Source organism: Caulobacter sp. GW456-12-1-14-TSB4 (assembly GCF_059424195.1).
On record NZ_JBWKZF010000003.1, the window covers coordinates 1 to 56,295 of the forward strand.

The 56,295-nt window shown below is 68.2% G+C and carries 47 protein-coding genes and 6 pseudogenes (1 of these 53 only partly in view); 24 read left to right on the forward strand and 29 right to left on the reverse strand.

The annotated features are described in order from the left end of the window. Positions 1–83: 83 nt before the first annotated feature. From AC07YH_RS03385 to AC07YH_RS03415, 7 genes are all read right to left on the reverse strand, one after another. Positions 84–1,160, reverse strand: coding sequence for a homocysteine S-methyltransferase family protein (locus tag AC07YH_RS03385; RefSeq protein ID WP_494745605.1), 1,077 nt, complete (start codon positions 1,158–1,160; stop codon positions 84–86). Further along, the gene (gene blaCAU / locus AC07YH_RS03390; protein WP_494745606.1) at positions 1,157–2,038 is read right to left on the reverse strand and encodes a CAU/MBL1b family subclass B3 metallo-beta-lactamase; all 882 of its coding nucleotides are present in this window, start codon (positions 2,036–2,038) and stop codon (positions 1,157–1,159) included. The genes AC07YH_RS03385 and blaCAU overlap by 4 nt, the downstream gene beginning before the upstream one ends. Beyond that, a complete protein-coding gene (gene metF / locus AC07YH_RS03395) occupies positions 2,035–2,979 on the reverse strand; it encodes a methylenetetrahydrofolate reductase [NAD(P)H] (protein ID WP_494745607.1) in 945 nt (314 codons plus the stop codon). The genes blaCAU and metF overlap by 4 nt, the downstream gene beginning before the upstream one ends. Beyond that, positions 2,976–3,947, reverse strand: coding sequence for an ArsR/SmtB family transcription factor (locus AC07YH_RS03400; protein WP_494745608.1), 972 nt, complete (start codon positions 3,945–3,947; stop codon positions 2,976–2,978). The genes metF and AC07YH_RS03400 overlap by 4 nt, the downstream gene beginning before the upstream one ends. Before the next feature lie 43 nt (positions 3,948–3,990). Continuing rightward, complete coding sequence (locus tag AC07YH_RS03405; protein ID WP_494745609.1) at positions 3,991–4,368, reverse strand: VOC family protein; 378 nt, start codon at positions 4,366–4,368, stop codon at positions 3,991–3,993. Between the two features lie 60 nt (positions 4,369–4,428). Beyond that, on the reverse strand, positions 4,429–5,547 hold the full coding sequence (locus tag AC07YH_RS03410) for an ankyrin repeat domain-containing protein (RefSeq protein WP_494745610.1): 1,119 nt from the start codon (positions 5,545–5,547) through the stop codon (positions 4,429–4,431). Between the two features lie 64 nt (positions 5,548–5,611). Then, positions 5,612–5,959 (reverse strand): winged helix-turn-helix transcriptional regulator, encoded by a 348-nt coding sequence (locus AC07YH_RS03415; RefSeq protein ID WP_494745611.1) that lies wholly within the window; start codon positions 5,957–5,959, stop codon positions 5,612–5,614. A 31-nt stretch (positions 5,960–5,990) separates the two neighbouring features. On the opposite strand from AC07YH_RS03415, the pseudogene AC07YH_RS03420 reads away from it, so the two are divergent. Continuing rightward, positions 5,991–6,269 (forward strand): annotated as a pseudogene (locus AC07YH_RS03420) (carboxymuconolactone decarboxylase family protein); the annotation flags it as partial. Beyond that, positions 6,238–6,533, forward strand: a pseudogene (locus AC07YH_RS03425) (carboxymuconolactone decarboxylase family protein). The pseudogenes AC07YH_RS03420 and AC07YH_RS03425, both read left to right, overlap by 32 nt. Here AC07YH_RS03425 and AC07YH_RS03430 read toward each other — a convergent pair. Then, positions 6,530–7,171 carry a hypothetical protein gene (locus tag AC07YH_RS03430; RefSeq protein WP_494745612.1) on the reverse strand — a complete coding sequence of 214 codons (642 nt, stop codon included), beginning with the start codon at positions 7,169–7,171 and terminating at the stop codon, positions 6,530–6,532. The pseudogene AC07YH_RS03425 and the gene AC07YH_RS03430 overlap by 4 nt on opposite strands. 4 nt (positions 7,172–7,175) lie before the next feature. Next, positions 7,176–8,135, reverse strand: a complete 960-nt coding sequence (locus tag AC07YH_RS03435; protein ID WP_494745613.1) for a 2-hydroxyacid dehydrogenase — start codon at positions 8,133–8,135, stop codon at positions 7,176–7,178. Between the two features lie 271 nt (positions 8,136–8,406). Here AC07YH_RS03435 and AC07YH_RS03440 point away from each other — a divergent pair, with 271 nt between their 5' ends. Further along, positions 8,407–8,856, forward strand: coding sequence for a hypothetical protein (locus AC07YH_RS03440; RefSeq protein WP_494745614.1), 450 nt, complete (start codon positions 8,407–8,409; stop codon positions 8,854–8,856). Between the two features lie 51 nt (positions 8,857–8,907). Here the strand turns inward: AC07YH_RS03440 and AC07YH_RS03445 are convergent, their stop codons facing one another. Together AC07YH_RS03445 and ettA are read right to left on the reverse strand one after the other, a co-directional pair. Further along, a complete protein-coding gene (locus tag AC07YH_RS03445) occupies positions 8,908–13,344 on the reverse strand; it encodes a hypothetical protein (RefSeq protein ID WP_494745615.1) in 4,437 nt (1,478 codons plus the stop codon). Positions 13,345–13,523: 179 nt separating this feature from the next. Beyond that, positions 13,524–15,191, reverse strand: coding sequence for an energy-dependent translational throttle protein EttA (ettA, locus tag AC07YH_RS03450; RefSeq protein ID WP_494745616.1), 1,668 nt, complete (start codon positions 15,189–15,191; stop codon positions 13,524–13,526). Between the two features lie 247 nt (positions 15,192–15,438). Between ettA and AC07YH_RS03455 the strand changes: the two genes are divergently transcribed. Further along, positions 15,439–17,826: a TonB-dependent receptor gene (locus AC07YH_RS03455; RefSeq protein ID WP_494745617.1), complete on the forward strand. Its 2,388-nt coding sequence runs from the start codon at positions 15,439–15,441 to the stop codon at positions 17,824–17,826. Between the two features lie 3 nt (positions 17,827–17,829). On the opposite strand, the pseudogene AC07YH_RS03460 reads toward AC07YH_RS03455, so the two are convergent. Then, positions 17,830–17,952, reverse strand: a pseudogene (locus AC07YH_RS03460) (hypothetical protein); the annotation flags it as partial. Between the two features lie 109 nt (positions 17,953–18,061). Here AC07YH_RS03460 and lepB point away from each other — a divergent pair. After that, complete coding sequence (gene lepB / locus AC07YH_RS03465) at positions 18,062–18,838, forward strand: signal peptidase I (protein WP_494745618.1); 777 nt, start codon at positions 18,062–18,064, stop codon at positions 18,836–18,838. On the opposite strand, the gene AC07YH_RS03470 is transcribed toward lepB, so the two are convergent. Then, positions 18,835–19,167, reverse strand: a complete 333-nt coding sequence (locus AC07YH_RS03470; RefSeq protein WP_494745619.1) for an EF-hand domain-containing protein — start codon at positions 19,165–19,167, stop codon at positions 18,835–18,837. The two genes, lepB and AC07YH_RS03470, sit on opposite strands and share 4 nt — an antisense overlap. Positions 19,168–19,468: 301 nt before the next feature. Here AC07YH_RS03470 and AC07YH_RS03475 point away from each other — a divergent pair, with 301 nt between their 5' ends. Then, positions 19,469–20,695 (forward strand): SGNH/GDSL hydrolase family protein, encoded by a 1,227-nt coding sequence (locus tag AC07YH_RS03475; RefSeq protein WP_494745620.1) that lies wholly within the window; start codon positions 19,469–19,471, stop codon positions 20,693–20,695. Between the two features lie 3 nt (positions 20,696–20,698). After that, positions 20,699–21,568, forward strand: a complete 870-nt coding sequence (locus tag AC07YH_RS03480) for a polysaccharide deacetylase family protein (RefSeq protein WP_494745621.1) — start codon at positions 20,699–20,701, stop codon at positions 21,566–21,568. Here the strand turns inward: AC07YH_RS03480 and AC07YH_RS03485 are convergent. After that, positions 21,565–21,933 carry a hypothetical protein gene (locus AC07YH_RS03485; protein WP_494745622.1) on the reverse strand — a complete coding sequence of 123 codons (369 nt, stop codon included), beginning with the start codon at positions 21,931–21,933 and terminating at the stop codon, positions 21,565–21,567. The genes AC07YH_RS03480 and AC07YH_RS03485 overlap by 4 nt on opposite strands. Positions 21,934–22,024: 91 nt before the next feature. Between AC07YH_RS03485 and AC07YH_RS03490 the strand changes: the two genes are divergently transcribed. The 7 genes and pseudogenes from AC07YH_RS03490 to AC07YH_RS03520 all read left to right on the forward strand — a co-directional run. Continuing rightward, positions 22,025–24,241, forward strand: coding sequence for a S9 family peptidase (locus AC07YH_RS03490; protein WP_494745623.1), 2,217 nt, complete (start codon positions 22,025–22,027; stop codon positions 24,239–24,241). Between the two features lie 135 nt (positions 24,242–24,376). Next, entirely contained in the window at positions 24,377–24,583 is a 207-nt protein-coding gene (locus tag AC07YH_RS03495; RefSeq protein ID WP_494745624.1) for a hypothetical protein, read from the forward strand. A gap of 97 nt (positions 24,584–24,680) precedes the next feature. After that, complete coding sequence (locus tag AC07YH_RS03500) at positions 24,681–25,067, forward strand: BlaI/MecI/CopY family transcriptional regulator (protein WP_494745625.1); 387 nt, start codon at positions 24,681–24,683, stop codon at positions 25,065–25,067. Beyond that, positions 25,064–26,692 carry a M56 family metallopeptidase gene (locus AC07YH_RS03505; RefSeq protein ID WP_494745626.1) on the forward strand — a complete coding sequence of 543 codons (1,629 nt, stop codon included), beginning with the start codon at positions 25,064–25,066 and terminating at the stop codon, positions 26,690–26,692. The genes AC07YH_RS03500 and AC07YH_RS03505 overlap by 4 nt, the downstream gene beginning before the upstream one ends. Positions 26,693–26,800: 108 nt before the next feature. Continuing rightward, complete coding sequence (locus AC07YH_RS03510) at positions 26,801–27,589, forward strand: thioesterase family protein (RefSeq protein WP_494745627.1); 789 nt, start codon at positions 26,801–26,803, stop codon at positions 27,587–27,589. Position 27,590: 1 nt separating this feature from the next. Continuing rightward, positions 27,591–27,685 (forward strand): annotated as a pseudogene (locus tag AC07YH_RS03515) (hypothetical protein); the annotation flags it as partial. A 19-nt stretch (positions 27,686–27,704) separates the two neighbouring features. After that, a pseudogene (locus tag AC07YH_RS03520) lies at positions 27,705–29,216 on the forward strand (amidase); the annotation flags it as partial. A 230-nt stretch (positions 29,217–29,446) separates the two neighbouring features. Here AC07YH_RS03520 and AC07YH_RS03525 read toward each other — a convergent pair. From AC07YH_RS03525 to AC07YH_RS03550, 6 genes are all read right to left on the reverse strand, one after another. Continuing rightward, the gene (locus AC07YH_RS03525) at positions 29,447–29,626 is read right to left on the reverse strand and encodes a hypothetical protein (RefSeq protein ID WP_494745628.1); all 180 of its coding nucleotides are present in this window, start codon (positions 29,624–29,626) and stop codon (positions 29,447–29,449) included. Further along, the gene (locus tag AC07YH_RS03530) at positions 29,620–30,174 is read right to left on the reverse strand and encodes a hypothetical protein (RefSeq protein ID WP_494745629.1); all 555 of its coding nucleotides are present in this window, start codon (positions 30,172–30,174) and stop codon (positions 29,620–29,622) included. The genes AC07YH_RS03525 and AC07YH_RS03530 overlap by 7 nt, the downstream gene beginning before the upstream one ends. Next, a complete protein-coding gene (locus AC07YH_RS03535) occupies positions 30,171–31,625 on the reverse strand; it encodes a hypothetical protein (protein ID WP_494745630.1) in 1,455 nt (484 codons plus the stop codon). The genes AC07YH_RS03530 and AC07YH_RS03535 overlap by 4 nt, the downstream gene beginning before the upstream one ends. Further along, positions 31,626–33,128: a tetratricopeptide repeat protein gene (locus AC07YH_RS03540; RefSeq protein WP_494745631.1), complete on the reverse strand. Its 1,503-nt coding sequence runs from the start codon at positions 33,126–33,128 to the stop codon at positions 31,626–31,628. Positions 33,129–33,390: 262 nt separating this feature from the next. After that, a complete protein-coding gene (locus AC07YH_RS03545; RefSeq protein ID WP_494745632.1) occupies positions 33,391–34,614 on the reverse strand; it encodes an acyl-CoA dehydrogenase family protein in 1,224 nt (407 codons plus the stop codon). 14 nt (positions 34,615–34,628) lie between these two features. After that, the gene (locus AC07YH_RS03550) at positions 34,629–35,744 is read right to left on the reverse strand and encodes an acyl-CoA dehydrogenase family protein (RefSeq protein ID WP_494745633.1); all 1,116 of its coding nucleotides are present in this window, start codon (positions 35,742–35,744) and stop codon (positions 34,629–34,631) included. A 143-nt stretch (positions 35,745–35,887) separates the two neighbouring features. On the opposite strand from AC07YH_RS03550, the gene AC07YH_RS03555 reads away from it, so the two are divergent. Next, positions 35,888–36,439, forward strand: coding sequence for a hypothetical protein (locus AC07YH_RS03555; protein ID WP_494745634.1), 552 nt, complete (start codon positions 35,888–35,890; stop codon positions 36,437–36,439). On the opposite strand, the gene AC07YH_RS03560 is transcribed toward AC07YH_RS03555, so the two are convergent. Together AC07YH_RS03560 and AC07YH_RS03565 are read right to left on the reverse strand one after the other, a co-directional pair. Next, positions 36,440–37,090 (reverse strand): OmpW/AlkL family protein, encoded by a 651-nt coding sequence (locus AC07YH_RS03560; protein WP_494745635.1) that lies wholly within the window; start codon positions 37,088–37,090, stop codon positions 36,440–36,442. Between the two features lie 103 nt (positions 37,091–37,193). After that, positions 37,194–38,102, reverse strand: coding sequence for a CPBP family intramembrane glutamic endopeptidase (locus AC07YH_RS03565; RefSeq protein WP_494745636.1), 909 nt, complete (start codon positions 38,100–38,102; stop codon positions 37,194–37,196). A gap of 105 nt (positions 38,103–38,207) precedes the next feature. On the opposite strand from AC07YH_RS03565, the gene pepN reads away from it, so the two are divergent. The 5 genes from pepN to AC07YH_RS03590 all read left to right on the forward strand — a co-directional run bounded on the left by pepN (position 38,208) and on the right by AC07YH_RS03590 (position 47,050). Further along, entirely contained in the window at positions 38,208–40,802 is a 2,595-nt protein-coding gene (gene pepN, locus AC07YH_RS03570; RefSeq protein WP_494745637.1) for an aminopeptidase N, read from the forward strand. A 151-nt stretch (positions 40,803–40,953) separates the two neighbouring features. Beyond that, complete coding sequence (gene pleC / locus AC07YH_RS03575; protein WP_494745638.1) at positions 40,954–43,494, forward strand: cell cycle histidine kinase PleC; 2,541 nt, start codon at positions 40,954–40,956, stop codon at positions 43,492–43,494. Between the two features lie 111 nt (positions 43,495–43,605). Then, positions 43,606–45,771 (forward strand): TonB-dependent receptor, encoded by a 2,166-nt coding sequence (locus tag AC07YH_RS03580; protein WP_494745639.1) that lies wholly within the window; start codon positions 43,606–43,608, stop codon positions 45,769–45,771. Next, a complete protein-coding gene (locus AC07YH_RS03585) occupies positions 45,681–46,865 on the forward strand; it encodes a PepSY-associated TM helix domain-containing protein (RefSeq protein WP_494745640.1) in 1,185 nt (394 codons plus the stop codon). Before AC07YH_RS03580 ends, AC07YH_RS03585 begins: the two co-directional genes overlap by 91 nt. Continuing rightward, positions 46,862–47,050: a hypothetical protein gene (locus AC07YH_RS03590; RefSeq protein WP_494745641.1), complete on the forward strand. Its 189-nt coding sequence runs from the start codon at positions 46,862–46,864 to the stop codon at positions 47,048–47,050. The genes AC07YH_RS03585 and AC07YH_RS03590 overlap by 4 nt, the downstream gene beginning before the upstream one ends. Positions 47,051–47,064: 14 nt before the next feature. Here the strand turns inward: AC07YH_RS03590 and AC07YH_RS03595 are convergent, their stop codons facing one another. After that, positions 47,065–47,253 carry a hypothetical protein gene (locus AC07YH_RS03595; protein WP_494745642.1) on the reverse strand — a complete coding sequence of 63 codons (189 nt, stop codon included), beginning with the start codon at positions 47,251–47,253 and terminating at the stop codon, positions 47,065–47,067. A gap of 573 nt (positions 47,254–47,826) precedes the next feature. Between AC07YH_RS03595 and AC07YH_RS03600 the strand changes: the two genes are divergently transcribed. Continuing rightward, positions 47,827–48,153 (forward strand): UrcA family protein, encoded by a 327-nt coding sequence (locus tag AC07YH_RS03600; RefSeq protein ID WP_494745643.1) that lies wholly within the window; start codon positions 47,827–47,829, stop codon positions 48,151–48,153. Position 48,154: 1 nt separating this feature from the next. Here AC07YH_RS03600 and AC07YH_RS03605 read toward each other — a convergent pair whose 3' ends face one another. After that, positions 48,155–48,601 carry an NUDIX domain-containing protein gene (locus tag AC07YH_RS03605; protein WP_494745644.1) on the reverse strand — a complete coding sequence of 149 codons (447 nt, stop codon included), beginning with the start codon at positions 48,599–48,601 and terminating at the stop codon, positions 48,155–48,157. A 3-nt stretch (positions 48,602–48,604) separates the two neighbouring features. Further along, entirely contained in the window at positions 48,605–49,633 is a 1,029-nt protein-coding gene (locus tag AC07YH_RS03610) for a phospholipase C/P1 nuclease family protein (RefSeq protein WP_494745645.1), read from the reverse strand. A gap of 343 nt (positions 49,634–49,976) precedes the next feature. On the opposite strand from AC07YH_RS03610, the gene AC07YH_RS03615 reads away from it, so the two are divergent. Then, positions 49,977–50,507, forward strand: a complete 531-nt coding sequence (locus AC07YH_RS03615; protein WP_494745646.1) for a 3D domain-containing protein — start codon at positions 49,977–49,979, stop codon at positions 50,505–50,507. Between the two features lie 83 nt (positions 50,508–50,590). Continuing rightward, positions 50,591–52,744, forward strand: a pseudogene (locus AC07YH_RS03620) (acylase); the annotation flags it as partial. 9 nt (positions 52,745–52,753) lie between these two features. On the opposite strand, the gene AC07YH_RS03625 reads toward AC07YH_RS03620, so the two are convergent. Next, a complete protein-coding gene (locus tag AC07YH_RS03625) occupies positions 52,754–53,254 on the reverse strand; it encodes a PadR family transcriptional regulator (protein WP_494745647.1) in 501 nt (166 codons plus the stop codon). Between the two features lie 62 nt (positions 53,255–53,316). Between AC07YH_RS03625 and AC07YH_RS03630 the strand changes: the two genes are divergently transcribed. Further along, the gene (locus AC07YH_RS03630; RefSeq protein ID WP_494745648.1) at positions 53,317–54,813 is read left to right on the forward strand and encodes a serine hydrolase domain-containing protein; all 1,497 of its coding nucleotides are present in this window, start codon (positions 53,317–53,319) and stop codon (positions 54,811–54,813) included. Here the strand turns inward: AC07YH_RS03630 and AC07YH_RS03635 are convergent. The 3 genes in view from AC07YH_RS03635 to AC07YH_RS03645 are tightly spaced (each overlapping or abutting the next) and all read right to left on the reverse strand, a layout consistent with a single transcriptional unit that may run on beyond the window. Then, a complete protein-coding gene (locus tag AC07YH_RS03635) occupies positions 54,810–55,541 on the reverse strand; it encodes a phosphoadenylyl-sulfate reductase (protein ID WP_494745649.1) in 732 nt (243 codons plus the stop codon). The genes AC07YH_RS03630 and AC07YH_RS03635 overlap by 4 nt on opposite strands. After that, positions 55,541–56,047 carry a DUF934 domain-containing protein gene (locus AC07YH_RS03640; RefSeq protein ID WP_494745650.1) on the reverse strand — a complete coding sequence of 169 codons (507 nt, stop codon included), beginning with the start codon at positions 56,045–56,047 and terminating at the stop codon, positions 55,541–55,543. The genes AC07YH_RS03635 and AC07YH_RS03640 overlap by 1 nt, the downstream gene beginning before the upstream one ends. Further along, positions 56,031–56,295, reverse strand: the end of a protein-coding gene (locus AC07YH_RS03645) for a nitrite/sulfite reductase (protein WP_494745651.1). 1,394 nt of this gene lie beyond the right edge of the window; the window shows 265 of its 1,659 coding nt (coding positions 1,395–1,659); its start codon lies beyond the right edge, outside the window; it ends in the stop codon at positions 56,031–56,033. The genes AC07YH_RS03640 and AC07YH_RS03645 overlap by 17 nt, the downstream gene beginning before the upstream one ends.

Below are 56,295 nucleotides of genomic sequence, written 5' to 3' on the forward strand. Positions count from 1 at the left end.
GAGTTCTATTCTGAAGCGCTGTCACCCCATCCCCTACCCCTTCCCCATCAAAGGGGAAGGGAGATGGCGGAAGCGCCGATGACTTAAGCCAGTTCGAACGGCTCGAGCCCCGCCAGGCGCATGGCCTTCGGACGTTCGGGAATCTGACGAGGGGTCACGCCGCGCACTTCGTCGGCGACGTGACGGATGTGGTCCGGCGTGGTGCCACAGCAGCCGCCCAGGATGTTGACGAGGCCGTCCTTGGCCCATTCGTGCAGGGCGTGGCCGGTCTCGTGCGGCTCCTCGTCGTACTGGCCCATGGCGTTGGGCAGGCCGGCGTTGGGATAGGCCGCGACCAGGGTGTCGGCGATGCGGGCCATCTCGGCGATGTGCGGGCGCATCAGGTCCGCGCCCAGGGCGCAGTTGAAGCCCACGGCGAACGGCTTGCAGTGCTTGACGCTGTTCCAGAACGCCTCGGCCGTCTGGCCCGACAGGGTGCGGCCCGAGCGGTCGGTGATGGTGCCGCTGATCCAGATCGGCAGCTCTTCATGGCCCTCGTCGCGCAGGTCGAGGATGGCCTTGATGGCGGCCTTGCAGTTCAGGGTGTCGGTGATCGTCTCGATCAGGAACAGATCGACGCCGCCCTTGTAGAGCGCGTCCACCTGCTGGCGGTAGGCCTCGTAGACTTGGTCGAAATTGACCTTGCGCGCGCCGGGATCGTTCACGTCAGACGACATCGACAGCATGACGTTCAACGGCCCGATCGAGCCGGCGATGAACTTCGGCGAGGCGGGGTTCTCGGCGTTCCAGCGGTCGGCCACCGAGCGGCCGATCTTCGCGCCTTCGAAATTGATGTCCCAGACGTCCTGCTCGCCCAGGTGATAGTCGGCCTGGGCGATGGTGGTGCCCGAGAAGGTGTTGGTCTCGGAGATGTCGGCGCCGGCGGCGAAATAGGCGTCGTGCAGCTCGGCGACGAGATCCGGCCGGGTCAGGCACAGGATGTCGTTGTTGCCCTTCATCTGGCCGTTGTAGTCGGCGAAGCGATCGGCGCGGTAGTCGGACTCGTTCAAGCCCTTCTTCTGGAACATCACGCCCCAGGAGCCGTCGAGGATCAGGATCTTCTGCTTCGACGCGGCCTTGAGGGCGGCGACGCGGTTGGCGCGGATGGAGAGGTCGGTCATCGCTTGGCTCCGGGAGCGGCGGCCTGCTGGCGCGCCAGTTCCTGGTTGAATCGGGTCTCATAGCCGTCGACGAGACGGGCGAGTTCGGTCGGATCGACGAAGGCGTTCGGATCGCCGCGCAGCATCTTCTGGCGCTTGGCCAGCAGGTCGCCCTGCTCTTCGTGGCTGGGCAGCATCACGTCCGTCGGGATGGCGCGCATGGCTGCGAAGCTCTCGCGATAGTCGGCGACGATGTTGCGGTGCTCCTTGTTGCCGACCAGCTGGTTGCCGGCCACCGACAGCGAGCAGTTGAAGGTGACGTTCAGCGGACGCCCCTTCTCGGTCACCTGGGTCGTCCAGGTGGTGCAGCCGATCGAATGGCCCGGCGTCAGGTGGGCGACCAGGGTGGTCTCGCCCAGCTTCAGCTTCTGGCCATCCCCGAACGCGCGATCGACCTTCACCGCTGGGAACGGCGTCGGGCCATTGCTGTTGCCGCCGATGTGGTGACCGGCTTCCAGGGCCGGCTCGTCCAGGCGCGAGGCCCACAGCTTGGCGCCGGTGTCGGCCTTCAACTGGGCCAGGCCGCCGGCGTGGTCGTAATGGGCGTGGGTGTTGATCAGGATCTTCACGTCCGCCAGCTGGAAGCCCAGCTGCTGGATGCTGCGCTCGATCAGCTTGCCGCCTTCGGCCGACGGACCGCCGTCCAGCACGATGTGGCCTTCCGACGAGGTGATCAGCCAGGCCGGCAGGCCTTCGGAGCCAACATAGTAGATGTTGCCGACCACGCGGTACGGCTTGATCGGCCGCACCCAGTTGGCGTTGTCGTCCGCCGGGGCGGCGGTTTGGTGCGCGAGCGCGGGCGTGGCCAGCAGCGCCAGGGCGAGGATCAGGGCCTTCATGCCGCGACCTCCGCCGGCGCCGGCGTGGTCTCGCGGATGCCCAGCACGCGGCAGATCGCGTAGACCAGATCGGCCCGGTTCAGGGTGTAGAAGTGGAAGTCCTCGAAGCCCTGCTCCTGCAGCTTGGCGCACATCTCGGCGGCGACCGAGCAGGCGATCAGGCGGCGGGTCTCGGCGTCGTGCTCCAGACCGTCGAACAGGTTGCCGAGCCACGACGGGATCGCCGTCTGGCAGGCGGCGGCCATCTTCTTCAGGCCCGCGAAATTGGTCACCGGCATGATCCCCGGCACGATCGGGATGGTGATCCCGGCGGCGCGGACCTTGTCGACGTAGCGCAGGAAGGCGTCCAGATCGAAGAAGAACTGGCTGATGCCCAGCGTCGCGCCCGCGTCGACCTTCTGCTTCAGCACGTCGATGTCGTGCTCCAGCGACGGGCTTTCCGGATGCTTTTCCGGATAGACCCCGACCAGCACCTCGAACGGCGCGATGCCGCGCAGGGCCTTGGTCAGCTCGGTGGCGTTGGCGTAGCCGTCCTCGCGCGGGACATAGACGCCGCCGATGCCGCCCTCGCCCGGAGGCGGGTCGCCGCGCAGCGAGACGATGTGGCGGACACCGGTTTCCCAGTACTCGCGGATCACCTCATCGACTTCCTCACGCGACGCGCCCACGCACGTCAGGTGGGCGGCGGGCTTCAGGTTGGTCTCGTCCAGGATGCGCTTGACCGTGCGGTGCGTACGCTCGCGGGTCGAACCGCCGGCGCCATAGGTCACCGAGACGAAGGCCGGGTCCAGCGGCGCCAGGCGGGTGATCGCCTGCCATAGGCTCTCCTCCATCGCCGGGGTCTTGGGCGGGAAGAACTCGAACGAGACACGCGGACGGCCGGTGCGCTCGCCGGCGCGGGCGACGGGACCGATCACGCGGCGGGTGGGCGGAAGGGTCATGCGGCGTTCCTCGCGGCGGCGGCGGGACGGCGCGCCGTCCAGATCTTCACGGTCAGCCCCTCGGCCGAGGCCGGCGGCAGGGCGATATTGCTTTCCAGGGCGAGGCCGGCGGCCTCGATCCACGGGACGATCTCGGCGTCCTCGAAGCCCAGGCGGCGGTGCTGGTGCACTTCGCGCAGGAACTCGTGGTCGTGCGGGGCGAAGTCGGCGATCAGCAGCAGACCGCCGGGCGTCACCAGCCGCGCGGCCTCGGCCACGGCGTTGGCCGGATCGGTCAGGTAGTGCAGCACCTGGTGGACGGTGACCAGGTCGGCGCAGCCGCCCGGCAGGCCGGTGCGGAAGATGTCGCCGTGGCGCAGCTCGCAGCTGGAGAGACCCGCCTTGGTGACCTCGTCGCGGGCGATGTTCAGCATCTGCTGCGAGAGATCCAGGCCCAGGGCGTTGTTGGCGCGCTTGCCCAGCAGGGTCAGCATCCGCCCCGCGCCAGCGCCCAGATCGACCATCTCCGCGAACGGGCCTTCACCCGTCGCGCGCAGGATCGCGGTCTCGACCTCGGCCTCGTCGACATACAGCGAGCGGATCTCGTTCCAGCGCGCGGCGTTGCGGGCGAAATAGGCCTGGGCGTCGGTGGAGCGCTCGGCGCGCACGGCTGACAGCTTGTCGGCGTCCAGGCGCACGATCGGGTCGGTGTCGTCGATCAGGTCCAACGCCTGCTCGACCAGGAAACGGCCCGACGACTTGGCGGCCAGGCGGTAGAACACCCAGGCGCCATCGGGGAAGCGCTCGACCAGGCCGGCCTCGGCCAGCAGCTTCAGGTGCCGTGAGACGCGCGGCTGGCTCTGGTCCAGGATGCGGCACAGCTCCAGCACCGACAGCTCCTCGGCCGCCAGCAGGGCCAGCAGACGCAGGCGCGTCGACTCGCCGGCGGCGCGCAGCACTTCGACGACCTGTTCGGCGGTGAGCTTCATGGGGACATAAAGATATCTTTATGTCCGATTTGGCAAGCTGATTTTATGCCTCGGGATCGCCCTTCGGCGGCTCCCAGAGCTCAATCTTAACCCCCGCCGGGTCCATCAGCCAGGCGAAACGACCCATGCCGCCCTCGTCCTGGCGGCCGGTGGGCTCGACACCCTCGGCGGCAGCCTTGGCCAGGACGCCGTCGATATCATCGACCACGAAATTGATCATGAACGGCGCGGTCGACGGCGCGAAATACTGAGTGTCGGCCCCGAACAGCGCCCAGTTGGTGGTCACGGTGCGCGGCGACTTGAACACCGCCCCGCCCCACGAATGGATCTCGAAGCCCAGCACCCGCGCATACCAGTCGCGCACTGCGGCCGGATCCTCGGCCTTGTAGAACACCCCGCCCAGACCCAGCACCTTGGCCATCACTCAGCTCCCCGCCATCTTCGGCCACCTTAGCAGCCGTGACCGCACGCCGATCAAGCCCTAGCGCGTGTAGGCGGGCGGGGTCAGCGGGATCGGCGCGGGATTGAGCTTCACCCACTGGACGGCCAGTTCGCAGAGGTCGCCGCCGGCGCCGTCGCGATCGCGCACCTCGGCGACGACCTGCCCCGCCCGCTCGCGTTCCGCGTCCGGCAACGGCGCGCCCGAACCGATGTGACCCAGGAAGGCGCGGGTCATCGCCTTGAAGTCGGCGTCCCAATTGGCGGCGCCGTTGCGGTCGATCTCGTCGGCGACCTTGCCGGCGATACGGATGACCTCACCCTGGACCGTCGCCGCCGCCCCGCTGGACGGCACGAGCATGGCCCAGAGTTCCTGGTGCTGGTCCTGCCAACGCGCCGCCTTGGCGACGATCGGCGCCTTGCCGTCATGCATCAGGCGACGCGGAACCGGCGTCACCCCGAACAGGACGTAAAGACGGTCGAGCCCGGCGCTGACCGCCTCCACGGAGTCGGGATTGAAGCCCGCGCGATGGAACTCGAAATTCTCGCCGATCCGCTGGACGGCGCTCGTCATCCGCGGGGTCACGGCAGAGGCCTCTCCACGCCCGCCCGCGAGCACCCGCCCGACCAGGGCGCCCAGGCCCTTCTTAGGGGGCGGCGCTTGCGGCGGCAGCAGTTCGGCGATTGCCGCCATCCCCTCGATCTGGATGTTGCTGCAGTACTGCAACCCCGCCTCGAGGGGCGTCAGGCCAGCCCGGTTGGCGACATCGGCGGGCGCGCCACGCTCGCACAGGATAAGGACATTCTCGGCGTTGGCGGCCTTGGCGGCCTTGTGCAGCGGGGTGTCTCCGTCTCGGTCCACGGCCTGGATATCAGCGCCCAGGTCCAGCAGGACCTCGACTATGCCGCCCCAGGTCCCGGCCTGGTCGTGCAGCGCGGTGCGGTCGTAGGAATCTCGGGCCTCGATATCCAAGCCCTCCCCGACCAGCCAGCGCGCCAGCTCGGGCGTGCAATCACGGAACGCCAGCGCTGTATGCTTGCTGTAACCACCCCGCGCGTCCAGCAGGCAGCTCTCGAAGACCACCTTGAGCGCGTCCAGATCACCGGCCTTCAAGAGCGTGTCGAAGTCCTTCGGCAGAAGCTTCTTCTTGGCCTTCGGCACACCCCACCGCCTTTCGCTGATCGACGTCAGCCACGCTAACGCTTCGGACAACCCAAGGTTCTCGCTAGAGCCCCTGAGCCCAGGCCTCGGACCAAGCCATCAACGGCCACAGCGCCACGATCAAGTCCGCGCCGCGCGGGGTAAGGCGATAGCCGCCATCCGCCGCCACGATGTCGGCCGCGCGCAGTTCGGAGAGCCGTGTGTTCAGCGTCCCCGGCGGCAGTTCGGCCGCCGCCTGCAGGGCGCGGAAGGTCAGGACCCGGCCCTCGCGCAGCTCCCAGACGATCCGCAGCGCCCCGCGTCGGCCCAGGAGGTCCAGCGCCGCCATGATCGGCTTGCCGGTCTCCGAGCCGCGAACAGGACGGCCGGGAACAGGCGCTTCAATTTCTGTAGCGTCGTCGGATTTTTCCATGTTACAAATTTTGTAGCACGAAGGAGCGCCCATGTCGCCAAGGATCGAACCCGCCCAAGCCCCCTACCCGCCTAGCGTCGCCGCGACGCTGGAACAGCTGAAGACGCCCGGCGACCAGCCGCTGTCGCTGTTCCGCACCCTGGCCCGTGACGAGCGGTTGTTCGCGCGCTTCACCGGCGGCGGCTTGTTGGACCCCGGTCAACTGACCCTGCGCGAGCGCGAGATCGTCATCCACCGCATCTGCGCCCTGAACGGCGCGGCCTACGAGTGGGGAGTCCATGCGGCGCTGTTCGCAGGCGCGGCTGGCCTCGACGCCGAGCAGCTCGCGGCCACCACTGCTCCAGGGATCGCCACTTGTTGGGGCCTGCGCGAGGCGCTGCTGATCGGCTTTTGCGACGCGGTCAACGCTCGCGCCGACATCGACGACGCCCTTTGGAATCGCCTGACCGAAGCCTTCTCCGAAGAAGCCCGGATCGAACTGATGATGCTGGCCGGCTTCTACCGAACCGTCAGCCTGCTGGTGAATGGTCTACGCCTGGAGCCGGAGGAGTTCGCGGCGCCGTTCCCGACCTAGCCGCACGTCTCGGCAACCTTGGTCCAGACCTCGCGTGTCTCGATCACCGTGTCATTCCCCGCAACAGCGCCGCCGCCCAGACTGGCCTTCAGCGCGGCCAGCTGCTGCTTGGCGGCCTCGCGCTCTTCTGGCGGGCCGGAGCGGATGGCCTCCTCGATCTGGGCGATGACCGGGGCCATGGCGGCGCTGGTCTGGGCGGGGACCGGCGCGCCTCCGGCGGCGACCTGGCGGACCTGCAACGTCCGCTCCCAACGTCCATCAGCCAGCTTGCGGAAGTTGTCGGAGAGCACCTGACCGCCAGAACACGCCGTCTGGTAGGTCGAGCCGCCGCCCGGCAGGGCCGCGAACGCCTGGGTCGCGCAGTTGGAGACGGGTGGCGGCGCGCTCGGTCCCTTCACGCACCAGTGGTTCGGCCCTTGGCCGGGATAGCTCCGTGATGCGACGGAGCCGTCCGGCCCCGTCTGCTCCACGGTCGTCGCGCCGGTCGCGCCGTCGACGCGCTGCACGCTCTTCAAGGCCATCGGCCCCGCTCGCGTGGTCGTGGTGGCCTCGGCGTCGATCCGGTAGTCGCCCGGCGGCGGCGTGGCCTGTCCGGCCGCCAGCAGGCCGACGGCGGACAGAAGCGCCAGAGCCTTCACGGGGTCAGGCCGCGACCGGCGTGGCCAGCGGCTCGCCGTGGAAGTAGCGGCGCAGGTTCTCCAGGGTCAGGCTGACCATGGCCGGGATGCTGTCCAGGGTCGCGCCGGCCGTGTGCGGGGTGAGCACCGTGTGCGGCACGCCCACCCAGCGCGCGGCCGGGGTCGGCTCCTGGGCGTAGACGTCGAGGGCGGCCATGCCCAGCGTCCCGGCCTTCAGGGCCTCGATCAGGGCGTCCTCGTCGATCAGGGCGCCGCGCGCCACATTGACGATCAGGCCTTGCGGCCCGACGGCCTCGATGACGGCCTTGTTGATCAGGTGATGATTGGAGGCGTCCGAGCGCGAGCAGACCACCAGCACGTCGCTGTCGCGGGCCAGGGCCATCAGGCTGTCGGCGCGCGGATACTCGCTGTCCTTGGGATTGGGGCCCCACCAGGCGACCTTCATCTCGAAGGCCCGCAGGCGGTTGGCTACGGCCTCGCCGATATAACCCAGGCCGACGATGCCGACCTTGCGGCCGCGCAGGCCGTGGCGCGGGGCCATCCGTTCGGCGTGGGTCCAGTGGCCCGAGCGCAGGCGATGGTCGCCCTCCACGATGCCGCGCCAGGCGGCCAAAACGAGGCCCACCGCGTGGTCGGCGACGTCGGCGGCGTTCAGGCCGGTGGAATGGGTGACGGCGATGCCGTGCGCCTTGCACCACGGCACATCGACGCCGTCATAGCCGACGCTGACGCAGGCGATCAAACCGAGCTGCGACATCTCCGAGAGCATGTCGCGCGACAGCGCGAACTCGCCGGCGTGGACAATGGCTCGCACCCGCCGTCCCGGACCGTCCAGAAACGCCATCCTGTCGGGATAGTCCCACAGCCGGTGCACCTCGTAGGCGCCCTCCAGCAGCGGCTGCAGCGGGATGAGCATCTCGTGCGAAAGCAGGATGTGAGGCTTGTCGACAGCGGTTTGCGGCATGCTTGTTCTCCATCTGCGCCGGCCATGCGGCCCGGCGACGGATCGTTCTTTTTTCGCCCACCCAGGCGTCTCCGGACGGAGCGCCAAGCCAGAGCTAAGCAGAGCCCCGCGCGGACGCCAGGGTCTGGATCATCACGCTCTGGTGACGACGAACAACCCGGCCCAAGCGCTGCGGTTCCGCGATCGCGCGCCCTTGCACGGCCAAGCTGTGAACAACCATCGTTCCGAGGGGTTTTGCTAGCGGCGCCACAGGGCGCTCGGAGGTACCCTCATGTTGATCAAGATGCTCGCCGCCAGCGCGGCGCTATCGATGCTGGCGTGTGGCGGCTCTGCCCTCGCCGCCCAAGCCAAGTCTTCGGCCCAGCTCGGCCCCAAGCAGCCGATCCCCTATTCGCAGCTGAAGGCCTATGACAAGGCCTCGCCGAAGGTCCGCGCCAGCAAGGACTGGTCGGCCGGCTCGGCCGAGACGGGGATGTCGACCGACACCTCGGCGACGGCTCCGGCCACCGCTTCGGCCGGCGCCGACACCAACGCGACCTTGCCGCCGGCGACCTCGGCCGCGCCGGACACGGCTGTGAACCCGGCCCCCTCGGCCGCGCCGCCCAGCATGCCGATGACGCCGCCGACCAACGCACCGATGACCGAGGACAAGATGACTCAGCCCGACGCGCCCGGCGCGGCGGCCGCGCCGCCGGTGACCCCGCCCGTCGATCCGAAGTAGGGCGATCCGAAATAGACCCGCTGTCGGGGCGGCCTGGCGCCGCCCCGATCGTCAGCCGCCGAAGATGAAGTCGGTCTTGTAGTAGCCGTTGGCGGGATCGAGGATGTTGACCGCGAACGGCGCAGAGCCGTCGGCGAGATCGGTCAGCCAGGCGTCGTTCGACTTGGCGATGACGCCCAGGTTCTCGGTCGCCGCCGCCGCCAGCAGGAAACCGACCATGGCCGCCTTCGTGCCGATCCCGGTCGCGCCGTCACCGCCGTAGTAGGCCAGGTAGTCGACCCGCGTGTCGATGATGGCGTGGACCTTGGCGTCGGTCGGCGCCCCCCCGAAGATCGCCGCATAGGCCTTCTTCGTGGCGTCGAACAGCGACAGCGATCCATAACCGGCCAGGAAGCTGTCCTTGGCCTCGCCGTTCTTGCCCAGGTTCACCGCGAAGTTGATGTAGCGGTTCACCGTGTCGAACTTGGCGTAGTAGGCGCTGTTGAGGTTGGCCGGGTTTGGACCGATCGGCGAGATCAGGTAGTCCACGCCCCCCTGGGTCGGCACCTTGCCGGTGAAGAACTGATAGCTCATCGAGGCGACCGAGGTGGTGGCGTCGGCGGTGTTGACGATGGCGGCCGTCACGTCGTCGAGCGACATCGCGCCGGATTGCCACTTGGACAGCAGGCCCTGGGCGAAGGTGTCGTTCGGCAGGACGCCTGGCTGGCGCAGCACGGAGTACAGCTGGTTGGCGATCTCATCCATCGACGGCAGCGGGCCGAAGACGACGTTCTCGACATTGACCAGGCGATCGGTCCCATCGTTGTTGGCGAAGGTGCGAAGATCCTTCACGGTGATCGAACCGTCCGCGTTGTTGGTCACCGAATAGAACGATCGGTTTGCGTAGTAGCGGACGGTATCGTTGCCGGCCCCGCCGTCGATCGTGTCGTCGCCCAGGCCGCCGACCAGGAAGTCGTCGCCGCCGCCGCCGTTGAGCCTGTCGTTTCCCGCCCCGCCTTCCAGCGTATTGGCCCGGTCGTCGCCAGTCAGGACGTCGTCGAAGGCCGAGCCCTTCAGCGCCTCGATGTTGACCAACGTCTCGGCGCCCCCGCCGCGGGTGCTCTGCAGGCCGGTCTTGCTGAGATCGACGACCACGCCCGAACTCGCGCCTTCGTAGGAGACGGTGTCGAAGCCGGCGCCGCCGTCATAGCTGTCGTCGCCAGCCTCGCCGTACAGCATGTCGTCGCCGTCGCCGCCGATCAGCGTGTCGCTGCCGTCCCCGGCGTAGATGACATCGTTCCCCGCGCCGCCTTCCAGGCGGTTGGCGCCATAGCCGCCCCGGATCGTGTCGTTGAAGGCCGAGCCGATCAGGTTCTCGATGTCGTGGTAGAAGATATCGAGACCGGCGCCCTTGGTGTCCTGCGGCGAGTACCAGCGCGTAAGGTCGAGCGTCACGGCGCTGGCGGCGGTGCTGTAGTCGACGGTGTCGCTGCCGTCGCCGCCATAGAAGGTGTCGTTGCCCTCGCCGCCGATCAGGCGATCGTCCCCGGCGTCGCCGTACAGGATGTCGTCGCCTGCCCCGCCGTTGATCACGTCGTCGCCAGCGAAGCCGAAGATCGTGTTGGCGCGGTCGTCGCCGACCACCACGTCGGCCTTGTCGGACCCCGAGAACCAATTCGCTTGGAGGTCGATCGAGACCACCGTGTCTCCAGGCAGCAGCAGCAGATAGTGGCCGTCCGAGGACACCGTCACGCGGTCGCCGACACCGGTGACGCCCGTGTTCCACTCGATGGGACGGCTCTGGGCCGTGATGTCGATGCCCCGCTCGATCAACCAGTCGGTGGTCGATAGTTGCAGGACGCGTCCCATGTCCTTGTCGACCACGAACAGCTTTGTGCCGTCCGGACTGAAGGCCAGCCCCTGGATGGTGGTGCGGAGTTCGGGATGGATCTTGACCAGGTCGACCAGCTGCTTGCCGTTCAGGTCGAACACGCGCGCCTCGTTGTAGCCGACCATCGTCATCAGCTTGGCGGTGGTCGAGATCGCCTGGATGCCGGCGCCGAAGAAACCGCCGAACGCCTTGTGCTCGAACGTCTTCGTGGCCGCGTCATAGACGTACATCGGCGCGCCGGAATTGTCGCTTGGCACCAGCAGGATCTTGGAGCGGTCGGCCGAAACCGTCATCGCCCCGCTGGACCCATAGCCGTTGGTCGCGGAAATCTGGCCGGTGGCCGTGTTCAGGATCCAGCCCCAGGTCACGCCCGACGTCGCCGACTGGGTCATCAGGACCGTGCCGTCGGCGGCCACGGCGATATCGTAGAAGCCGCGCTGCACGCCCGAAATCGGCATCGAGTAATTGGTCACGGCGCCGGTCGTCAGATCCAGCCGGTGGACCTTGGCCGAGCCCTCGAAAACGCTAGGGTCCGAGCCCGTCTGCGTGATCCCGCCGGTCACGAACACGTATCGTCCGTCGGGCGACACATCCAGCGCGCCCAGCGCATCGCCCACCTTCCAACGGCCTTTGAGCTCGCCGGTAGAGATGTCGAAGGCGTCGATATAGCCGCCAGAACCCACCGAGATGATCGTCTTGCCGTCGGCGCTGATCGTCGCGTCATAGCCGCTGCGGGCTGTGATCGCCTGCACCGGGTTGGGCGCGATGAGCGTCCCCGCGCCGACGCTGGTGTCCGACGGCGACAGCGTGACGGTCTTGTCGCTGAACTTCAGGGTCTCGATGTTGAGCAACGTATCGACGCCGTCGGCGCCGGCGCGGGTGTCGCGCACCGTCCAGGTCCCGTTGCCGTTGCGCGACCACGTGTAGTTCGTCGAGGCGCCCCCGTAGATCGCGGTGTCGGCGCCGCCCTTGCCGTCGATGATGTCGTCGCCGCCGCCACCTTCGAAGGTGTTGTCGCCGTTGGTCCCGACGAGGATGTCGCGATACCCGGTGCCCTTGACGCCTTCAACGCCAATCAGCGTATCGACACCGCCGCCGCGCGTGTTCTGGGCGCCCGTGAGGCCCAGGTCGATCCGAACGCCGGTATAGACGTCCTCGTAAGACACGACATCAACGCCGTCGCCGCCATCAAGGATGTCGTCGCCGGCCCCGCCGATCAGCACGTCGTTGCCGGCCTGGCCGCGCAGCACGTCGTCGCCGTTACGGCCGGACAGGATGTCGTCGCCGCCGCCGCCCTCGATGACGTTCGCGCCGTCGAAGCCCCAGATCACGTCGTTGAAGGCCGAGCCCTTATAGTTCTCGATCGAGATCAGCGAATCCCGGCCCATCGGTCCCGGGTTCTGTCCCTGCCAGATGGCGTCGAAGTTCACGCCGGCGGTCGCGCCGCTATAGTCGGCGGTGTCGATGCCATCGCCGCCATCCATCACGTCGTCGCCTGGCCCGCCGATCAGGATGTCGTCGCCCGCGCCGCCGTAAAGGGAGTCGTTGCCCGCCCCACCGTCTATGATGTCGTTACCGCCAAAGCCGTAGATGACGTTGGCGGAGGCGTCGCCGGTCAGAACGTCGGCCTTGTCGGTGCCGGGATCCCAGACGGCGTCGACATTGACCGAGAGCACCTTGTCGCCGGTCAGCACGACCAGGTAGTGGCCGTCCGCCGACAGGTTCATGCGATCGCCGAAGGCGCCGTCCCCGACATAGACGTCGGCCACGTCGATCCCGAGGCGGATCGAGCGCTGGATCGACCAGTCGGTGGTCGACAGCTGCAGGATGCGGTCGAACTGGCTGTCCAGGACGAACAGCTTGGAGCCGTCGGCGCTGAACTCGACGCCGGCCATGTGGTACTTGAGATCGGGCTGTAGCGTCGTGACGTCGACGATCAGCTTGCCGCCGGCGTCGTGGATCCACAGCGCGTTATACAGCGCCTGGGCCACCATGCCGGTCGCCGCGGACACGGCCTGGACGCCGTTGTTGTAGACGCCGGTCGGGGTGGCGATGGGCGTCATCGCCTTGGTCCCCACGTCGTAGACATAGAGCGTCCCGCCGGCCGCGCCCTCGGCGCCGAAAAGGATCTTGCCGCGATCCTCCGAAAGCGAGAACGAACCAGCCGTGGGGCCGCCCACCTTGATGAACTGGCTACTGCTCAAGTCCAGGGTCCACAGCTGCAGGACCCCGTTGTAGGGCGAGCCCTGGGCGACCAGAATCGTGCCGTCCTTGCCCCAGGCCACGTCGTGGAAGCCGACCTCGGACGCCGTGACGTTGATCGTGAAGTCCTTGACCTGCCCCGTCGTCAGATCCAGTCGATGGACGATCGCCAAGCCGTTGGCGGGCTGCTGCTCGCCCACGATCAGGTAGCGGCCGTCCGGCGATACATCCATGCCGGTCAGGGTCGTCCCGACCTTCCAGCGATTAATCGCATCGCCGGTCGCCGCGTTGAAGGCGGTGACCCAGCCCTCGGCGTTGGAGACATAGGCCGTAGCGCCGGACGGGCTGAGCGTCACGTCCCGGAGCACGCCGGTGGTTATCGGCTTAACGGTGTCTGGCGCAGCGAATACGGACATGACGCGAATCCTTGCTGGACGCAGCGCGTCACGAACAAATCACAACCTTAAGATCTTGGCCGCAACCTACGGGGACAGCCCGAAGCGCGTCAACGGCAGCGCTGTGACAGCCGCCAGGGCGCAACAAAAAAGGCCGCGGGTCGCCCCGCGGCCTTCGATGCTGTAGTTCCAGCCCGCCTCTAGCGCGCGAACTTCTGGAACTTGATGCGCTTGGGGATCAGGCTGTCGGCGCCCAGGCGGCGCTTCTTGTCCTCTTCGTACATCTCGAAGTTGCCTTCGAACCATTCGACGTGGCTGTCGCCCTCGAAGGCCAGGATGTGGGTGGCCAGGCGGTCCAGGAACCAGCGATCGTGGCTGATGACCACGGCGCAGCCGGCGAACTCTTCCAGCGCCTCTTCCAGGGCTTGCAAGGTCTCGATGTCCAGGTCGTTGGTCGGTTCGTCGAGCAGCAGCAGGTTGCCACCGGTGGCCAGGGTCTTGGCCAGGTGGACGCGGTTGCGCTCACCGCCCGACAGCAGGCCGACCTTCTTCTGCTGGTCGCCGCCCTTGAAGTTGAACGAGCCCACGTAAGCGCGGCTGTTGATCTCGCGCTTGCCGACGATCATCACGTCGGTGCCGCCGCTGATCTCTTCCCAGATGGTCTTGTTCGGGTCGAGCGCGTCGCGCGACTGATCGACATACGAGAGCTTGACGGTCTCGCCGACCTTGACCGTGCCCTGGTCGGGCTGTTCGCGGCCGGTGATCAGCTTGAACAGGGTCGACTTGCCGGCGCCGTTCGGGCCGATGACGCCGACGATGCCGTTCGGCGGCAGGCGGAACGACAGGTCCTTGAACAGGACCTTCTCGCCATATTCCTTTTCCAGGCCCGAGACTTCCAGGACCAGGTTGCCCAGGCGCGGGCCGGGCGGGATCTGGATGTGAGCCTGGGTCTGGGCGGCGCGGGCGTTCTCCTGCGCGGCGACCATCTCGTCGTACGACGCCAGACGGGCCTTCGACTTGGACTGACGGGCCTTGGGCGAGCTGCGGACCCATTCCAGTTCGCGGGTGAGCGCGCGCTGGCGGGCTTCCGATTCCGACTGCTCCTGGACGACGCGCTTCTGCTTCTGCTCCAGCCAGCCGGAGTAGTTGCCCTCGTAGGGCACGCCCTTGCCGCGATCGAGCTCCAGGGTCCACTTGGTGACCTGATCCAGGAAGTAGCGGTCGTGGGTCACCAGGATGACGCAGCCCGGGAACTCTTCCAGGTGATGCTGCAGCCAGGCCACCGACTCGGCGTCCAGGTGGTTGGTCGGTTCGTCGAGCAGCAGCATGTCCGGCTTGCTGAGCAGCAGCCGGGCCAGGGCGATGCGGCGCTTCTCACCGCCCGACAGGTCGGCGATGCTGGCGTCGTTGGGCGGGCAGCGCAGGGCGTTGATGGCCATCTCGACCTTGGAGTCGATGTCCCACAGGTCCTTGGCGTCGATGATTTCCTGGAGCTTGGTCATCTCCTCCATCAGCTCGTCGGTGTATTCCTCACCGAGCTGAGCCGCCAGAGCGTTGTACTTGTCGAAGATCTGCTTTTCTTCGCAGTCGGCGATGACGTTGCCCCAGACGTCGAGCGTCGGGTCCAGCACCGGCTCCTGCGGGAGGTAGCCGCGCTTGATGCCGTCAGCGGCCTTGGCCTCGCCCGAGAATTCCTTGTCCAGGCCGGCCATGACCTTCAGCAGGGTCGACTTACCCGAGCCGTTGACGCCGACGACGCCGATCTTGGCGTCGGAATAGAACGACAGCCAGATGTTCTCGAAGACCTTCTTGCCGCCGGGATAGGCCTTGGTCAGGCCCTGCATCTGGAAAATGTATTGCTGGGCCATAGGGCGCGCGTGCTCGCTGGAACGGAGTTTCGGGGATTGGGCGCTGAAATAGCGGTCCGGAGAGCTTCGCGCAATCGTGGCCAGTTTCGCGCCGTCGCATCGCGATAGCGCTACCGTCATGGTTTAGTCGTCGTACCGTCAGACAGTCGACATTGATCCTTCGCCTCGTCGTCGTCGACCGCTGTTACCGCAAGCTCCCAACCGGCCCCCTCCCCTTCTGTTTCCGGGGCCGGAATGGGGAACATCCATGAAAAAGCACGCCTTGTTGCTGAGCGCCGCCGTGTGCGCGCTCGGCCTGATCGCGAACCCGGCCTTCGCGGCTGACGACGCCAAGCCCGCCGACGCCGCCGCGGCTCCGGCCGCCGCCGCGCCGGACAGCGCCGAAGTCGACGCCATCATCGTCCTGGGCCGTGGCGAGAGCCGCCAGGTCCAGGTCGTCAACGACCAGCAGGTCGCCCTGCAAGCCGCCGGCTCCAGCCCGCTGAAGGCCATCGAGAAGCTGCCCGGCGTGTCGTTCCAGTCGGCTGACGCCTTTGGTTCGTACGAGTGGTCGACCCGGATCTCGATCCGTGGCTTCGACCAGAGCCGCCTGGGCTTCACCCTGGACGGCGTGCCGCTGGGCGACATGAGCTACGGCAACTACAACGGCCTGCACATCAGCCGCGCCATCGCCAGCGAAGACATCGGCAAGATCGAACTGGCCCAGGGCGCCGGCTCGCTGTCGACCGCCTCGACGTCGAACCTGGGCGGCACGCTGCAGTTCTTCTCGCGCAGCCCGACCGACGACTTCGGCCTGCAGGCCAACGCCACCTACGGCTCGGACAACATGCACCGCGTGTTCGGCCGCCTGGACACCGGCGCCATCGAGAGCATGAACGGCCTGAAGGGCTACTTCTCGGTCGCCGAACAGCAGGCCGACAAGTGGAAGGGCGGCTCCAAGCAGAAGCAGCTCCAGCTCGACGGCAAGGTCGAGCTGCCGCTGGGCGACAACGGCTCGCTGACCGCGTGGTGGGACCACTCGGAACGCCGCGAGCAGGACTACCAGGACATGTCGTTCGACATGATCAAGCGCCTGGGCCGCGACTTCGACAACTTCCAGCCCGACTGGAACAAGGCCATCGGCGTCGCCGCCGTGCTGAACAATCCGGCCAACTACGCTGGCGCCACGCCGCTGCTGAACGGCGGCTACTGGACCGGCGTGGGCGTGAACCCCTATCGCGCCTTCGGCGTCGACACCCCGGATGACGCCTACTACGCCGGCGCCGGCATCCGTGACGACGATCTCTACGCCCTGACCTTCAAGCAGAAGATCGGCGACAATGTCCGCGTCGACCTGACCGGCTACGGCCACAAGAACAAGGGCCAGGGCCTGTGGTACACGCCCTACACGGTCAGCCCGGGCTACGGCACGGCCGGTTCGAACGCCGCCCCGCTGTCGATCCGCACCACCGAGTACGACATCGACCGCAAGGGCCTGATCGGCAACGTCACCATCGATCTGGCGAGCCACCGGATCAGCGCCGGCTTCTGGACCGAGGACAACGACTTCTCCCAGGCCCGCCGCTTCTACGCCGAGACCCTGGGCAAGCCGTCGCGTAACCCGCTGGGCTTCCAGTCCAACCCGTTCACGACCTCGTGGGAATACAAGTTCAACACCAAGACCACGACCGGCTACGTGCAGGACGTCTGGTCCGTGACGGACGCCTTCAAGGTCAACTTCGGCTTCAAGGCCCTGAAGGTCGAGAACGAGGTCAAGTCGATCGTCGGTTCGATGAACGGCAAGATCGAGAGCAAGGACACCTTCCTGCCCCAGGTCGGCACCGTCTATGACCTGAACAACGGCGTGGAAGTGTTCGGTGGCTATAGCGAGAACATGGCCGCCTTCGTGTCGGCCGCGACCTCGGGCCCGTTCGCCTCGCAGAACCAGACCGTCGTCGACTACGTCGCCAAGAACCTGAAGCCGGAAACCTCGAAGACCTTCGAGGGCGGCTTCCGCGTCAAGACCAGCCGCTTCCAGGGCGTCGCGGCCCTGTACCACGTCAAGTTCGACAACCGCCTGGACAGCGCCTCGACGGCTCCGCCGATCCTGGGCCTGCCCGCCGTACTGTCGAACGTCGGCTCGGTCACGACCAAGGGCATCGAGGTGGCCGGCGAATACCGGATCACCGACGCCTGGTCGCTGTACGGCTCCTACGCCTACAACGACTCCAAGTACGATGACGACGTCCCGGGCGCCGGCGGCCTGGTGGCCATGAAGACCAAGGGCAAGGACGTGGTCTTCACGCCCAAGAACCTGCTGAAGGCCGAGCTGAAGTACGACCTGGGCACGGGCTTCTACGCCCGCGCCGGCCTCTCCTACGTCAGCTCGCGCTGGTACACGTTCGAGAACGACGGCGGCAAGGTCGACGGCTACACGGTCGCGGACCTGACGGTCGGCTACCGCTTCGCCGATGACGCCGCCCCGATGCTGCGCGGCCTGGAAATCCAGGCCAACGTCACCAACCTGAACGACGAGGACTACATCTCGACGGTCGGTTCGGGCGGCGCTTCCAAGGCCGACCGCGCCGGCACGGCCATGACCCTGCTGCCGGGCGCCCCGCGCCAGGGCTACCTGACGATCAAGAAGCGCTTCTAGAACCTAACCCGTGTCATCCCGGAAGCCTCGCAGAGGCTGTCCGGGACCCAGGGGCCGGCGCATTGCGGTCGCCCCTGGGTCCCGGCTCTCCGCTTCGCTGCGGCCGGGATGACAACCATGAAAGCGAGGGCCGGGAGCATGTCTCCTGGCCCTTTTTCGTGTCCGGACACGATTTCCCGGCCGTCCGGACAGGGCTTTGCTGGCGTTGTCGGACGGCGCGAGGCCTGGTCGGAACATGACCGACATCCCCTCCTCCGCCCCCGCCGATCAGCCATCCGCCAGCGCATGGCGCGAATGGCTCGAGACCCTCCAGACCGTCGCCATCGCCCTATTGATCGCGCTGACGCTGCGGGTGGTGATCTTCCAGCCCTTCACCATCCCCTCGTCCTCGATGGAGCCGGGGCTGGTGACCGGCGACTACATCATCGTCTCCAAATTCCCGTACGGCTGGAGCCGGGCCTCGTTTCCGCTGAACCCGCCGCTGTTCAAAGGACGGTTCTTGGAGCGCACGGCCCAGCGCGGCGACGTGGTCGTCTTCCGCCTGCCGCGCGACCCGTCCCAGACCTGGATCAAGCGCGTGATCGGCCTGCCGGGCGACAAGGTGCGGGTCCGCCAGGGCCAGGTCTTCGTCAACGGGACCGCCATCGCCCAGACGCCGATGGGCCTGATCCAGGACCACGACGCGCCGGACCGCACGGTCCTGCAAGTCGGCGAGCGCACGCCGAACGGCCGCGCCTACGCCACCTATGACGGCGGTCCGGGCCAGCCGGGCGACGACACGCAGACCTATGTCGTGCCGGCGGGGCAGTATTTCGTGATGGGCGACAACCGCGACAACTCGCTGGACAGCCGCTTCGCGCCGACCGACGGCGGGGTCGGCCTGCTGCCAGCGCAGAACCTGGTCGGCCACGCCAACTTCGTGCTGATCTCGTGGAAGCCGGGCGCGGCGCTCTACAAGCCCTGGACCTGGCTGAACCTGCAGTGGGACCGGTTCTTCAAGCCGATCCGCTAGCGGCCGCTGAACTCTTCAAAGCTCAGGGCGCCGTCGTGATTGGCGTCCAGGCGGTCGAAGGTCGTATGCGAGGTGGTCGGACGCGCGAGCGACGGCGCGGCGACCGCGCCGACCGCCAGGCCCGCCAAGGCAGCGGCCAGGGCGCGCCAGAGCAAGCCGTTCGCGCGCGGCTTGGCCGCCTGCCCCTCAAGTTCCTGGTCGATGAACACCCGCACCGCCTCGCTGGCCGTGCGGTCGGTCTCGCGGCAGCGGGCCATGAAGGCGGCCTTGGTCTCGTACGGCAGACGGACCTCGAGCACTTCGCTCTTCTTGGGCTTGCCGGCAGTCATCAGGAAACCTCGCGACGTTCGCTCCCTGACTAGCACCTTTCGCGACGCGCAAAAAGAAAGCCCGGCCAAACGACCGGGCTTGAAGTCAATAGGGAGGAAACGCCCAGGAAGGGCAGAGGCGCTCGGCGCCTCACGGGTTTCTGATAGCGTTATCATATTGCGCTGCGCAACCCTTTTCGCACTGCCGCGACGGCCTGCCGCACCCCTTGTCCCGCTTATGCACAGCTTTACGGCGACGCGATCCGGCCCTAACGATGTTACCGCTACCGGATCAGCAAGGCCGGAGCGGGGAGAAACGTCGATGAAGATGCTCGCGCGGCTGGCCGTGTTCGGGGCCGCCCTGGTCCTGGCCTTCCCTGCTCATGCCGAGTCGCCGCCCAACGGAGCAAGGTGGGTCGGTGCCTGGGCCAGCGCCCAGATGGCGCCGGACGACAAGAACCGCATCGCCGCCGAGGACTATCCCGACGCCACCCTGCGCCAGGTCGTGCGCCTGACCCTGGGCGGCGAGACGCTGCGGGTGCGGCTGTCCAACGCCTTCGGAACCGCACCCCTGACGATCAGGGCCGCGCACGTCGCGGTGTCTGCGGATCTGGCCAGCGCCCGCATCGACCCCGCCACCGACCGCGCCCTCACCTTCTCCGGTCGCGCCGAGGTGACCATCCCCGCCGGCGCCGACTACTGGTCCGATCCGGTGAGCTTGAAGGTCACGCCGCTGACGTCGCTCGCCATCAGCCTTCGCTATGCCGAGGCGCCCAGCGTCCAGACCGGCCACCCCGGTTCGCGGGCGACCTCCTACGTCCTGACCGGCGACCACGTCGCCGCCGCCGACCTGCCGGGCGCCAAGACCGCCGACCGCTGGTTCCAGATCGCCGGCGTCGACCTGGTCTCGGCCAAGGCCAAGACGATCGTGGCCCTGGGCGACAGCATCACCGACGGCTACGGCGTCCAGCCCAACACCAACCTGCGCTGGACCGACGGCCTGCTGCAGCGACTGAAGGGCAAGAACATCGGCCTGCTCAACATGGGCATTGGCGGCAACCGCGTGCTGCTGGACGGGACAGGCCCCAACGCCGTGGCGCGGTTCGAGCGCGATGTCCTCAGCCAAGCGGGCGTCACCCACGTGGTGCTGCTGGAAGGCGTCAACGACCTGGGCGTCCTGACCCGCGACGCGCCGGCGACGCCCGAAGCCCACAAGGCCCTGGTCGCCCAGGTCATCGCCGGCTACCGCCAGATGATCGACCGCAGCCATGCCCGAGGGATCAAGGTCATCGGCGCGACCATCACGCCCTATGCCCGCTCGGCCTACTACCACCCCGGCCCCGAGAGCGAGGCCGACCGCCAGGCGATCAACGCCTGGATTCGCGCGCCCGGCAACTTCGACGGCGTCATCGACTGGGACAATGCCCTGCGCGACCCGGCCAAGCCGACCTATCTGCTGCCGGCCTATGACAATGACGGCCTGCACCCCAACATGGCGGGCTACAAGGCCATGGCGGACGCCGTGCCGCTCAGCCTGTTCGGGAAGTAAGCCATGATCGCCGCCAGCCCGCCGCCTGTCATCGCCTTCACCTGGGACGATCTGCCGGCCCACAGCGCCTTGCCGCCGGGCGTCACCCGCGTGCAGATCGCCGCCGACCTGCTGAAGGCCGCCAAGGACGCCAAGGCCCCGGCGTTCGGCTTCATCAACGGCGCCCAGGCCGCTCCGACCACCACCGAGCCCGACTCGAGCCCGGTGCTGAAGATGTGGCGCGCGGCCGGCCAGCCCTTGGGCAACCACACCTGGTCGCACCAGAACCTGAAGGACCTGACGCCCGACCAGTTCGCCGCCGAGACCACGCGCAACGAACCCCTCCTCAAAGAGCTGATGGGCAAGCAGGACTGGCGCTGGCTGCGCTATCCGTTTCTGTTGGAAGGCGACACGCTGGAGAAGCGCCTGACGGTCCGCGCCTGGCTCTCGGACAATCACTACAAGATCGCCAGCGTGACGATGAGCTTCGCCGACTACGCCTATAACGAGCCCTATGCCCGCTGCGTGGCCAAGGGCGACCAGGCCGCGATCGCCGAGTTGGAGACCCGCTACTTGGCCGGCGCGGCCGCCGTCGCCGATCGGGCGCGGGCCATGAGCCAGACGCTCTACGGCAAGGACATTCCCTACGTCCTGCTGATGCACGCCGGCGCCTTCGACGCTCGCATGGCGCCGCGCCTGTACAAGCTCTACCAGGACAAGGGCTTCGGCTTCACGACCCTGGCGAAGGCGGAGAAGCACCCGTTCTACCGCACGGACGTGAACCCCGGCCTGCCGCCCGAACCGACCACGCTGCCAGACGCCCTGAAGGCCAAGGGTTTGCCCGTTCCGGCCGATCCCGTTGACCTGAAACCGCTCGACGGGATGTGCCGCTAGGGATTGTGACAGCTCTGGGTTCGAGGAAGCACGCGGCGCGCCAGTAATGTCGGCTGATCCCAGACGTCGATCCTGTCGCCCACGACGCAGTCACCGCGTGCCGGCTGCGCCAATTGAGCTATTCGCCCGTCCGTCAGGCGCACCACGATCCCCCAGCGGCTTCCGGTCTGGCCTTCCCGGCTCCAATAGCCAGTCACCACACCAGTGGCCTTCACGGCTGGCGCCCTACCGATCGACAGCCCGAGATAGAAGAAGGCGAGCACGGCTGCGACGACACCGAGCAGTATACCGCCGCCCAGGATTTCGTTGAACCGCCACCACATGGCGGCTCTCCGCAACACGCTTTGCACCGCGCGGCCCTTCATCTGCACAAGCCTCGATATGAGCCGTTGCGTTTCAGCCGCGCAACAACTTCCCTGCTGACAACGGCGACGCTCGCGCATAGCGTCCCGCGCCATGATCAAGCCCTCGCTCACGGCGCTCGCGGCCGTCCTCGCCCTTTCGACCCCGGCCATGGCGGAAAAACTCACCCCCGAACGCGTCTTCGCCGACCCCAGCCTGAACGGCCCGACCGCCAAGGGCGTGGCGCTGTCGCCGGACGGCAAGCGCGTCACCTATCTGAAGGGCAAGGCCGAGGCGGCCAACGTCCAGGACCTGTGGGCGGCCGACGTGAAGGGCGGCGAGCCCTATCGCCTGATCGACTCGGCGGCGCTGTCGTCGGGGGCCAAGGAGCTGTCGGAAGCCGAGAAGGCCCGCCGCGAACGCGCCCGCGTCTCGGCCCGCGGCATCGTCGAATACAGCTGGGACAAGCAGGGCCGCTTCATCCTGGTGCCGCTGGACGGCGACCTCTATCTGGACAGCATCGCCGACGGCAAGGTCACGCGCCTGACCGAAACCCCGGGCGACGAGGTCGACGCCAAGGTCTCGCCCAAGGGCGCTTACGTCAGCTACGTCCGCGACCAGAACCTCTACATCAAGCCGGTCGCCGGCGGCGCCGAGACAGCCCTGACCACCGACGGCAAGGACGCCCTGTCGTTCGGCGTGGCCGAGTTCATCGCCCAGGAAGAGCTCTCCCGTTCGACCGGCTACTGGTGGAGCCCGGACGAGGCCCGCATCGTCTATGCCCGCGTCGATGAGAACGGCGTCGATATCGTGCCGCGCGCCGACATCGGCCCGGCCGGCGCCACCGTGGTCAACCAGCGCTATCCGCGCGCCGGCCGTCCCAACGCCGTGGTCGATCTCTTCGTCCGCGACCTGGCCTCGGGCAAGGTCGTGCAGCTGGACCTGGGCGCGAACAAGGACATCTATGTCGCCCGCGTCGCCTGGGCCCAGGACGGCAAGACCGTCTATGTCCAGCGCCTGTCGCGCGACCAGAAGACCCTGGACCTGATCGCGTTCGACCCCGCCACCGGCGCGGGCAAGACGATCCTGACCGAGACCGACACGCACTTCATCGAGCTGCTCGACAACTTCAAGGCGCTGAAGGACGGCACCTTCCTGTGGGGCTCGGAGCGCGACGGCAACAGCCACCTCTATCGCTACGCCGCCGACGGCAAGCTGATCGCCCAGATCACCAAGGGCGACTGGCCGGTCGACAAGCTGGAAGGCGTCGACGAGGCCCGCAAGGTCGCCATCTTCGGCGCCTCGATGGACAGCCCGCTGGAGCGCCGCATCTATGAGGTCAGCTACAACAAGCCGGGCAAGCCCAAGGCCCTGACCTCGGCCGGCGGCTGGTGGTCGGCCAAGGTGGCCGAGGCCGGCGGCGCCTTCGCCGGGTCGTACAGCGATCCCAAGACCCCGCCGCAGACGGCGCTCTATTCGGCCGACGGCAAGCGCGTCCGCTGGATCGAGGAGAACAAGCTGGCCGAGGGTCATGCCTACTGGCCCTACGCCTCGACCCTGCCGGTCCCGGAATACGGCTCGCTGAAGGCCGCCGACGGCGCGGCGCTGTACTACGAGATCCTCAAGCCGATCGGCTTCGACCCGGCCAACAAGTATCCGGCCATCGTCTCGGTCTATGGCGGCCCGCACGCCCAGCGCGTCACCAAGGGCTGGCATAGCCCGTCGGATCGCACCTATCTCGAAGCCGGCTATGTGATCTTCAAGCTGGACAACCGCGGCAGCGGCAACCGCTCGGCGGCGTTCAAGCGCGCTCTCGACCGCAACCTCGGCACGGTTGAGGTCCAGGACCAGCTGCAAGGGGCGAAGTTCCTGCAGGGCTTGCCCTATGTCGATCCCGACAAGCTGGGCGTGATGGGCTGGTCGTACGGGGGCTTCATGACCCTGATGCTGCTGACGGCCGACAACACCCCGTTCAAGGCCGGCGCGGCCGGCGCCCCGCCGACCGAATGGGGCCTGTACGACACGGCCTATACCGAGCGCTACATGGGTGCGCCTTCGGATAACCCGGCCGGTTACGCCTACTCCGACATCAACACCCGCCTGGACAAGCTGAAGCCCGGCAGCCTGCTGCTGCTGCACGGCATGGCCGACGACAACGTGATCTTCGAGAACAGCACCCGGGTGATCGCGACCCTGCAGAAGAAAGCCATCCCGTTCGAGATGGCGCTGTATCCCGGCGAACGCCACAGCGCGCCGGGCAGCAAGACCAAGGGCCTCAGCGTGCTGAACACGCACCTGGAGTTCTTCGACCGCAAGCTGAAGGGCCAATAGGGCCTGCCGATCGCGCCCCGCTCCCCTCAGGGAGCGGGGCTGCGACGGAATGCGCCACCGCGCGGCCAATTCGCCGCAGCCGGATCGGGCGAAGCAGCCAGTATTAACCACGGCGAGAGTTCAAGGACCCCCGCCATGGCCAAGACCACCGAAGACGCCATCGAACAACTGATCGCGACCGTGAAGGAAGCGCTCGAAGACGGCCGCGCGTCTGTCTCCGAACTCGAAGAGTGGCTGCTGGCGGCGATCATGCTGGAAGAGATGGCGATCGAGGAACAGCGCGACGAGCGCGACAACCGCACGTTCTCCAGCTGGGTGCTGGCCGGCACGACGCTGCACTAACCTCTCCGAGCATTACGCCGAATTCACGGAGAGCAGGCTAGCCGCGCTACAAACGTAGCGCTACACACGTAGCGGACAACCGGACACGGACCCCGCTATGATCGAATCCCTGCCCCGACGCGAACGCGAGGTCTTCGAGACCCTGTGTCGCCTGGAGACCGGAACCACCGCCAGCGTGCGGGGCGCCCTCTCCGATCCGATCAGCGACTCGGCCATCCGCACCATGCTCTCGCGCCTGGAGGCCAAGGGCCTGGTCGAGCGCGAGGCCGGTCCCGATGGCTTCGTCTACCGTCCCGCCACGCGCCCCGAGGCCGTCGCCGCCGGCGCCCTCAAGCGCGTGATCGACACCTTCTTCGCCGGCTCGGCCGCCAGCGCCGCCACCGCCCTGCTGGGCCTTGGCCAGAAGCTGACCGCCGACGAGGCCGCCGCCCTGGAGCGAGTCATCGACCAGGCCGTGGAGCGGCCCATGGGAGAAGAGTCATGACCTGGATCTTGCTCCTCTCGCTACTGGTCAAGTCCAGTGTCGTCGCCGGCGCGGGCCTGGCCTGCGCCCGCTTCCTGGCCCAGCGTCCGGTCGATCGCGTGGACATCCTGCGCGGCGCGGTCTGCCTGCTGCTGGCCATCCCCGTGATCATGAACGTGCTGCCGGTCCTGGACCTGGCCCTGCTGCCGCCGATCGCGCCCTATGTTCCGGTCGCCGGCGACATCCTCTCGACGGACGTCGCGACGGCCCCCGCCACGGCTTGGCCGTCTCCCGCCAACCTCGTCGGCGGCCTGTGGCTGCTGGGCGTGGCGGCGGTGGTCGGCCAACTCATGCTGGGCCTTTTCACCCTCGACCGCTGGACCCGCCAGGGCCGCACCGTCGAGCGGCAGGACTGGCTGGCGCCGCTGGAGGACCTGTCGCCGGAAGAGGACCGCCCGCGCCTGGTCGCCAGCGACCGCATCGCCAGCCCGCTCAGCTGGGGCGTCGCGCCCGGCTTCATCGTCATCGACCCCGCCAGCCTGGACGAGCGGCAAGCCGCCCGCGCCATCCTGGCCCACGAACTGGCCCACCTGCGCCGCCAGGACTGGATCTTCCTGATCCTGTCGCGCCTGGCCCTGGCGGTGTTCTGGTTCAACCCGCTGGTCTGGCGTCTGCACGCCGCGCTGGCCGAACGCTCGGAAGAGACCGCCGACGCCATCGCGCTCGAGACGGTCGATCGCACCCTCTACGCCCGGACCCTGGTCCGCCTCGCCGCCCATCCCACGGCCCGCCTGGCCCATCAGCCCGCAACCGCGATGGCCGCCAGCAGCCGTACGCTGAAGACAAGGATCGCCCACATCATGACCGCCAACGCTTCGCGCCGCCGCCCCCTGACCGTTGCTCTGAGCGTCGTCGCCCTGGCCGCCGTCGCCACGCCGCTGGCCGCCCTGGGCCTGACGCACCAGGAGTGGGTCGCCCCGCCGCCTCCGCCGGCTCCTCCCGCGCCGCCTGCTCCGCCGGCCGAGATCCCCGTCCCGCCGGCGCCCCCTGCGCCGCCGCCGGCCCCGCCCGCCAAGCACGTCCACGTCTACAGCTACTACCGCACCGCGACGCCGGCCGAGCAAGCGGCCGCCGATCAGGCCCGCCAGGAAGCCGAGCAGGCCCGCATCGAGGCTGATCAGGCGCGCGTCGAGGCCGACATCGCCCGCCGTCAGGCCGATCAGCAGCGCATCCACGCCGATGAGATCCGCCGCATCGCCGACAGCGCCCGCGCTCAAGCCGACGTCGCCCGCCAGGCCGCCGAAGGCGCTCGGATCGGCGCCGAACAGGCCCGCCTCGCCGGCGAGCAAGCCCGTCGCATCGGCGAACAGGCCCGCGAACAAGCCATGCGCCAGGTCGCCAACGCCCGCATCCACATGGCCCAGGGCGCCGTGCAGATGCGTCGCGGGGCCAAGGAGATGCGCGAGGAAGCCGTCCGCCTGCGCGACCCGGCCTACCGCGCCAAGCAGATCGCCGAGAACCGCGCCCACGGCAGCACCGTCACCGACGCCGAGCTGCGCGACCTGGCCGACAAGCTGCCGGAAAAGGCCACCGACCTGGAGCGCCGGGCCGACGAACTGGAAGCGCGTTCGCGTAAGCCGAGCTGAAGCGCATTAGGCGAAAGTGTGAGCGGTTTCGCCGCCTAAATGCGCGCCCAACATAAGAGCAACAACGGCGCTTGACTTCCGTAGCGAAAGAAAACGAACCTCTTTCGCATGACCGCCTATACCGACCTGATCGCCGCCGTCACCGCCACCGAGTCCGGCTTCTCCGCCTTCGTCACCGACGACTGGAAGCAAGGCCGGACCACCTATGGCGGATTGTCGGCGGCGCTCTGTGTCGAGGCCGCCCTGCGGACCTTCCCCGAGGCTCCGCCCCTGCGTTCGGCGCAATTCGCCTTCGTCGGTCCGGCGTCCGGGGAACTGGCGATCTCGGTGAGGCCTCTGCGCCAGGGCAAATCGACCCTGTTTGTCGCCGTTGACCTGGTCGGCGAGCAGGGCGTGGCCACCCACGGGGTGCTGACCTTCGGCGCGGCGCGGGCTTCGGCCCTGTCCTACAGCGAGGTCCCGCCGCCCGCCGTCGCCGCGCCCGAGGACTGCGAGTCCTTCTTCCCGGAGAACCGCCAGGGCGCGCCGCACTTCTCGGCCCAGTTCGAGGTGCGCAAGGCCGGCGGCACGCGCCCCCTGGCCGGCGGTGATCCCGAATACCTGCTGTGGATCCGCCACCGCGACCCGGCGGCCCGTTCGCTGTCGGCCCTGATCGCGCTGGGCGACATGCCCCCGCCCCCGGCCATGGCCCTCTTCACCCAGTTCGCCCCGATCTCGACCATGACCTGGGCGCTGGACGTGACGAACCTGCCCGTCGAGGACGACGACGGCTGGCGCCTCCTGAAGACGCGGGCCGAGACCGTCGGCGAGGGCTACTCCACCCAGGAGATGCATCTGTGGGACCGCCATGGCCGCCCGCTGATCCTGGCGCGCCAGAACGTGGCGGTCTTCGCCTGAAGGGTCCGCCCTCGCCCTTCGACAAGCTCAGGGTGAGGGCTACTTTTGGCCTTTCAGTAGAAACCTCACCCTGAGCTTGTCGAAGGGCGAGGTTTCGGGCCAGGGTCGCGGCTCTCGTTCGGGGAAACGCTTCATGACCAAGTTCGCCTGCCTGGCCGGCGCCGCCGCCATCGCCCTGCTCGCCGGAGCCGCGCACGCCCAGACCGCTGAGCAGGCGACCAAGGACGCCCTGGCGACCATCAAGGCCAAGAACCCGACCCTGCACGCGGTCATCGCCACCAACCCTAACGCGCTTTCTGAGGCCAAGGCCCTGGACGCCGAGCGCAAGGCCGGCAAGGTCCGCTCGGCCCTGCACGGCGCGCCGATCCTGCTGAAGGACAATATCGAGAGCGCCGATCCTCTGCCCACCACCGCCGGCTCGCTGGCCCTGAAGGACAACATCACCGGCCGTGACGCGCCCATCGCCAAGCGCCTGCGCGACGCCGGCCTGGTCATGCTGGGCAAGGCCAACCTGTCGGAATGGGCCAATATCCGCTCGGGCAAGTCGATCAGCGGCTGGAGCGCCGTGGGCGGCACGGTGCGCAACCCCTATGTCCTGGACCGCAGCGCCTGCGGCTCGTCCAGCGGCTCGGGCGCGGCGGTGGCGGCGGGCCTGGCGCCCCTGGCCATCGGCACCGAGACCGACGGCTCGATCACCTGCCCGGCGGCGATCAACGGCCTGGTGGGCCTGAAGCCGACCGTCGGCCTGGTGTCGCGCACCTACATCGTGCCGATCAGCCACAGCCAGGACACCGCCGGCCCGATGACCACCACGGTCGAGGACGCCGCCAAGGTGCTGACCATCATCGCCGGCAGCGACCCCGCCGACCCGGCCACCAAGGACGCCGACGCCCGCAAGACCGACTACGCCGCCGGCCTGTCCAAGGACGCGCTGAAGGGCGTCAAGCTGGCCGTGGCGCGGTTCTACACCGGCTATTCGCCCAAGACCGACGCGGTGTTCGAGGCGGCTCTGAAGGAGCTTGCTGCCCAGGGCGCGATCCTGGTCGATGTGAAGGAGTTCGACGAGGCCCCGATCGGCAAGGCCGAGGGCGTGGTGCTCTACACCGAGCTCAAGGCCGACATGGCCGCCTATCTGGGCTCGACCGATCCCAAGAAGGTCCCCAGCCGTACGCTGGCCGACCTGATCGCCTTCAACAAGGCCACGCCCAAGGAACTGGAGTGGTTCGGCCAGGAGAGCTTCGAGCGGGCCGAGAAGACCAAGGGCCTCACCGACCCCGACTATCTGAAGGCCCTGGCCGACTCCAAGCGATTGGCGGGTCCGGAAGGGATCGACAAGATCCTGAAGGACACCGGCGCGGTCGCCATTATCGCCCCGACCACCGGCCCGGCCTGGACTATCGATCCGCTGAACGGCGACAACTACGGCGGCTCCTCGACCACCCTGCCCGCCGTGGCCGGCTATCCGCACCTGACCGTGCCGATGGGCGACGTGAAGGGCCTGCCGGTCGGGCTCTCGTTCATCGGCCCGGCCTGGAGCGAGAAGCTGCTGCTGAACCTGGGCTATGCATACGAGCAGGCGACGCACCACCGGAAGGCGCCGACCTTTATCAAGACGATCGCGCCGTAGCCGGGCGCGATCCATGCTAGTCTAACAGTGCGCACTCTGGAGAAATCGCCGATGCGAACGTCAGAAGGTCAGCCGCCTACGCCGCGCCCCTCGAAGCGCGGATGGACCCAGCTTAGGCGCCGCCGGAAGGGTGGCGAGGACGGCTCGGCGGTCCCCGCATCGTCGCCGCTCAAACCCTCGGGTGGTGGAGCCGGCGCGGCCGCCGTAGCCATCGAGGCCGACGAACAGCTCTAAGGAACTTTCGGCTGCACCACCTCGATCGGCGGCGGCGGGGGGGTGACCTTGTAGCGGCTCGGGGCCGAGGGCGGCGGCGGGCCGGACGGCGGACAGTACGGCTGGTACGGACGTTGCGGCGCGCAGGCCGCCACGGTCAGGGCGGCCAGGACCAGCAGCAGCGCCGGCCTCAGCATCGACGACCGCCGGCGCTGGGCGGGCCGAACAGGCCGGTGCCCGAGCGGAAGCAGTAGTTCTCGTAGCGCGGATCCCAGATGTCGGTCCGGCCGTCGGCGCGGGTGAACTGGTAGCGCTCGCCGCGATCGTCGCGGCCGCTGAGCGTCACCTGGCCCGGACGGTCGGAGGTCACGCCATACGACTCGCGCGTCAGGCCATCGACCGCGCAGGATGACACCAGGCCCGGACGGCTGAGATCGCCGTTCAAGGCCGCGGCCGACCCGGTCTGGGCGTTGTAGGCCGCCACGTCCGTGCCGCCGCCGTGCGTCCCGCCGACGAACACCTGGGTGCCGGTGGTGCTGTCATAGGTCATGATGTCCGGCGCCTGGCCGGTGATCGGCGCGCCGCAGATGTCTCGGCGCTTAGGCGCGTAACCCTGCGGCGGTCCTTGCGGCGCGGCGAAGGTCGGCTGGTAGCCGCCGCCGTACTGCTGGGCGAAGGCTTGCGTGGAGATCAGGGTCGAGGCCGCGAGAGCGGTGACGACCAGGGCGTGGGCCAGCTTGCTCATTTGGGGGCTCCCCCTTTTTGCGGGGCCAGGTATTGCGGCGGGGCGCCGGCCAGACCGGTGGCGGCCGCGTCGTCAGCCAACTCGGCGGGACCGGCGCCCAGGGCCAGCGGCGCGGGGCCGATCGCCTGGGCCGGCCAATAGGTGTCGTAGTCCAGGCGGGCGCGGTCGCGCTGGGTGCGATAGAGTTCCGGCGCCTCGAACCACGGGCGGCAGGTCAGCTCGCCGTCGAAGAAGCCGCTGACCAGGGCCTTGCAGCCCTCGGGACGGGCGTAGATGCGGTTGTCCACGGCGCGGATCTGGCCGCCGGCGTCGGCATAGATGCCCGAGCGCATGACGCCGACGATCTTGTTGTTGGCCGCGTAGACGACGCCCGAGGCGACGTAGAGGCCGACATCTGCGGCTTCCAGCTCGGCCTCGTTGATCCGCAGGTTGGCGTTCTCGACCGTCACGGCCCAGTCGCTGTCGCGGACCACCGTGCGCAGCAGGGTCGTCTCGTCGCCGCCGCCGATATAGACGCCGCGCGAGAAGCCATCGACATACAGGCCGTCGATGGTCACCAGCTGCTGGCGGTTCATGCCGCTGAGCACGAAGCCGGCCGAGTTGCGGGTGCGCGAGGAGCCCGTCCAGTCGCCCAGGCGGACGATGCGGATGTCGCGCAGGCGGCTGTCGCCCGAGGTCTCGAAGGCCCCGCCGAGGGCGGCGGCGGCGATCTCGACGTCCTGGGCCATGATCGTGCCGGTAGCCTTGACCACCGCCGAGCGGGTGCGGCCGATGAAGGCCACGCCGGCCAGCTCGATGCGGCTGTCGCCGACGTCGAAGGCCGAGGCGTCGCCATCGTAGCGGACCGTCACGTTCTTCAGCGCGATCTCGGTGGCGCGGCCGGTGATGCACGAGGACGAGCCGGCGCGCGAGGCCTCGATGCCCAGGCCCTCCAGCACGACATATTGCACGCCCGGCTGGATGCGGATGCAGGGCTGCCCCGTGGGGGCCACCAGGATCGGCCGGTCCAGGCTGGCCGAGTAGTTGCGGACCACGATGCTGACCGACTGGGTGATGTTCAGCGAGTCGACGCAGGCCCCGCCATTGGTCGAGGTCAGGGTCAGGGTGTCGCCGTCATAGAGCCGCGCCAGGGTCTGCGAGACCTGACCCGGATAGGCGTAGTCGCAGTTGATCTCGCGCGAATAGCCGCCGCCATAGCCGGGACCATAGCCGCCGCCGCTGGCCGGCAGGCAGCGACCGCGAGAGCGATAATGGCCCCGGGCGCACGGGCGCGGCTTGGCGTAGCGCACCTTGCAGCCGTTCGAGAGGTTCGGCTGGATCAAGAGACCAAAGCATGGGCGGATCTGCTGGTCGATCCGGGCGTCCGGCGAGGCAAGCGCCTCGGGCGCGGCGGCCGCGACGCCGAGGATCAGGGCGGCCCAAAGCGCCAGCAGGCGGCTGAGGCGTCGCATCTAGAAGTCCCTTTCGCTGTACGGACGCCCGCGATCGGACGCGGGCCGGGGCGGACGCGATACTTGGGCCAGCAACTGCTGCAGCCGGTAGGCCGACGGCTTGAAGCCCGAGAGGGCCCCGTCGATCTGGTAGACGACGGCCTTGGCGCGGTCCTGGTCGGCCACGCCCTGCAGGCCCAGGGAGAAGAAGGTCGACATGGCGTACTTGGCCTCGGCCGAGCCCTGGCGTTCGGCCTCTTCGTACCAGTGGTAGGCCCGGGCGTAGTCACGCGGGACGCCGACGCCTTCGGAGTACATCACCGCCAGCACCAGCTGCGCCTTGGACGAGCCGTTGACGGCCGCGTACTGGATGGCCCGCACCTTCTCGACCGACGACAGATGGCCGTTGGCAGGGCGGCCCAGCATCGCCTCCAGGCTCTGGGCGTCGTTGACGCTGAGCAGCTTCTCGTCGAGCACCGGCTGGGGGATCACCCGCAGATAGGCCAGCGCCTCGGCCACATGGACGAAGGGCAACTCGTTGATGCGCGACAGCGCCGCCTCGCGCGCCTCGCCCGACAGGTCGGACTCGTCGGAGTGCGGCACGCCCGAGTCCGGCGAGTCCGGCGGATAGAATTCGTAGGGCGGAATCCAGCGCTTGGCCTTGGTCTCGACGAACGAGCCGTACGAGGCCCGCTGCGGCGAACTGCGCTCAAAGTCCTTGAGCATGACATAGGCCGACACGTCGCCAGTCTGCACCGCCAGGTAGTTGTAGAGATAGGCGTCGACGTCGTTGCGGCGGAACAGGTCCAGCGCGGCCGGCGCGCCCGGCTGGCTGGGCTTGCCATAGGCCTGGATGGCCTGGAGGTTGTCGGACGGCTCGCCGAACGGGCCGAAATAGGCGTCGTGGATGCGCGCCAGGGTGCGGAAGCCGTCGGCGCCCTGGGCCGACAGCACATAGATCACCCGGTTGCGAACCTTCTCGCGCTCCTCGGTCGACATCCGCGACAGCAGGCGGTCGAGGGCGAAATAGGCGCTGCGGCGCTCGAAAGCGCGACAGTCGTCGAAGCGGGAGACAGCCTTCGATTCGCCGCCCCGGCGCTCGTATGAGGAGATCGGCGCGTAGCCGCCCGAATTGGCCAGGGCCATGGCGTACCAGACGGCGGACTCGACGGGATCCTCGAGGTTCTTGTCGACCGCGCGCTGGCCTTCGTAGCGGCGAGCCAGCTCCAGCTGGGCGAAGAAGTCGCCGCGGAAACCGCCCTGGCGCAGGGCCCGGATCTCTTGCTGTTGCTGGTTGAACTGGCCCGAGACGCCCTGGGCGGCCTGCGGCCGTGGGCATGCGCTGGCGCGCTTGTGGAACCAGAAGCTGGGACCCGTGTCGCAGCCGACCAATGGGATCACCACCGCCGCCACGATCGCGCCCACCGGGGCGCGGCGAAGCAGGGCCGCGCGGCCGCCGAGCGCGCGCCCGACCACCTCGCGCAGCCTCTCAAGGCGCGCAAACGCGTCGCCGGCCTCGCGCATGAGTCCCCCTTCAGCCCAGCCCGTTAACCATAAAACAATGATCTCTCATGTGCCCCGGAGTGTGAGCTGTCAAGCTCAGCGCAACCCATCCGGCAATGAAGACTTTGTCACGACAGACAGGGCTCGCCCGGTAGGCGAGTTCCCTGAATTTCGCGCCACTTCACCGGACACGGAACATCTTTGAGAACGTCGAGAAGCCGGCAGCTAAGCTAATCAGCTGTCGGCTTCAGTTTAGCGACGCAAGACGAAGATTCGACGAAAGTCAGCGTCCTGTCGGCATGTCCTTGAAGGCCACATCCTTGTCGACGCGCACGTCGCCGGGCAGACCCAGCACGCGTTCGGCGATGATGTTCTTGAGGATTTCGTCGGTGCCGCCAGCGATCCGCAGGCCCGGGGCCCACATCAGGCTCTGCTGGAACGCCGCCTCGGCCGGGGTGATCTCCGGGTCCGAGAGGATGCCGTACTGGTCCTCCATCTCGACGGCGGTATTGGCCATCTCCTGCAGCTGGTTGGCCGAGATGATCTTGCCGATCGAGCTTTCCGGCCCCGGGGTCTGGCCGCGCGACAGGGCGGTCATGGTGCGGAAGCGGGTGAACTTCAGCCCCTCGGACTGGACGTACCAATCGGCCAGCTTCTCGCGGAAGGCCTGGTCCTTGATCGCCGGACCGGTGGGGCCGGTCAGGTCGCGGGCCAGCTTCATGACCTCGCGATAGTTCGGACCGGCCGAACCGCCGACCGCCAGGCGCTCGTTCATCAGGGTGACCAGGGCCACCTTCCAGCCGTCGCCGACCTCGCCCAGGCGCTGGCTGTCCTTGACCCGCAGGTCGGTGAAATAGACCTCGTTGAATTCGCGGCCGCCCGACATCTGATGGATCGGCCGGCACTCGACGGCGGCGTCGCGCATGTCGATCCAGAACATGGTCAGGCCCTTGTGCTTGGGCACATCGGGGTCGGTCCGGGTCAAGAGGATGCCGTAGTCGCAATAGTGGGCGCCGGTGGTCCAGACCTTCTGGCCGTTGATCACCCACGCGTCGCCGTCCTTGATGGCGCGCGTGCGCAGCGCGGCGACATCCGAGCCCCCGGCCGGTTCGGAGAAGAGCTGGCACCAAATCTCCTCGCCCTTCACGGCGGGAGAGACGAAGCGCTTCTTGGTCTCGCCGTCGGCGAAGGCCATGACCGTGGGCACGCACATGCCCAGGCCGATCGTGAAGTAGCCGTAGCCCAGGCCCGCCTTGCCCTCTTCCTGGCCGAAGATCACCGACTGGATCGGCGTACCGCCGCCCCCGCCGATGGCCGCGGGCCAAGTGATGCAGGCATAGCCGGCGGCGGCCTTGGTCGCCTGCCAGTCCTTGGCCGCGGCCATATGCTCGGGCGTGTTGGGCTTCAGCTCACCGAACTTGGCGCGGTGCGCGGCGGCGTTCTCGGCCAGCCAGACACGGGCCTTTTCGCGGTAGGCGGCTTCTTCGGGGGAATCGTTGAAATCCATGTCCGTTCCGTCCCTTACGCCGCGTTCTTCTGTTCGAGCTGGCTGACCAGCCGTTCCTTCCAGACCTTGGGCGCGCCGGCGACCAGGCTGAGTTGCCGCGAGCGGCGGTAGTAGAGGTGGCAGTCGACGTCCCAGGTGAAGCCCATGCCGCCGTGGACCTGGATGTTCTCCTTGCTGGCGAACCAGAAGGCTTCCGAAGCGGCGATGCGGGCGGCCGAGGCCGCGATCGGCAGCTCAGGCGCGTCGTCGTTCAGAGCCCAGGCGCCGTAATAGGCGTTGGAGCGGGCGACCTCGTTCTTGACGTACATGTCGGCCAGCTTGTGCTTGATCGCCTGATAGCCGGCGATGACGCGACCGAAGGCGTAGCGGCCCAGGGCATACTCCTTGGCCATCTCCAGGCAACGATCGGCGCCGCCCAGCTGTTCGAAGGCCAGCAGCACGGCGGCGCGGTCCAGGATCGCCTGGACGATGTCGAAGCCGGCGCCGGCCTCCCCCACCCGCTCGGCGACCGCGCCGTCGAAGGAGAGCTTGGCCACGCCGCGCGTGGGATCCAGGCTCTTCAGCGTCTCGCGGCAGACGCTGGCCTGCTTCAGGTCGACCAGGAACAGGCCCGGACGACCGCCTTCGCTGGCCAGCACCAAGGCGGCGCCCGCGACGTCGCCGTCCGTGACCGGGATCTTGGTCCCCGAAAGCTTGCCGCCCTCGACCCGGCAGGTCAGCGTATTAGGACCGACCACGCCCGGACCTTCGGAGGTCGCCAGGCAGCCGATCAACTCACCGGCGGCGATACGCGGCAGGATCGCGGCCTTCTGGCCCTCGGTCCCATGCGCCAGGATGCCCTCGGCCAGGCAATAGACGGTGGAGGCGAACGGGATCGGCGCGACGGCGCGCCCCAGTTCCTCGGCGATGGCGCACAGCTCGATGCGACCCAGGCCCAGGCCTCCGTGCTCCTCGGGGATCGAGGCCCCCAGCCAGCCCTGCTCGGCCACGCTCTTCCAGAGCGTCTCGTCGAACGAGCGGTCGGCGTTGTCCAGCACGCCGCGCACGACGGCCACGTCGCAATGGGCGGCGAGGAACTTGCGCGCCTCGTCCTTCAGGAACTTCTGGTCGTCGGAATAGTCGAAATCCACTGCAACCTCCCTGGACCACGCTCTGCGGCGGGTCTCGACAGGCACACTGAACGACGTTCACGCGAAGGGAAAGATTGACCCGGCGTCAAGAATTTCAGGTTCTTATGCGCGCCTGTTAGCGCATTCGGACGTTACTCAACGGCATGGCCAAGACCGTCTTCCAGAAGAACCAGCGGGTGTGGGTCGAGAGCGTCGGCTGCTGGGCCAGCGTCGAGAAGATCGTGCCCATCTGGGCCAAGGGCTTCGACGAACCGGTGCGGGTCACCTACGACGTCGGCCTGAACCGCGAGTTCCACGCCCATGAACTGAAGGCCGAGGACAAGATCGATCCGCAGGAAGGCGGCGTCGGCAGCAACTGGCGCGTCCTGCGGGCCCGCAACAAGTGGCAGCAGGAAGGCGACTGCACGCACCACCCTTACCCCGGCACCTATCCGGTGGTGGTCACCGACGCCCAGGACTGGGGCGGCTGGCGCACGCCGGGGGCCGAGTACGACCGCGACCCGCACAAGATGGAATACCAGGCCCGCCTGATCGCCAGCGCCCCTCGCTTGCACGCCATCGCCCGCGAGCTGCTGACCCTGGTCTCCGACAATCCCGAAGACGCGCCGCCCGCCCTCACGGGCCTGGCCCAGAAGATCGTGGCGATCGAGCGCTACCTGCAGGAAGCGCCCGCCGCCGGACCGGCTACCGAATAGCTAGAACCGCCGGCCGAAGCCGACAGAGACCACCAGCGGGTCCAGCTTGACCTTCGACTTCAGCGCGCCGCCGTTGATCTTGGCGTCGGTGTCGAACCACACCTTCTTGACGTCCAGGTTCAGGCTGTAGGCGGCGTTGATCGGGATGTCCGCGCCAGCCTGCAGAGCATAGCCGAAGCCGTTGTCCAGATCGACCGTGAAGCCGTTCTTGTCCTTGCCGCTGTAGAACAGCATGTAGTTCAGGCCCGCTCCGACATAGGGGCTGAAGCGCGCGCCGGGCAGCGGGTGATATTGCAGCGAGACGACCGGCGGCAGGACCCAGGTCTTGTGCGCCGCCACGTCCGTGCCCGCCCCCACGGCCTTGACCGTATGCTGGGTCGTGCCCGCGATCACCTCGAGCGCCAGCTTGTCGGTGAGGAAGTAGCTGAGGCCGATCGTCGGCTTGATGTCGTCCTTGACGTCGGCCTTCAGGCCCGTGGCCGCGCCGGCGGCGGTCAGGATCGGATTGCCCGCGTCCGGCGCGATATCGGTCAGCCGGACGTTCAGGACGATATCGCCCTTGGCCTTGGGCGTGACGGGTTCGGCGGCCATCGCCGAGGTCGCGCCTAGGCCGGCGGCGAGCGTCAGAGCCAGGAAAAGCTTGGTGGTCATCAGTATCCCCTTTCGACCTCGTTGTGTCGAAAGGGGTGTGCGCCCGCGTCCGGCCGGCTTCGTTGAGCCGGCTCAAGAAAAGACCATAAAAACTTTGCGGTTATTACGTAGCCGCGTCGGGCCGGGCTTTGAAATTACCCTTCTTCCAGGCCATGCGCAGCACGACGATGGCCACCAGCGTGCCGACGACCATGGCCGGCAGCGAGGCCTCGGGACCGAAGGCGCCGCCGCTCAGCAGCTCCGACGCGCCCGGCTTGGGCTTGCTGACCAGCCAGCTCTCGGTGACCGGAATGCCCGAGACCGACGCGCCCCACACCCAGCCTTGCGTGAAGTTCCAGGCCGCATGGACGCCGACCGACATCCACAGGCGGCCGGTCAGCAGGTAGAAGCCGGCCAGCATCAGGCCCGCCTCGACGGCGATGGCCGCCGCGGCGGTGAAGCTGGCGTTGGGGTTGGCCAGGTGCAGCGCGCCGAACAGGACCGCCTGCGCGATCAGCGCCGGCCAGATCCCGAAGGCCCGCATCAACAGGCGCAGGATGATGGCCCGCACCAGCAGCTCCTCCATGAAGCCGGACTCGATCGCCATGGTGATCGTGCCCCAGGCCGAGGATGGGCGCGGGCCGCTGATGTCGTAGACGCCCAAGACGTAGAGGCCGCCGACCGCCGCGCTCAGCATCAGCGCGCCGATGGCCAGGCCGATGGCCAGGTCCGCGGGCGCCTGGCGCAGGGTCAGCTCCTCGGGCCAGCGCCCTTCGGCCAGCCAGACGAGGACGGCGTAGAGGCCAAAGCCCGCGCAGCAGATGGCCAGCACCTCCAGCATCGCCAGCGGATGGCCCGAGCCCTTGACCAGTGGACCGCCCGTGAACTGCGCGCCGGCATAGATCAGCGTGAAGACGATGAAGAGCAGCAGCATCCAGCCCAGCGACCGCAGCCAGCGCAGCGGCCCGGGATGCAGGAACCGCTTGCGGCCGACTTCCAGGCCCGTCTGATCGTCCACGATCTCACCCGTCATCGCGCAGCCCCCTCCCGCTCGTTTCGAGCGGGCACTGACCATTAATTCGGGCTTGGCCGTCAAGGTCCTCTCGCGGAGGTCGTCCCGGACGACTAGGTTAGAGGCATGCGCACCGATACGCCCCAAGCCGTCCGCCTGGCGGATTACCGCCCGTTCCCGTTCGAGATCGAGACGACGCGACTGTTCTTCGAGCTGCATCCGTCGCAGACGCGGGTGAAGGCCCAGCTTTCGGTGCGGCGGACCGGCGCCAAGGGCGAGGCCCTGGTGCTGAACGGCGAGCGACTGAAGCTGCTGTCGATCGCCATCGACGGTCAGGCGCTGAGCGCCAACCAGTACACGGCCGACGCCGAACACCTGACCCTGCACGACGTCCCGGACCAGTTCGTCCTAAGCACCGAGGTCGAGATCGATCCGTCGGCCAACAAGGCGTTGATGGGCCTCTATATGTCTGGCGGCCGCTTCTGCACCCAGTGCGAGGCCGAGGGTTTCCGCACCATCACCTACTTCCCCGACCGGCCGGACGTGCTGTCCCGCTACAGCGTGCGGATCGAGGCCGACCGCAAGTTCACCCACCTGCTGAGCAACGGTAATCTGATCGACTCCGGCGCCCTGGCGGACAACCGGTTCTTCGCCGAATGGCAGGACCCCTTCCCCAAGCCCAGCTACCTGTTCGCCCTGGTCGCCGGCCACCTGGACGTGCTGGTCGACAAGTTCGTCACCATGAGCGGCCGCGAAGTGGCGCTGCGGGTGTTCGTCGATCCCGGCCAGGCCTCGCGCGCAGCTTACGCGCTGGACAGTCTCAAGCGGGCGATGAAGTGGGACGAAGACGCGTTCGGCCGCGAGTACGACCTCGACCTCTTCATGATCGTCGCCGTGCGCGACTTCAACTTCGGGGCCATGGAGAACAAGGGGCTGAACATCTTCAACAGCTCCCTGCTGCTGGCCGATCCGCAGACCGCCACCGACTTCGACTACGAGCGCATCGAGGCGGTCGTGGCCCACGAGTACTTCCACAACTGGACCGGCAACCGCATCACCTGCCGCGACTGGTTCCAGCTGTGCCTGAAGGAAGGCTTCACGGTCTTCCGCGACCAGAGCTTCAGCGCCGACATGCGCGGGGCGACCGTGCAGCGGATCAAGGACGTCCGAGCCCTGCGCGCGCGCCAGTTCGCCGAGGACGCCGGCCCCCTGGCCCACCCGGTGCGGCCGTCCAGCTACATGAAGATCGACAACTTCTACACCGCGACGATCTACGAGAAGGGCTCGGAGATCATCCGCATGCTCAAGACCATCGTAGGCGCGGCGGCGTTCCGGAAGGGCAGCGACCTCTATTTCGAACGCCACGATGGCCAGGCGACCACGGTCGAGGCCTTCATCGCCTGTTTCGCGGAGGCCTCGGGCCGCGACCTGACAACCTTCTTCGACTGGTACGAGCAGGCCGGCACGCCGTCGGTGACCATCGAGACGGCCTATGACGCCGTCGCCAAGGCCGTGACCCTCAACTTCACCCAAGCGACCGCCCCGACGCCGGGCCAGCCGGACAAGAAAGCCCTGCCGATCCCGATCGCCATCGGCCTGCTGTCGGAGACCGGCGAGGTGCTGCGCGACACCGAGGTGGTGTTGCTGGACACCGAGACCCTGACCGTTCGCTGGGAGGGCGTGGACAGCGCGCCCGTCCTGTCGGCCCTGCGCGGCTTCTCGGCCCCGGTGAACCTGTCGACCGACGCGCGACCCGCTGATCGTTACGTGCTGTTCGCCGCTGATCCGGACCTCTTCAATCGCTGGGAAGCCGGCCAGACCCTGGCCCGCGACCTGATCCTGGCCCGCGCCGCCGGGACGCCTGACGAGCTTGGCGAGGAACGCTACGCCGACGCCTTGGGCCGCGCCCTGGTCGACGAGGCCGCCGAGCCGGCGTTCAAGGCCCTGCTGCTGGCCCTGCCCTCCGAGCCCGACCTCGCCTTGATGTCCGAGCCCGCCGATCCGCCCGCCCTGCACGCGGCCCGCAACGCCCTGCGCACGCGGATCGCCGTCCACCTGGGCGACCTGCTGCGCCGCCTGCATGGCGAGATGCAGAGCGACGGCGAATTCTCCGACAGCGCCCAGGCCGCCGGCCGCCGCGCCCTGCGCAACGCCTGCGCCGACGCGCTGGCGGCGGACTCCCACGCCGACAACCTGACGCGCCTGGTCGATCATTTCGAGAACGCGCGGAACATGACCGACAGGATCGGCGGCCTCGGTCCGCTTGTCGCCATCGGCGGGATCGCGCGCGACAAGACCCTGGCCAGCTTCCACTACGCCTGGAAGGCCGAGCCGCTGGTGCTGGACAAGTGGTTCTCGATCCAGGGCCGCGACCCGAACGAGGACGCCCTGGAGCGCGTCATCGCCCTGACCCGTCACCCGGATTTCGAGCCCACCAATCCCAACCGTCTACGGGCCCTGGTCTCGACCTTCGCCAACTTCAACCCGGCGCGGTTCCACGATCCCAGCGGCGCGGGCTACCGCTTCCTGGCCGATCAGATCCTGGCGGTGGACGGCTTCAACCCGATGACGGCGGCGCGCCTGGCCGAGCCGCTGTGCAACTGGCGACGCTACAAGCCCGAACTGGGTCAGCGGATGCGCGAGCAGCTGGAACGCGTCGCGGCCCATCCGGACCTGTCCAAGAACGTGCTGGAACTGGCGACCAAGGCCCTGAACGGCTGAGGATTCCACGAGTCGAGTCACCCTGGGATTGCGACCAATAGGCTCACACACACCGAATCCGTCTTTCGGGCGGTGACGCGGTCACGGCCCGTACGGTAGATTCACGATCTCGGCGAAGTGACTCGCCGTCGTGAGTAGGAGTCGTACGGGTTTGGACAGGGGCTTAGCGAGACACGGGGGACCGGCGTCTGCCGGACCGGCCGCGCCCGCGGCCGTGCGCGCCAAGTCCGTCCAGGCGCCCTCGCAGGCGTTCATCCGCGTCGCCATCCTGGCCGCCCTGCTGCTGCTGGCGGTCTATACCGCCTTCGGCGTCAAACGCCTGCAGAACGAAGCCTCGGCCCAGCCGGGCGGCGCGCCGCTGTCGGCCAAGGCCGGGCTGATCGCCGGCCGCGTCGAAGCCAACCTCGCCGCCCAGCGCGCCGGTCTCTCGGCCGCCGCCGACATGATCAAGCGCGATCCGGCCGCCACCATGGACGCCGCCGAAACCGCCCTGCGCGCCGCCGGCGGCGAGGCCGCGGCCGTCGCCGTGGTCAGCCCGGCCGGCGTCGTCTCGGTCGCGGGCCGCGACGACGGCGCCGACTGGAAGGCCGCCGCCCAGGCCGCCGCCGCCTCGGGCCGCACCACCTGGACCGGGTCCGTGGGCGACACCGGCCGGCTCTACGTCGCCACCACCGCCACCCTGGACAAGGCCCGGGCCTTCGTCATCGCCAGCGGCGACGCCACGCGCCTGATCGACGAGCCCGAAAAGGGCGATAGCGGCGCCCTGGCCCTGCCCAGCGGCGCGCTGATCGCCGCCCGAGGCCGTGGCGCGCAAGGCGCGGCCACCTTCCGCGAGGCCTTCGCCCTGGCTCCCGAGGATGTCGCCGGCGGTCCCGTCGCCCTGCGCGGTCAGGCCGCCGATGGCGCGACCCTGGATGTCGCCGTGCGTCCCGTGGCCGAAGGCGCCCTGCTGGTGCTGTCCGCCGCGCCGACCCACAGCGTCGCCAATGTCGACCGCCAGGTCATGGAAGGCGCGATCAACCTGCTGGCCCCGCTGGCCGTCGGCATCCTTCTGGCGCTGCTGCTCATGATCCAGAGCCGCAAGGCCGAGGCCGTGCACCGCGAATTCATCGACAGCGAGCAACGCTTCCGCCTGGCTGTCGAAGCCGCCCGCTGCGGCATCTGGGAGTGGGACCTCAACGCCGACCAAGTCTATCTGTCCGACGTCACCGGCGCGATGTTCGGCTGGGGCGGCGGCGGCGTCGTCTCGGGCCAGGACCTGCTGGAACGGATCTCGATCGACCACCGCGAACGGGTGCGCCAGGCGCTGGCGAATGCCGCCATGTACGGCGCCTTCGACGTCTCGTTCCGCGTGCCGGCCACCGAGCACGGCGCGCGCTCGCTGTGGATCGACGCCCGGGGCCAGGGCTTCGGCAAGCCCGGCGCCGACGGCTATGTCCGTATCATCGGCGTCGCCCTGGACGTCACCGAGGAGCGCATCGCCCAGGCCCGCGCCCAGGCCGCCGAGAACCGCCTGCGCGACGCCATCGAGAGCGTGTCGGAAGCCTTCGTCCTGTGGGACCGCCAGGGCCGGCTGCTGATGTGCAACCGCAACTACCGCAGCGTCTTCTCGCTGGAGCCCAAGCTGCTCAAGCCCGGCGCCGCCCGCGCCGAGGTCAATCGCTTCGCGGCCCTGGCCATCAAGCACGACCAGCCCGCGCCGGACGGCGCCAAGGGCGTGCGCGAGGCCGAGCTGATGGACGGCCGCTGGATCCAGATCAGCGAGCGCCGCACGGCCGAAGGCGGTCTAGTGATGACCGCCGCCGACATCACGGCCATCAAGACCCAGGAAGAAGCTCGCCGCCTCAACGAGGAGCAGCTGCAGAGCGCCATCACCGGCCTGGAGCGCAGCCAGGAGCAACTGGCCGAACTGGCCCGCAAGTACGAGACCGAGAAGGTCAAGGCCGAGAGCGCCAACAAGGCCAAGTCCGAGTTCCTGGCCAACATGTCCCACGAGCTGCGGACGCCGCTGAACGCCATCAACGGCTTCTCCGAGATCATGATGAACGAGATGTTCGGCCAGCTCGGCGACGCCCGCTACAAGGGCTACAGCCAGGATATCCACTCGTCGGGCCAGCACCTGCTGGCGCTGATCAACGACATCCTCGACATGTCGAAGATCGAAGCCGGCAAGATGAACCTCAAGTTCGAGGCGATGCATCTGGAAGATGTGGCCGAGGACGCCGTGCGCCTGGTCCGCAACCGCGCCGAGGCCGCCGGCCTGAAGCTGAACGTCGAGTTCCCGCACCTGCCCGAGATCGAGGCCGACTATCGTGCGGTCAAGCAGGTGCTGCTGAACCTGCTGTCCAACGCCATCAAGTTCACCCCGCGCGCCGGCAGCGTCACGATCAGCGCCGAGCTGCGCCGCGATCCGTTCGGCGACATGGTCAAGGTGTCGGTGAGCGACACCGGCATCGGCATCGCCAAGGAAGACCTGGCCCGCCTGGCCAAGCCGTTCGAGCAGGTCGAGAGCCAGTTCTCCAAGACCACGCAAGGCACGGGCCTGGGCCTGGCCCTGACCAAGTCGCTGATCACCATGCACGAAGGCCAGCTGGAGATGCACTCCCAGCCCGGCGAAGGCACCACGGTCAGCTTCACCCTGCCCGTCCGCCAGAGCGAGCACAAAGCCGTCCGCGACTTCGTGGCGGCCTAAGCGCAACACCCCGCGACAACCGACGGCCGCCGTGCTCGTGGCGGGGATATCGCTATTGTCAGCGTGAGCGATAGTAGATACTGCGACGCACTCGCAATATCAGGATCCATCATGTCCCGTCGCCTCGCCCTCCTCCTGTCGTCCGCCCTCCTCGGCTCGGTTCTGGCGGCCCCCGCCTTTGCTCAGCAGACGGACGAGACGAAGGTTGACGAGGTGGTGATCACCGGCTCGCAGGTGCGCCTGCCGCCCGTCTATTCCGGCGGCCAGGTCGCGGCCGGCGCCCGCGTCGGCCTGCTGGGCGCGCTGGACACCATGGACACCCCGTTCGCGATCACCAGCTACACGGAAGAGCTGGTCCGCAACCAGCAGGCTCGCAGCATCGCCGACGTCCTGCAGAACGACCCGACCGTCCGCGTCTCCAAAGGCTTCGGCAACTTCCAGGAGCTGTACGTCGTGCGCGGCTTCCCCGTGTACTCCGACGACATGACCTATAACGGCCTGTACGGCGTGCTGCCCCGGCAGTTTGTGGCCGCCGAGCTGGTCGAGCGCGTGGACGTGTTCCGCGGCGCCAACGCCTTCCTGAACGGCGCGGCCCCGGGCGGCAGCGGCGTCGGCGGCGCCTTCAACCTGATGCCCAAGCGCGCGGGCAGCGCCCCCCTCACCCGCTTCACGGCCGGCTGGGACGGCGGTTCGCAGTTCTACGGCTCGGCCGACGTGTCGCGCCGGTTCGGCGAGAACAACGCCTATGGCGCGCGCCTGAACCTGTCCCTGCGTGACGGCGAGACGGCCGTCGACAACGAGAAGCGCAATCTGAAGGTCGTGGGCCTCGGTTTGGACCGTCGCGGCGACCGCGCCCGCTTCTCGGCCGACATCGGCTTCCAGGACCACCACATCGACGCCCCGCGCCCGACCGTCACCCCGACTGGCGCGATCCCCAAGGCCCCGGACGCCGGCGGCAACTTCGCCCAGCCCTGGACCTATACCGACGAGCGCCAGCTGTTCGGCGCGGCGCGCGGTGAGTTCGACCTGACCGACGCGGTCAGCGCCTGGGCGGCCATCGGCGGCCGCAAGGGCAAGGAAGACAACGTCCTGGCCAACCCGACGGCCCAGCCGAACGGCGTGATCAGCGCCTACCGCTTCGACAATGTCCGCAAGGATGAGGTGGTCTCGGCCGACGCCGGTCTGCGCGGCAAGTTCACCACCGGTTCGATCGGCCACAGCCTGGTCGCCTCGGTCGCCTCGGTCAGCCTGAAGTCGAAGAACGCCTACGCCTTCTCCAACTTCGCCGGCTTCGCCAGCGACCTCTACAACCCGGTCAATGTCGCCGCCCCGAACCCGAACTTCTTCGTCGGCGGCAGCAAGTCGGACCCGAACGTCACCGAGCGCGCCAAGAACCGCAGCGTCGCCGTCGCCGACACCGTGTCGTTGCTGGAAGACAAGCTGCTGCTGACCGCCGGCCTGCGTTATCAGGACGTCTCGACGCGCTCGTACGACTACAACACCGGCGCCCGCAACGCCGCCTATGACGGCGACGCCACCACCCCGGCTTTCGCCGCGGTGTTCAAGCCCACCGGCCAGGTCTCGCTGTACGCCAACTATGCCGAGAGCCTGGTTCCCGGTAAGGTCGCCCCGGCCCAGGTCAATGGCGTCGCCGTGGCCAATGCCGGCGACATCCTGGCCCCGTTCCGCGGCAAGCAGGCCGAGATCGGCGCCAAGTACGACGCCGGGACCTTCGGCGGCACGGTCTCGCTGTTCCGCGTCAAGCAGCCCAACGAGTTCTTCGTGGCCAGTACGCGCCAGTACACCTCGGGCGGCGAGCAGGAGAACAAGGGCGTCGAGCTGACCGTCTACGGCCAGCCGGCCGAGGGCCTGCGCGTCCTGGGCGGCGCCACCTGGCTGGACGCCAAAGTCAACAAGGCCCTGGACGCCACGCTGGAAGGCAAGTCGCCGATCGGCGTGCCGGACTTCCAGGCCAATGTGAACGTCGAGTGGGACGTCAAGGCCGTCGAGGGCCTGACCGTCGAAGGCCGCATAACCCACACGGGCGCGCAGCCGGCCAATGGGACCAACACGGTGGATCTGGCCTCGTTCACCCGCTTCGACGCCGGCGTCCGCTACGCTTTCGAGGCCGGCGGCAAGGCCATGACCGTCCGCGCCCGCGTCGAGAACCTGGGCAACAAGGACCAGTGGGTCGCGGTCGGCGGCTATCCGAACGCCAACTACCTGACGCTGGGCGCCCCGCGCACCCTGCGCGTCTCGCTCACCACGGACTTCTAGGGCGGATGAAGGCGTCCACGCTCCGGGCCTGGTCGTGGGCGCACAAGTGGTCGAGCCTGGTCTCGACCGCTTTCCTGCTGATGCTGTGCGTCACCGGCCTGCCGCTCGTGTTCAAGCACGAGATCGAGCACGTCCTGATGCAGCAGGCCTGGCAGCCCGCCCATCCGGGCGGCCCGAAGTTGAACCTCGACCAGGTGCTGGACGCCGCCCTCGCCCGCAAGCCGGGCGAGGTTCCGGCCTTCATGAGCTTCGACGAGGACCGGCCGGTGGTGAACGTCACCAGCATCAAGCCGGGCGACAAGGCGGGGTCCTACAGCTTCCAGCCCATCGACCAGACCAGTGGTGAGCCTGCGCCCTCGGTGGCTGGCCACCCGGTCATGGAGTTCCTGCTCCAGCTGCACACCGACATGTTCCTGGGCCTGCCAGGGATGCTGTTCCTGGGCGCCATGGGCCTGCTGCTGATCGTGGCCCTGGTCTCGGGCGTGGTGCTGTACGCGCCGTTCATGCGCCGGCTGCCGTTCGGCACGGTGCGGGCCAGCAAGCAGGCCCGGACACGCTGGCTGGACTACCACAACCTGCTGGGCGCGGTGACCCTGGCCTGGGTGCTGGTGGTCGGGACCACGGGCGTCGTCAACACCCTGGCCACGCCGATCATCGACTACTGGAAGAACACGGCGCTGAAGGAGCTGACGCGGGCCTACGACAAGCCCGCGCCCGCCAACCAGCGCAGCTCGCTGCAGGCCGCCGTCGACCGGGCCAAGATCGCCCTGCCCGGCATGCAGCTGCAGTTCGTGGCCTTCCCCGGCTCGACATACTCGACCGACCACCACTACGCGGTGTTTTTCCACGGCGACACGCCGGTGACCGCGCACCTGACCACCCCGGCTCTGATCGACGCCCGCACGGGGCAGCTGGCCGCCGTCGCCCAGACGCCGTGGTACGTGAAGACCCTGTCGCTGTCGCAACCGCTGCACTTTGGCGACTACGGCGGCCTGGCGCTGAAGATACTGTGGGGCCTGCTGGACCTCGCCACCATCGTGATCCTGGGCTCGGGCCTCTATCTGTGGCTGGCCAAGCGGAAGCCCGCGAAATGAAGAAGAGCGGTCATCACTTCACGCTGTGGCAGGTGTTCCGCGCGCCCATCGTCATCGCCGCGCTCAGCCTGTTCGGCCTGGTCGCCGCCCTGCTGGGCGATGGGGTCTGGGACATCGTCGGAGCGGTGACCCTGGCCGCGTCGGTCGCCGCTACGATCTGGGCGCTGACCGTACGTAGGCGGTAGATATCGCCTAGGGGCTAGCTCGAAGACGTCCCGTCGCTCACCGGCGCGATCAGCGCGAAGATGATCGCCCCCGCCAGCGCTCCGAAAGCCACAGCAACCGGCCCAACGAACATCAGCGTCAGCGCCAGGCCCATCGTCAGCAGATGACCGGGCATTAGCTTGGCGAGCGGAGGGCAAACGATCAGGAGCCCGCCGTAGACCACGCCCCCAGCCCGGGCCCGATCCATTGCTGGGATCGGGCGCGAGCCTGGCCATTTCGGGAGACACCAGGTGCAAGGGAAACAGCTTCAGCACGGTGGGAAAGCCGACCAGCAGGGCGCCGGCGACCAGTGCTCCCCCGATTGCTCCGCGCCCTGCCGAAGAACCCTCCCGTTTCACCTGACGCTCCGTTCTTCTAGGTGTTTCAGCCACAACCGCACGGGTTGGGCGCGCGCCTGTCCCGGCGGCGAATCCCGCAAGCTCCTCAGCGGCCAGGAGGAAGGTTATCCGGTTTCGATCTGGATGTTCCTGCGCCCTCGAAACCCGATCACGGGATATCCCGAGAACATGTGGTGAAGGTTCATCGGCGGGCAGGACAATCTCTACGCCGTGCAGCTGACTCACTGCAGCGCCGCAAGCCGGGGCCTCCTGAAATATTACTTTCGTTTCATAGACTTAAATCGAGGTCATGAAGCAGTCGTAACGGGTATTCGGCGCGGCCGACGACTACACCTTCATTCAACGGACCGCCCCACTGACCACCATGTGGCGGCCACACGAATAGAGGGACAAAGATCATGAGCAAGCTCGTCAACCGCATCGCCGCCGTCGCCACCCTGGTCCTGGCCGCCACCCCGATCATCGGCCTGAGCGCCGCCCACGCCGCCGAGGCGCCCGTTCCGATCGCTCGCATCCAGGTCGGCGACCTGACCCTGTCGAACCCGACCGACGCCCGCGAGTTCGCCCGCCGCGCCCACATGGCCGGCGCCCGCGCCTGCGACGCCCAGGGCCTGACCGGCCTGTCGGCCAAGGCCTGCGAGATCGACTTCCACCAAGACGTCCGCCACGCTCTGACCAAGCAGCAAGCCGACCAGCTGCGGATGGCCAAGCGCGCCGGCGCTTAAGCTAGCCTCGACGCAGCCACGCCGCGACCGCCCAGGCATGGGCGTCGTGGCGAAGGGCGACCACCGCGTCGCGTGGGTCCAGCCAGACCAGCTTGTGGTCGTCCTCGACCTTCAGGCCCGGCTGCTCGCCGATGACCTGGACAACATAGATACCGCCGAAGTTCCGCACCGGCTGGCCGTCGGACTTCAGGAACAGCTGCGAGACCGTCTCGACCAGGGCCTTGGCCGCGACGACGAGGCCGGTCTCCTCGCCGAACTCGCGGACCACCGCCTGCTGTTCGGTTTCATCGCCGTCCACCGCCCCGCCCGGCAGGTCGAAATAAGGAGCCTTGCCGGGCTTGGTGACCTGGGCCAGCGCGATCTGGCCCAGGCTGTTCTCGGCGATGCCGAAGGCGGCGGCGCGGTCCTTGTAGCTCTTGCCCGCGACGGGCGCGCCGAAAGCCAGCATCCCTTAGTCCTTGCCGTACAGGTCGTTCCACGGATCGGCCTTGCCGGACTTCACGTCATCGACGCTGATCTCCGGACGATAGCCGATCTTGCCGCTGGCGCTTTCACGCCAGGCGTCGGTCACCAGGTCGCGCAGGGCCGACGCGCCAGCCGCGATACGGGCGCGAACGAAGTCCTTGGCGCGTTGGTCGGTCTCGACCATGCCGCCGGCCTTTTCCAGCTGGTACAGCGGCTCGGTCTGCTTCCAGGTGTCGGTCAGATAGCCGACCACGCGGGTCTCGATCGAGCAGTCGCAGGCCTTGTAGGTCGGCACCAGCGCCTTGACCGACTTCTCGTCGCCCACGGCCTTGGCCAGCGGGCCTTCGAACGACCCGTGGGTCGAGCGCGAGTTCGTGTAGCCGTTGGGGTTGGGATAGTCGCCCCAGCCGTTGTAGTGCACCGACAGGTGCAGCGGCTGGCTGCCGTCGCCGACATAGTGGGCCCAGACGCCCAGGTCGCGGACCAGCAGCTCCTGGCGGCGGACGAGGTCGGCCTTGTAGTAGGCCAGACGAGTCTTGTCCTTCTCGACCTTCAGCGCGGCCGTCAGCACGCGCCAATAGGTGAAGTCCTTCACCAGCTGCTGGTAGCCGTCGATGATCGCGTACGGCAGGTAGCCGGCCTTCCAGCTGTCGACGCCGGCGGCCTGCAGGGCCTTCTCGTAGTCGGCGCGGGTCGGCGGCAGGGTCGCCACGGTGAACATCGGGCCGCCGTACATGCGGCCCTGGTCGTCGATGTCCAGGAAGTGGGCGGCGTCGCGGTCGGTGTCGTGAATCTTGCCCGAGCCCTTCCAGCGATCCGGCTCGCGGGCGTATTCGCCGATCGCGGCGATGGCCGTCGGGGTGCGCAGGAAGGCCGGCACGTCGGCCGGGAAGCTCTGCGCGCCGACGACGCCCACGGTGCGGTGGCCCGAGGCGCCCCACGCCAGGGCCTCGGCGGCCGGCGCCGACACAACGGCGGCGAGGAGAAGGACTTTCAGGCTGGACGACAGGCGCAAGGGATAGGCTCCGAAGATCAGGCTAAGCGGTTTAAGGCGCCGAGGCGATGTCCGCCAGCGTCGCGCGCGCCGGGACGAAAGACGCCCAGTGTTGCGGCCGTATTTCGAGCTCGGGAACCGAAAAGCGAGTCGCGCCAAACCCTTGGGTTCCACCTGTGACGCTTCGAGCGGCGAAAAAAGTGCGCCCTTACGGCCCCGTTTCAAGCGTCTGAATCCACGCCGTTTTCTCGCCTGGGGAGGGAAAGTGGCCGTCGGCTTATCGACTCCCAGGGTTGTCACGGGTCCGTGATCGGAATATCCAAGCCGCCAACCGACAGACAACGCCGATAAGAGGTCCCCCTCGATGCGACGCCAACTCGCCGGAATTTTGGCCACCGCGGTCATCTCCGCACTCGCCATTCCCGCCCTCGCCCCGAATACGGCTAATGCCGCTCCTGCGGAGTCCGCCCCGGCTTCGGCCGCGCGCGTCGATCCGCTGGGCGACCTGATCACCACCGCCCTGGGCGGCGGCCTGCCCGGCTCGGTCGAGTTCACCATGCGGGCCACGATGTACCACGCCGGCGCCAAGGGCATCCGCGCGTTCGACTCCCTGGGCTGCAAGGTCGCGGCCATGCGCACCGTCGCGGTCGATCCCAAGGTGATCCCGCGCCGCACCGTCCTCTTCATCAAGGAGACCGTCGGCCTGCCGATGCCCGACGGCACCACCCACGACGGCTACTGGTACGCTTCCGACATCGGCGGCGCGATCAAGGGCCTGAAGCTGGACCTCTTCAGCGGCTTCGGCGCCAGCTCGATGCGCGCCCTGGGCGGCGTCGATCTCTCCAGCCTGTCGGTCAGCAAGGTCGGCGAATTCAAGGGCTGCCCGCCGCAATAGCGGCCTCGGACCTCTGTCCGCACTGGAATTGTTTCCCGGACTCGGCTTGAGTTCCCGCCCTCACGGGGAGTTCGGGGACCATCATGCGCAATCTGTCCATCAGCCTGCTGGCCCTGGCCGCCGTGTTGGCCACGACGCCGGCCCAAGCTGACGACCTCTCCCGCCTGAAGACCCGGGCCGCCAAAGTCCAGATCATCCGCGACGACTGGGGCATCGCCCACATCCACGGCAAGACCGACGCCGACGCGGTGTTCGGCATGGCCTACGCCCAGGCCGAGGACGACTTCAATCGCGTCGAGACCAACTTCATCACCGCCCTGGGCCGGACCGCCGAGGCCGAGGGTGAGAAGGCGATCTGGGCTGACCTGCGCCAGAAACTGTTCATCGATCCCGTCGTGCTGAAGGCCGACTACGCCAAGAGCCCCGCCTGGCTGAAGGCGCTGATGGGCGCGTGGGCCGACGGCCTGAACTTCTACCTGGCGACCCATCCGGACGTGAAGCCGAAGGTCATCGCCCACTTCGAGCCCTGGATGGCGCTCAGCTTCTCGGAAGGCAGCATCGGCGGCGACATCGAGCGCGTGGCCCTGACCCAGTTGGAGGCCTTCTACGGCCAACGCCAGCTGGCCATGACCGCCGACGAGAAGGGCCTGCTGTTCAAGGAGCCCAAGGGTTCGAACGGCGTCGCCATCGCCCCGCAGAACACCCTGGCCGGCCACGCCCTGCTGCTGATCAATCCACACACCAGCTTCTTCTTCCGCTCGGAGATGCAGGTGGCGTCCGACCAGGGCCTCAACGCCTATGGCGCGACGACCTGGGGCCAGTTCTTCATCTATCAGGGCTTCAACGCCAAGGCCGGCTGGATGCACACCTCCAGCGGCGTCGACGTCGTCGACGAGTTCGCCGAGACCATCGTCGAGAAGGACGGCCAGCGCTTCTACAAGTACGGGACCGAACTGCGCCCGCTGAAGAGCGAGGTGATCGCCGTCCCCTACCGCGCCGCCGACGGGACGATGGCCGAAAAGAAGTTCACCGTCTTCAAGACCCACCACGGCCCCATCGTCCGCGAGGCCGATGGCAAGTGGATCAGCATCGCCCTGATGAACAAGCCGATGGCGGCGCTGGAGCAGTCGTTCCTGCGCACCAAAGCCACCGACTACGCCAGCTTCATGAAGGTGGCCGAGCTGAAGGCCAATTCCTCGAACAACACCCTGTTCGCCGACAGCAAGGGCCAGATCGCCTATCTGCACCCGCAGTTCATCCCCGTGCGCGACGACCGCTTCGACTACACCAAGCCGGTCGATGGCTCCGACCCCGCCACCGACTGGAAGGGTCTGACGCCGCTGGATAAGGCCCCACACGTGCTGAACCCGAAGAACGGCTGGGTGTTCAACAGCAACAACTGGCCCTATGGCGCGGCCGGCGACTACAGCCCCAAGAAGGCCGACTTCCCCAAATATATGGACCAGGCCGGCGAGAACCCGCGCGGGCTGCATGCGCCGCTGGTGCTGAAGGACCGCAAGGACTTCACCTTGGGCGGCCTGATCACGGCCGCTTACGACCCGTACCTGACCGCCTTCGCGCGGCTGGTCCCGACCTTGGTCGCGGCCTATGACGCCGCGCCCGATCCCAAGCTCGCCGAGCAGGTCGCGGCGCTGAAGGCCTGGGACTGCAAGTGGTCGGCGCGCTCGACCGAGACGTCGCTGGCCGTGTTCTGGGGCGAGGCGATGTGGGCCAAGGCCGCGCCGGCGGCCAAGGCGGCGGGGATCAGCCCCTACGACTACATGGCCGACAAGCTCTCGCCCGCCGACAAGCTGGCCGCCCTGGCGGAGGCTTCGGATCGCCTGACCGCCGACTTCGGCTCGTGGAAGACGCCCTGGGGTGAGATCAACCGCTTCCAGCGCAATGACGGGTCGATCGTCCAGACCTTCGATGACAGCAAGCCCAGCATCCCGGTGGCCTTCACCTCGGCCCAGTGGGGGTCGCTGGCCTCGTTTGGGGCCAAGCGCTGGCCGGAGACCAAGAAGTACTACGGCACGCTGGGCAACAGCTTCGTGGCCGTCGTCGAGTTCGGCGACAAGGTCCGCGCCCGCGCCGTCTCGGCCGGCGGCGAGAGCGGCGATCCGGCCTCCCCGCACTTCAACGACCAAGCCCTGCGCTACAGCCTGGGCAACCTGCGCGACGTCTACTTCTATCCAGAAGACGTGAAGGCCCACGCGGTGAAGACCTACACGCCGGGGCCAGTAGCCCTAAGCCTTCAGCGTCTCCTCGATCCAGTCGAGCCGCAGACGCTGGAGCCGTAAGGCCAGCATCATGCGCGGCCGCTCGATCGGATCGGCGGCCGCGACATCACGTTCGTGGGCGGCGATGCTGGCCCGGATCGCCTCGGCGACGCCGTCCAACGCCGTTCGCCGGGCCTCAGGGTCGAGCCGCAGCCAAATCCCCGACCGCAGGCGGAATGGGTCCAGCCCCACGCCCGCCGCGCGCTGTGGGTCGCAGGCCCAGGCGTCCAGCGCCGCCTCCCCCGCCTCGGTAACCTTCAACGCCATGGCCTGACGCCCGCCCGGCAGCGGCTCGGACGCGATCAGCCCCGCCGTCTCCAGCCGCTTGATGGCCGGATAGACCGAGCCGGCGCTGCCGCTCCACTCGACCGACGGCGAGCTCTTGAAGGCGCTGCGCACCTGGAACGCGGTCTTGCGGCCGCGATCGCGGATTTCGGACAGCACGGCGCCCTCCAGCTCGGTCAGCATTGCATCTCGCCTTAAATAGTCCTATTCGAACCATGCGAAACGGATCATAAGCGGAGTCCTCGATGCGGTCCATGCTGGCGCTGTTGGCCGTGGTGGTCCTGGTCACGGGTCGTGCCCAGGCGGAGACCTCCGCCGCGAAGCTCGACGCCTACTACAGCGGCCTGGCCGCCGAGGGCCGACTGAACGGGGCGGTGCTGGTCGCGCAGGATGGCAAGGCCATCTACGCCAAGGCCTTCGGCTTTGCCGACTTCGAGGCCCGCAAGCCCAACACCCTCGACACCGAGTTCGAGATCGCCTCGGTTTCCAAGACCTTCACCGCCACGGCCGTGCTGCAACTGGTCGAGCGCGGGAAGATCGACCTCGACGCGCCGGTCGCCCGCTACTTCAAGGACTTCCCCTACCCCGCCGTCACGGTCCGCCGGCTGCTCAGCCATACGTCCGGCCTCGCAGACAAGGACCTGGAAGCGACCATGGCCGCCTACGCGAAGACCATCGCGCCACGCCCGATGGGCCAGGCCGACCTGATCCCGGCGCTCAAGGCCGGCAAGGTCACATTCCAGCTCCAGCCCGGCCAACGCTGGTGGTACGCCAATATCGGCTACCATCTGCTGGCGCGCCTGGTGGAGACGGTGTCGGGTCAGACCTTCGACGCCTATGTCCGCGACCGCATCGCCCGGCCCGCCGACCTCACCCACACCTATGTCACCAGCGCCGCCCATCCTTCGACGACAGGCCGCATGGCCGGCAACTACGACTACGAACCCCGCTACGCCGCCACCCGCACCCGGCTGAAGGGCGACGCCTCCAACGTCATGGGCGCAGCGGGCGTGGTGACCACCGTCGGCGACCTGCTGAAGTTCGACCAGGCGGTGCGGAACAACAAACTGCTGAACGCCAAGACCCAGGAAATGGCCTACACGCCCGATCGCCTCGCCGACGGCCAGCCCGTCTCGGTCTGGCTCGACATCGGCGGCATGGGCCCAGCCGAGGACGGCCTGGGCTGGTTCATCTTCAAGGACCGCGGCCACGGCAAGGTCGTCTGGCACACCGGCGGCATGCCCGGCTGCGCCACCATCTTCCTGCGCGCGCTCGACGAGAAGCGCACCGTCATCGTGCTCGACAACACCAACAGCGAAGGCCTGTACAAGGCCGGCCTCTCGGCCCTGCGCATCCTGGACGATGAACCGCCGCTGGACGCGCCGCTGAACCTGGCCCGCCTCTACGCCCGCACCCTGACGGCCAACGGCCCAGACGCCGCCTTCGCCAAGCTGGCCGCCCTGCGCGACGACACCACGCACTACGTGCTGCGCGAGAACGACCTCAACAACCTGGCCTACGAGATGCTGGAGGACGGCCGCCTGCCCCAGGCCCTGGAGACCTTCAAGGTCAACGCCGCCCTCTTCCCGGCCAGCGACAATGTCTACAACAGCTATGCCGAAGCGCTGGAGAAGGCCGGCCGGCGCGACGACGCCCTGGCCCTGCACCGCAAGGCCGTGGCGCTCAATCCCGACAATACGGATTCCAAGGCGGCCATCGCGCGCCTGAGCGGCAAACCCTAGATGTCGCCGCCGACGTTCGGCGCCACGCCCGGCGCGCGGGCGACGTGGATGCCGCACTCGGTCTTTTCCTGACCTTGCCAGCGGCCCGAGCGACCATCTTCCGACGGCTGGGTGCAGGGCCAGCAGCCGATCGAGGCATAGCCCTGGGCGACCAGCGGGTGGGACGGCAGGTCGTGCTCGGCGACATAGGCCTGGAGTTCGGCCTTGCCCCAGTTGGCCAGCGGGTTGAACTTCAGCTTGCCATCGGCCTCCTCGACCACCGGCAGGCTGAGACGATCGCCGCCGTGGAAACGCTTGCGACCGGTGATCCAGCCGTCGAAGCCGCCCAGGGCGCGGTCCAGCGGCAGCACCTTGCGAATGTTGCAGCAGCCGTCGACGCTGGTGCGCCACAGGTCCGACTTGGGGTCCTGGGTGGCGAGATCGGCGAAGGCCGGGCGCAGGTCGCGCACGTCGGTCAGGCCAAAGCGCGCGGCCAGGGTCTTGCGGTAGTCCAGGGTCTGGCCAAACAGCATGCCGGTGTCGAGGAACAGCACCGGGATGTTCGGCGAGATCTGCGAGACCAGATGCAGCAGCACCGCCGACTCCGCGCCGAACGACGAGACCAGGGCCAGCTTGTCGCCGAGCTGCTCATAGGCCGCGCGCAGGATCGTCGCCGGATGGGCGTCCCGCAGCTCGGCGTCGAGGCGAGCGGCGACACCGGCATGAGCGCTGGTCTGGTCGTAGGCCACTAGAGCGCCCTTTCGTCCAGCGCGATCGCTCGGGCATCGGCGGCGCGCTGATAGACATGGCGGAAGCGGCCCGCGGCCTTGGTCAGCACCTCAGGCGTCGCGCCATCCGACGGCTCGAACGCGTCGAAGCCGCAGCGGACCATGAAGCCGACCTGCTCCTGCAGCACGTCGCCGACGGCGCGGATCTGGCCGTCATACTTGAAGCGCTCGCGCAGCAGGCGGGCGGAGGTGTAGGCGCGACCGTCGCGGAACTTCGGGAAGGCCAGGGCCACCACCGCGATGCGCGGCAGGTCGTAGGCCAGGACCTCGATCTCCTGGTCGGACTCGATGCGCACGCCGACCCGGCGACTGTTCGAGGACAAAAGGCTGTCGCCCTCGGCCTCGAAGCGGGCCAGGGACAGGATCACGTCGCCCGAGTCGGGGATGGCGTCCTCGTCGGTGACGTTGACGAAGACGTCGTCGGCCCAGCGGGCTTCACCGTTGGCCAGCTCAATCAGCTTGGGCATAGACCGCCTCCTTGAAGGGCTCGAGGCCGACGCGGCGATAGGTGTCGAGGAAGCGCTCGCCGTCGGCGCGGGTGTTCAGATAGGCGCCGACCAGCTGGTCGACGGCCGTGGCCACCTTGTCGGCCGGCAGCGCCGGGCCCAGGATCTTGCCGATCGAGGCGTCTTCCGCGCCCGAACCGCCCAGCGACAGCTGGTAGAATTCCTCGCCCTTCTTATCGACGCCCAGGATGCCGATGTGGGCCACGTGG

What these genes read in the sequence shown, in the direction of transcription:
- AC07YH_RS03385 (WP_494745605.1), bottom strand. Translation starts at nt 1,160, where the DNA reads ATGACCGACCTCTCCATCCGCGCCAACCGCGTCGCCGCCCTCAAGGCC.
- blaCAU (WP_494745606.1), bottom strand. Translation starts at nt 2,038, where the DNA reads ATGAAGGCCCTGATCCTCGCCCTGGCGCTGCTGGCCACGCCCGCGCTC.
- metF (WP_494745607.1), bottom strand. Translation starts at nt 2,979, where the DNA reads ATGACCCTTCCGCCCACCCGCCGCGTGATCGGTCCCGTCGCCCGCGCC.
- AC07YH_RS03400 (WP_494745608.1), bottom strand. Translation starts at nt 3,947, where the DNA reads ATGAAGCTCACCGCCGAACAGGTCGTCGAAGTGCTGCGCGCCGCCGGC.
- AC07YH_RS03405 (WP_494745609.1), bottom strand. Translation starts at nt 4,368, where the DNA reads ATGGCCAAGGTGCTGGGTCTGGGCGGGGTGTTCTACAAGGCCGAGGAT.
- AC07YH_RS03415 (WP_494745611.1), bottom strand. Translation starts at nt 5,959, where the DNA reads ATGGAAAAATCCGACGACGCTACAGAAATTGAAGCGCCTGTTCCCGGC.
- AC07YH_RS03435 (WP_494745613.1), bottom strand. Translation starts at nt 8,135, where the DNA reads ATGCCGCAAACCGCTGTCGACAAGCCTCACATCCTGCTTTCGCACGAG.
- AC07YH_RS03440 (WP_494745614.1), top strand. Translation starts at nt 8,407, where the DNA reads ATGTTGATCAAGATGCTCGCCGCCAGCGCGGCGCTATCGATGCTGGCG.
- AC07YH_RS03445 (WP_494745615.1), bottom strand. Translation starts at nt 13,344, where the DNA reads ATGTCCGTATTCGCTGCGCCAGACACCGTTAAGCCGATAACCACCGGC.
- ettA (WP_494745616.1), bottom strand. Translation starts at nt 15,191, where the DNA reads ATGGCCCAGCAATACATTTTCCAGATGCAGGGCCTGACCAAGGCCTAT.
- AC07YH_RS03455 (WP_494745617.1), top strand. Translation starts at nt 15,439, where the DNA reads ATGAAAAAGCACGCCTTGTTGCTGAGCGCCGCCGTGTGCGCGCTCGGC.
- lepB (WP_494745618.1), top strand. Translation starts at nt 18,062, where the DNA reads ATGACCGACATCCCCTCCTCCGCCCCCGCCGATCAGCCATCCGCCAGC.
- AC07YH_RS03470 (WP_494745619.1), bottom strand. Translation starts at nt 19,167, where the DNA reads ATGACTGCCGGCAAGCCCAAGAAGAGCGAAGTGCTCGAGGTCCGTCTG.
- AC07YH_RS03475 (WP_494745620.1), top strand. Translation starts at nt 19,469, where the DNA reads ATGAAGATGCTCGCGCGGCTGGCCGTGTTCGGGGCCGCCCTGGTCCTG.
- AC07YH_RS03480 (WP_494745621.1), top strand. Translation starts at nt 20,699, where the DNA reads ATGATCGCCGCCAGCCCGCCGCCTGTCATCGCCTTCACCTGGGACGAT.
- AC07YH_RS03485 (WP_494745622.1), bottom strand. Translation starts at nt 21,933, where the DNA reads ATGAAGGGCCGCGCGGTGCAAAGCGTGTTGCGGAGAGCCGCCATGTGG.
- AC07YH_RS03490 (WP_494745623.1), top strand. Translation starts at nt 22,025, where the DNA reads ATGATCAAGCCCTCGCTCACGGCGCTCGCGGCCGTCCTCGCCCTTTCG.
- AC07YH_RS03495 (WP_494745624.1), top strand. Translation starts at nt 24,377, where the DNA reads ATGGCCAAGACCACCGAAGACGCCATCGAACAACTGATCGCGACCGTG.
- AC07YH_RS03500 (WP_494745625.1), top strand. Translation starts at nt 24,681, where the DNA reads ATGATCGAATCCCTGCCCCGACGCGAACGCGAGGTCTTCGAGACCCTG.
- AC07YH_RS03505 (WP_494745626.1), top strand. Translation starts at nt 25,064, where the DNA reads ATGACCTGGATCTTGCTCCTCTCGCTACTGGTCAAGTCCAGTGTCGTC.
- AC07YH_RS03510 (WP_494745627.1), top strand. Translation starts at nt 26,801, where the DNA reads ATGACCGCCTATACCGACCTGATCGCCGCCGTCACCGCCACCGAGTCC.
- AC07YH_RS03525 (WP_494745628.1), bottom strand. Translation starts at nt 29,626, where the DNA reads ATGCTGAGGCCGGCGCTGCTGCTGGTCCTGGCCGCCCTGACCGTGGCG.
- AC07YH_RS03530 (WP_494745629.1), bottom strand. Translation starts at nt 30,174, where the DNA reads ATGAGCAAGCTGGCCCACGCCCTGGTCGTCACCGCTCTCGCGGCCTCG.
- AC07YH_RS03535 (WP_494745630.1), bottom strand. Translation starts at nt 31,625, where the DNA reads ATGCGACGCCTCAGCCGCCTGCTGGCGCTTTGGGCCGCCCTGATCCTC.
- AC07YH_RS03540 (WP_494745631.1), bottom strand. Translation starts at nt 33,128, where the DNA reads ATGCGCGAGGCCGGCGACGCGTTTGCGCGCCTTGAGAGGCTGCGCGAG.
- AC07YH_RS03545 (WP_494745632.1), bottom strand. Translation starts at nt 34,614, where the DNA reads ATGGATTTCAACGATTCCCCCGAAGAAGCCGCCTACCGCGAAAAGGCC.
- AC07YH_RS03555 (WP_494745634.1), top strand. Translation starts at nt 35,888, where the DNA reads ATGGCCAAGACCGTCTTCCAGAAGAACCAGCGGGTGTGGGTCGAGAGC.
- AC07YH_RS03560 (WP_494745635.1), bottom strand. Translation starts at nt 37,090, where the DNA reads ATGACCACCAAGCTTTTCCTGGCTCTGACGCTCGCCGCCGGCCTAGGC.
- AC07YH_RS03565 (WP_494745636.1), bottom strand. Translation starts at nt 38,102, where the DNA reads ATGACGGGTGAGATCGTGGACGATCAGACGGGCCTGGAAGTCGGCCGC.
- pepN (WP_494745637.1), top strand. Translation starts at nt 38,208, where the DNA reads ATGCGCACCGATACGCCCCAAGCCGTCCGCCTGGCGGATTACCGCCCG.
- AC07YH_RS03580 (WP_494745639.1), top strand. Translation starts at nt 43,606, where the DNA reads ATGTCCCGTCGCCTCGCCCTCCTCCTGTCGTCCGCCCTCCTCGGCTCG.
- AC07YH_RS03590 (WP_494745641.1), top strand. Translation starts at nt 46,862, where the DNA reads ATGAAGAAGAGCGGTCATCACTTCACGCTGTGGCAGGTGTTCCGCGCG.
- AC07YH_RS03600 (WP_494745643.1), top strand. Translation starts at nt 47,827, where the DNA reads ATGAGCAAGCTCGTCAACCGCATCGCCGCCGTCGCCACCCTGGTCCTG.
- AC07YH_RS03605 (WP_494745644.1), bottom strand. Translation starts at nt 48,601, where the DNA reads ATGCTGGCTTTCGGCGCGCCCGTCGCGGGCAAGAGCTACAAGGACCGC.
- AC07YH_RS03615 (WP_494745646.1), top strand. Translation starts at nt 49,977, where the DNA reads ATGCGACGCCAACTCGCCGGAATTTTGGCCACCGCGGTCATCTCCGCA.
- AC07YH_RS03625 (WP_494745647.1), bottom strand. Translation starts at nt 53,254, where the DNA reads ATGCTGACCGAGCTGGAGGGCGCCGTGCTGTCCGAAATCCGCGATCGC.
- AC07YH_RS03630 (WP_494745648.1), top strand. Translation starts at nt 53,317, where the DNA reads ATGCGGTCCATGCTGGCGCTGTTGGCCGTGGTGGTCCTGGTCACGGGT.
- AC07YH_RS03640 (WP_494745650.1), bottom strand. Translation starts at nt 56,047, where the DNA reads ATGCCCAAGCTGATTGAGCTGGCCAACGGTGAAGCCCGCTGGGCCGAC.